The organism is Pedobacter antarcticus, assembly GCF_900103515.1.
Taxonomy (GTDB): domain Bacteria; phylum Bacteroidota; class Bacteroidia; order Sphingobacteriales; family Sphingobacteriaceae; genus Pedobacter; species Pedobacter antarcticus.
Window position 1 is genome coordinate 57,672 of sequence record NZ_FNGZ01000008.1, and the last position, 57,671, is coordinate 115,342.

The window sequence follows — 57,671 nt, forward strand, 5'->3', positions numbered from 1 at the left end:
ATGCCTGGGTATAACTGTTTTGTGCGGATGTTAGCGCATTTTCGGTGTCCAGCAGATCGGTCAGGGCTGCCAGGCCGTTATTATAGTTGTTTTGCGTGCTTTCGTATATTTCCTGCGCCAGCACAACATTTTCTTTTTGAGTGCGGATAGTATTCAGATTATCTTTCAACTGAATCTTTGCATTCTCATAGGCTAGGTTGAGTGTGTTTTTCGTTTGGAAGAGGTCTTCGTCTGCCTTTCTAATATCTACTTCTGCCTGGCGAACTCTTGATCTTGTCGCGAAACCATTAAAAATCGGCATCCTTAATGTTACTCCTATAGCGGAAGCATCATAGTAGAAGGCAGATCCGCCTTTTTTAAATAAATCGAACTTATCGCTCTGTCCGGTTTTGGAAATGTTTCCTGTAAGAGACAGTGTAGGGTAATATTCGGCGATATATGCCTTTTTTTGCAGGGCATATAATTCACGCTGTACATTTAATAACCTAATCTCGGTACGCCCGGAAAGGCTGATACTGTCCGCTAGAACTGGCAGGACCGTTACGTCCGTTAGTTGTTCCTGTGGCAGATTGACCTGCTCGGTTACCGGCATACCAATCGAAAACTTTAATTGGTTTTCTAACTGAACAACAGCATTCACTATCTGTTCCCGCTGAGTCTGCAGGTTAGTAAGGTTTACTTTGATCCGGTCTACGTCGATTTTTTTTGCTAATCCGTTCTGGTATTGATTTGAAATGATTTTTTCAATCACCTTAACATTCTTGATGTTGGTATCAATTACATTGAGTTGTTGTCTGCTCACTAATACCTGGTAGTAATTGTTAGCAACCTGCTCAATTACTTGCTCTTCAGTTAACTGTGAGTTGAGCTGGTAATAACTCTCGCTGGTTTTGGCCGCTTTTAAGCCGGTGAAAACTGTTTGGTTAAACAGCTCCTGACTTAACTGAACGCCTGCATTTGAATTCCATTTCCTTCCCAGCTGAAAAGATTGGTCTCCAACAACTAGCTGACCGATAATTGCATTATAAGTCAATGAGGCATTACCCGTAATCTGTGGAAGCGCCTGTGATCTGACTTCTTGTGTTTTATATCTTCCACCATCGATATCCAGTCTGGATTTCCGGGCAGTGACATTGTGCTCAACGGCGTAATTTAACGCTTCTTTTAGACTGAGCGACTCCTGTGCCTGTAAGTAGAGACCCTGAAAGAGTATCCAGAACAGCAGAGGAATAGTTTTTAAAATGAACTTCATAAATTAGGATTGTTGGAATATAGGTGGTTGCTATTGTAAGCCTTTAATGAAAATCCTGGATAACATGATCTGTTTTTCTTTCATGGTTCTCAACTCTTTTTTGTCCGGGATAAGCTCTTTATTGCCATGCATTACGCAAAGTGAGGTTAGTCCGGCTTGGCTGGCCAGATAGAGCTCTGCTATTTTAGCAATGTCTTCCTGTGGCAAAATTTCACCGTTGGCAATTGCCTGCTCGAAGATCTTCTCATGAAGAATTCTGTTCTGTATAAATTTCTCTGACAGGTAATTTTTCAGCTCCACCGAGTTAAGTGAAGAGTCAGTATTGCCGTTTGAAAGATGAAGCATATAATATTTTTGGAAAAACTTATGCTTAACTTCTATACTGTGAAGTAAAGTTGTTGCGATGTTGTCTCCCGATTTCTGATCCTTATTCATCATATTGAAATAGTCTTCGAAAATTCGTTCAACTACACCGAGTATAAGACTGGATTTGTCCGGAAAGTAATAATACAGAGATGGTTTGGAAACGGACAGATCTTCCGCTATCTCATTCATCGTTGTTTTATTAATACCAAAATGTGTAAACCGTTTGATTGCACCCTCTAAAATTAATTCTCTCTTTTTATCAGTTTCTGCCATTTCTACCTTTTTACTATCTGACTTTATATTTTTAAAAGTCAAAAATATAGCTAGAATAGTTATTTAGGAAACTTTACTTGAAAAGAAGTGTTCTAGATTGTTAATATGACAAACTCATGACCTATTAGTCTGTTTAAGACCTGCTAAAAAGATTTCTGTGAAGCGTTTCTCTTTGAGGAATATGAGTTTAAACTGCTCTTTATCTGGGTAAATGATTTTAGAGCGGTTTAAAATATTGAAGTGTATGCCAGAAATAGCCTCGACAAAAATTTCAGTTGTAAAGTTCAGGTCGGCCACTGAGAACTCACCAGATGCATTCCCTTTATTTAGTAGCCCCGTTATGATTTTCAGCTCAAAAGCTCTCGCTCTTGTAAATTTATCCTGAAGTTCATCCGGTAATTCCGGGCCCATCATTTTGGTGTATTCAATGAGCTTATAGTATTTCTGGATAAATGCCTGTCTTTTTTGAACCAGCATCAATATTCCTTCGGCAGCACTGCTTGTTTTTTCGACGGACTTGACAAGATCCCGGCTAATCTGGTGCATCAGATGTTCGATCACACTGACATAAAGACTCAGTTTATCTGGGAAATAATAATAAAGCAAGGCTTTTGAGAATGCAATGTCCTTTGCAATCTCCGTCATCGTAGTTTTCGCAAGCCCGTAATGAGCGAATCTCTTCAGTGCGGCATCTATGATTAAAAGTCTTTTTCTATCTTGATTTTCCATTGTTTGTGAGGCGTACTTTTGCTTTTTTATGTCCTGACGGACTGCAGAATTTAACCGGATGTAAATTAGGAAAAATTATTAAATAATGTATTTGAGGGATAAATATGGCTTTAACAATTACATTTGCTTCAAATTATTTATAGTACTGCTATGTTTTTAATTCAGGAAAATATCTCCTTAAAACCTTATAACACATTCGGTATCGATGTCAATGCCCGCTACTTCGTAGAAATCACAGAAGTTAAGGATTTACTGGAATTACGCCTTTCGGATGTTTTCAGGACGGAACGTATATTGGTAATTGGGGGGGGGAGTAATTTGCTTTTCCGTTCAGATTTTCAGGGACTGATTATTAAAATGAGCATTCCTGGTATTCAGGCTTCAATTGACAGTCAAACCGTTTATGTAACTGCTGGTGCCGGTGTGGTATGGCATGATCTGGTTATGTATTGTGTGAATAACGGATATGCAGGAATGGAAAACCTAAGCCTTATTCCTGGTACCGCTGGTGCTTCTCCGATTCAGAACATTGGTGCATATGGCGTTGAACTGATGGATATTTTCTATTCATGTGAAGCTTTTGAACTGGCGACCGGCGAATTCAAAACTTTTAGCTTTGAGGAATGTGGTTTCGCTTACCGAGACAGTGTCTTTAAACATGAACTTAAAGGGCGTTTTATTATTACCGGGGTTACATTTCGTTTACCTCAGCCTGCGGCTGTAAATACGGGCTATGGTGCTATACAGGCGGTGCTTAATGAACGGAATATAGTAAATCCGGGTATTGCCGATATTTCGGGGGTTGTTGCTGAGATACGCGTTAGCAAACTCCCGGATCCTTCAACCATTGGAAATGCCGGTAGTTTCTTTAAAAATCCAGTGATTCCTGAAAGTCAGTTTGACGGGTTGATTGCAAACTTCCCAAACCTGGTTAGTTTTCCTGCTGGCTCCGGCTGCAGAAAACTGGCGGCTGGCTGGCTCATTGAACAGTGTGGATTTAAAGGAATAAGAGACGGTCAAACGGGAACATGGAAGAATCAGGCGCTTGTTTTAGTGAATCACGGTGGCGCTACTGGTGAAGAAGTGTATAGTTTTTCAGAAAAAATTATTGAGTCGGTATATGCCAAGTTTGGTCTAAAACTAGAAAGGGAAGTAAATATTTTGTGATATAGCGGTTAGCCTGCCGGGGAGCGGCTTTGCTTGTTTAGAAAAAAATCTGTGGCCATTTTGGTACATCTATTGTATAAGTGTTAGTATGCAAGCTTAAACAGATTGGGTAGTGCTTCTTTGTAACAGCTTGTTATTTTGTTCGTTAACTTAAAAACTTAGACATTATGACAAAGAATGAATTTAATCTACAGCTCCATCGCCACTCCGTCTCTTTGCAGTCATTTGCTTTAAATTTTACAAAGGATATTGAGGATGCAAATGACCTGGTTCAGGATACCATGCTAAAAGCTGTGACTTACTATAGTAAATTTAAGGAAGGAACAAATCTTAAAGGATGGTTATTCACCATCATGAAAAACACCTTTATCAACAATTACAGAAGGCTGGTTAAAACGAATGCATTAATTACTCAGTCTGAAGACATATCATCTGCTAATCTGCACTATAGTGCAACTAAAAATACTATTGATAGTAAGTTTATCATTGGAGATATCAATAAGGCGCTGGATACACTCGCACCTGAATATTACGTGCCTTTCGTGAAGTACTTTGAAGGTTATAAGTATCATGAAATTGCCGATATGCTGAACATACCTATTGGTACGGTTAAGACCCGAATTCATGTTGCCCGTCAGATTCTGAAAAAATATTTGAAAACATATTCTAAAGAAATTCTGGGAACAGAAGTGGTTTAGCAGCTAAAAAACTTGTTTTTTATGACCGTCCGTAGTGAAGCTGCAGACGGTTTTTTTATGTGGTTTTGAATCGAAAAAGAATTTTAAAGCAGGATTTGCTTTCAAAAGTATATTTTTGGCGATTAACCCGACCAGAATGAACATGACATACCTTCTATTGGATCTCGGCCTGGTGGCCCTGGCTATACTCCTGATCTTTATGAGTAAGAATGGGTTTGCCGCGAACCGCAAATATATCGGGCTTGCGGTAATGATCAATGTTTTTGCTTTTTCTATTCCTACGGAGTTTTTGACGCAGCTAAAAGTGATTGTTTTTAATCCTCCGTACCTGACCGGTACAATTCTCTGGCAACTTCCGGTAGAAGAATTGCTCGCTTTACTTGCGTTGCCTTTAATGGGCCTGGCTATCTATCTTTATCTGAATTCCCGTTACCCGGATCAAAAATATCAGCCATACAGTCTTGCGCTAAGTAACCTGATGCTTGGCGTATGTATTGCAATGTTGTATTTCGGATATCAAAAATATTATACTCTTTTTACTTTCGCCATATTGCTTCTTCTTCTTTTATATATCGAATATGTGAATAACCTGAGGTTTATGTATCGGTTTTACCGGGCGTTTCTTGTGTCACTAATCCCTTTTTATATTTTTTACGGTATAGCAGCTAATTTACCAGTCGTTCAGTTCCATCAGGAGGCTACACTGGATTTTAACCTGTTGGGTTTGCCCTTTGAAACACCGTTCTACTTTATGTCGATGATGTTGTTCAGTGTGTATTTTTACGAATTGTTTAAAAGTAAGGCCAAATCCTGAGCGGATGGATGTACAGGAATATACAAAGCAACAATTGGCTTTACGCAACGGACAAGATAAACCGCAGATCTGGGTAGCGTTTAAAGGGCTTATTTACGATGTTTCAGCTAGTCGTCTTTGGCGCAATGGAAAACATTATGAGCACTGGGCAGGGCAAGATCTAACTCCGGAGCTGAAGGATGCGCCACACACCGAAAAGGTATTTGAGAAATTTAAAGTTGTGGGCAAGTTGAAAACTTAAAAAAAGCTGACGAGATACCGTCAGCTTTTTTTTGTATTTGCCTGTTTAGGCAATATTAAATGAACTCAAGTTCACAAACTCTTTTACGCGGGCAGCAATTTCTTCTTCTGTCAGATTGATAATTCTTTCCGTACCGAATTTTTCGACGCAGAAGGAAGCCAGTGCAGAACCGAATACTATTGCATTTTTCATATTGTTAAAGTTTATCGTACCTACTTTAGCCAGGTAACCGATAAAACCTCCAGCGAATGTATCTCCTGCTCCGGTCGGGTCAAATACTTCAGCGAGCGGAAGTGCAGGGGTCGAGAAGACCTGGTCTTCATGGAATAATAAAGCGCCATGTTCACCTTTTTTAATAATCAGGTATTTTGGACCCAGAGTCAGGATTTTCTTAGCGGCTTTAACCAGGGAGTATTCTCCTGATAACTGACGGGCTTCTTCGTCATTGATTGTTAATACATCAACCAGTTTTAAAGTTTCCAGCAAATCATTCAGCGCTACATCCATCCAGAAGTTCATTGTATCCAGAACAATCAGTTTAGGGCGGTTTTTAAGCCTTTTAATCACCGTTTGCTGTGTTTGTGGGGCAAGATTACCTAACATCAGATATTCGCAGTCCTGGTAGCTCTCAGGAAGGATAGGGTCAAAGTCGGCCAGCACATTTAATTCTGTAACCAGTGTATCACGGCTGTTCATATCATTGTGATATTTTCCAGACCAGAAGAATGATTTTTCACCTGCTTTAATCTGCAATCCAGTGGTGTCAATTCCATGCTGGTTAAGGGTGTCAATGTCATTCTGATGAAAATCGTCACCGACAACGCCAACAATTTTGACGTTTTTGCAGAAGTAAGAAGCGGCTAAACTGGCATAGGTTGCTGCTCCACCTACGATTTTATCAGTTTTTCCGAAGGGTGTCTCTATCGCATCAAATGCTACACTTCCTATGATAATCAGGCTCATATGTTTTTATTTAAAATTATTTCATTTTTTTTCACTACAAATATTGCATAAATAATTTAAAAGCCCTAATATTGCATTCCCAAAACGAACGAACCATATGGTGCTTCACTAACATGAAAAGGACGTTTTGGTTAACCAGGAATACTCCCGAATAGCTCAGCTGGTTAGAGCATCTGACTGTTAATCAGAGGGTCGCTGGTTCGAGCCCAGCTTCGGGAGCAGAATAAAAGTCTTTCAGCAACGCTGAGAGACTTTTTCTGTTAAAGTAGAGGGCTATGCCTTTTATTGAAGTATTAAAATTGCAATTTATCATTTTAAGATTGCATAAATTTTAAAATGACCAGCACTCCTTCTTAGCTCAGCTGGTTAGAGCATCTGACTGTTAATCAGAGGGTCGCTGGTTCGAGCCCAGCAGAGGGAGCCAAAAGGCAAGCACGGTAAAACGGTCGCTTGCCTTTTTTTGTTTCAAGCCCTAATTTGCTTTCGCCCTTTAAATGGATCAGCTGGAGTAAAAATCGATCTTTCATCATCACCATTTTTGGAAGCATTATATTTGTATTATGATGACAAGCGATATTTTTTACGGTAATTTCGAACTTGAACCTATATTAAGTGATCTCATAAATTCAGCACCAGTTTAAAGATTAAAAAATGTTCATCAGGGAGGTGCCACTTTTTTGGTCTCTCCAAATGCTGGTCACAGTAGGTATGAACATTCTATAGGAGTTATGCTTCTTGTGCGGACACTAGGGGGTAGTCTGAAAGAACAGGTCGCCAGCCTCTTACACGATGTTTCCCATACCGCTTTTTCCCATGTTATCGATTATGTGCTGAAACAGAAGGGAGAAGATTATCATGAACAAATTTTCGAAGAAGTAATTGCAAAATCCACTATACCGTCCATCCTCTCTAATTATGGATTCAGCACTTCTGTGCTCGAATACCCCGGATATACCTTGCTTGATATGCCTCTTCCTGCTCTGTGTGCAGACAGGATAGATTATACGATCAGGGATTTATATCATTTTGGTCTTATCGATATTGTTGAAATACATAACTTTTTAAATGAGCTTGGTGTTCAGGACGGCAAGATCGGTGTGAAGAGCGAAAAAGCAGCTTCATGGATTACCGGTAAATATCTTCAGCTCAATAATGAATATTTCAGAAAGCCAGAACATATATTTGCCAATACCAGGGTTTCTGAATTGATCGCTCTCGGACTGGATAAAGGCGTTATCGTTTTGTCTGATCTCTGGAGAGATGATCCTGCAGTTTTATCGATGATAAAGTCCGATCCGCATCTGAACGTAGAACTTGAAAAAATAAAAGGCCTTGATGGTTTCAAAAGTTTTTCGGACTCTGGGTCCGGCATTGTATTCAAAGAAAGGACACTCGAACCGATGCTCATTAATGCTACCTAAAATCTTCAAGAAGAAAATTTGAATCCTGGAAAAGAGGATAAATAACAGATCGTAGTATTTCAAATGATAATTTACGCTGGTAATAGTCATAATTTTCCTCCGTACTGTTTCGTATTGATAATCAACTCAATTGTAGTTTTATTGTCATAGAATCAGTTAATTCATTTAGAACCTTTCTAAATAAGAATATTTTTACAAGATTTGCTCTCGTTAAAAGGTGATACAAAATTTATGCGTTTACATTATGCAGAAGGGTTTACCCAGCCCTGGCATCCATAGGCCATAAGAAACAAGCCCTGTTTACCCATGCCGAAAGGGCATGGGTAACGCAGGCACTATTAGTCTGGATTTCCCGGGCTAAAAAAATAGAGAACGATGAGTGAACAACAAAGTAAACCAGCGGTTATTCAGGCTGAATTGATCTTAAAATATAAAAAATATATAAATCCGCATTACATCAGAGTGACGCTGACAGGCGATGACGTGCCTAAATTTGCAGAAGTAACTGTTGGCGTAAATAATAAAATATTTATACCTCCTGCAGGAGTTGAACAAGTATATTTTCCAGAGTTTGATTATGAGAAAGGCACATGGAACCATCCACCAGAAGCTTTAAGGCCGACTGTACGTACTTATACGCACCGGGGGATCGATCTTGAGCGTAAAGAAATGATCATCGATTTTGTTGCGCATGGTGATCAGGGGCCAGCATCTGCCTGGGCTATAAATGCCCGGCCTGGAGACAAACTGGGGGTTGCCATGAAAGCAAAAACGAGTCATCTTTTTCCTGAGGCCGACTGGTATTTGCTGGTTGCAGATGCGACGGGCATACCTGTAATAGCTGCCATTCTTGAACAATTGCCGGCTACAGCTTCTGGAGTAGTTTTTATCGAAGTTCATGACAAAGCCGAAGAACAAGACTTGAGTACGAAAGCAGACATGCAGATTAACTGGCTGCATCATCCGAATCCAGGTGAAAATACAGTGCTTTACGATGCTGTACGTGAACTCGTATTACCTGAACTTCCAACAACACGTTTCGGATATGTTGCGGCAGAGTATAACGCCGTTAGAGATGTCCGCCAATATCTGAGAAAGGAAAGGGGCTGGACTTTAAATGAGTTATATGCCTATGCATATTGGACTTATGGTATCACTGAAGACGGATCTGTTCAGTCACGTCAACAGGAGCAAAAGAGTTAACAAGGTAAAAGATAATTAATTATAACTTTTTAATCTGCAGTTGTGAGGAAATTCTACCTCTCGGCTGCAGATTTTTTTTGTACCAAAATACTTACATATATCCTGTTCTTCAGCTCTTTCACAGGTTTGCATATGCTGGTTTAATGTTATATGTTTGAAATGCAACCAGCTGTAGTTATTCTTTGCACCGGTAAGACACCTATTAAATCAACCAAATATTTTGAATTCTGAATACTTTAACGAGTCGGAAGCTGAGCGTTCACTAGATCAGTTTAGTGCAGCAGATAAAGCTGACCTTAAAGTTTTCTTTTTTAAATATTATAAGTTACTCTGTGTACAGGCGTTTTATCTGTTGGATGATGAAATGGAAGCCGAAGATCTGGTACAGGATCTCATTATAAATTTCTGGCAAGAAAATAGATTCAGACAAATACAAACTAATTTTAAGGCTTATTTACAACAGGCGGTGTATCGCAGGTGTCTTCACGTATTAGACAAACGTAAAGTACGGCTGTCCAGAATGGACGATTATGCGCACAATTATTTAAATCGGGAATATTATCAGGACGGTATAGAGCGTAAAGAACTGGCAATGATTCTGGATTCTGCTTTGAATGAGTTACCACAACAGAGATTTGAAGTGTTTAAACTGGTTTGTATGGAAAATAAAAAATATCAGGATGCAGCAAATGAATTGGGAATTTCTATCAACTCCGTAAAAACGCATCTTAAATTAGCCATTAAGGGGTTACGGAAAAGACTGTTTTTTCTCAAAAATTGAAAATAATATGGTTATAAAAAGATATGTCGGAGGATAAAAGAGATCTTGAGCTTTTATTTATAGAGAAATTTCTCGGAACTCTTTCCGTTGAGATGGATCAGTATGCAAATGACCTGATCGCATCTTCTGAAGAGGCTGCGGAGCTTTGGGAACAAGTACAGGGTAAATTAGGATCTTCGTCGTCCAGCCATCGGATAGCACAATTCGATCCGCAATCGCGCTGGGAAAAATTCGAATCAAGTATTGAAGAAAATAGACATAGTAAACCAAAAAAGCGACGACTCCGGGTTTTTATTCCTTATCTGTCAGCGGCAGCGCTTGTACTCCTTATCCCATTTGTCTGGCTGTATTTTATCAAAAAAGAATCGGGTGACCAGGTTCCTGTACTAGCTGATACGGTGTTGCCTGCAAAGCAAGGCGTACTCTTAAGTATGGAAGATGGTCAGGTGCTAAAATTGGATAGGGGAACTATGGATATGAACCTGAATCAGGCCAGAATAAAAGTCGAACACGGTAAACTTAGTTATGTGCCTTCGGATATGGCAATTGCGGAACGGATAACCACACTCTCTGTTCCAGCAGGACAAGATTATAAAATTGAGCTCTCAGATGGAACTGAAATTTGGATGAATGCTTCTTCGTCTTTAAAATTCCCCCTCCGGTTTAACGGTAAGCAACGGGAAGTAACTCTGGTTGGAGAAGCATACTTTAAAGTTCAAAAAGACGCGAACAGGCCTTTTGTAGTTCATACAGAAGGGAATCAGGTGATTGTGATGGGTACCTCTTTTAATATCAATGCATATGATAAGGAGGATTATGTTGCTTCATTGGTGGAAGGGAAGATTAAGGCTGTGAAAGGTAATCAGCAGATTATGCTTGTCCCCGGTAAACAAGTAATTATGGAAAACAACCAGATGAAAGAGCAGCCCTTCGATCAAAGCCATATTCTATCCTGGATGGACGGACTTTATTATTTTAATGACAAGCCGTTGGTTGAACTTAGTGCTGTAATCGAGCGCTGGTTTAATGTAAAAGTGATAGTTAGCCAAGCTATTAAAGGCAAACGCTTTACCGGCGCCTTCGAGAAGAATAAGCCGCTAAATGAAGTGATGACTAACCTGAGATTATCAGGTGATGTGAAATCAAACCTTAAAGCAGGTGTCCTTTATCTGAACTGATTTTTTTTATTTCGTTTCCTCTTCACCCGTTTTTTCCTATTTCCGGTCTTATAATAAACCAATATAGACCAGATTTATGAAGAAACTCAAACTAAACACCGGGCCGCGGTACATGTTGCTGCTGCTGTTTTTACTCATCTTATCTTCTGCAACCCGCAGCCAGGGGAAAGATAAGATTACACTTGTAAATGATCATATCCGGTTGACGGATGTATTTTCGATCATCAAAAAACAGTCTGGGTACACTGTTTTTTATAACAATGAAATTTTGAATGATAAAGAGACGGTCCGTGCAAATTTTAAAGGCGCAGACTTGGATCAGGTTATGAATCAGGTGCTTTCTGGAAAAGAACTCAGCTGGGTAAAACAAAACCAATTTATCATTATTAAAAAAAAAGAGCCGGCAAAACAGGATAAAAATATAGCTATCCTGCCTTCAGGCATCATCAGTCAACAGCTTACTATTAGTGGTACAATCGTCGATGAAACAAATCAGACTTTGCCAGGAGTAAGTGTTAAAGTTAAAAATACAGCGACTGGAGCAATGAGTAATTCAGATGGAAAATATACCATCACCGCCGCACCTAATGCTGTTCTTGTTTTTTCTTTTATCGGATATATCAGTCAGGAGATTACGGTTGGCAGCCAGAAAACAGTTAATGTGAAGCTGGTTCCTGAAACATCAGACCTAAACGAAGTGATTGTCGTTGGGTATGGTACTACACGTAAGGAAAATTTAACCGGTGCCGTTGACCAGGTGAGCGGGGAGGTTTTCGAAAACCGTCCGATCACCAATATCGCTCAAGGACTTCAGGGCGTAATTCCAAATTTAAACCTTACACCCGGTGATGGAAAACCAACTTCGTCGCCTTCATTTAATGTCAGAGGTACAACCTCTATCGGGCAGGGTGGAAGTGCACTGGTTTTAATTGATGGGGTAGAAGGTGATCCCTCTTTACTGAATCCAAATGATATCGCTAGCGTTTCTGTATTAAAAGATGCAGCTTCTTCCGCAATTTACGGTGCGAGGGGTGCTTTCGGTGTCGTGTTAATTACTACTAAGAACCCAGTAAAAGACAAAATAAGTATCACCTATTCGAATACTTTTTCAACTAAAAAACCGACTACTGTTCCGGATATGGTAACCGATGGTTTTCAGTGGGCCACCATGTTTAATGAAGCGTTCTCCGCGTGGGATAACTATTCCACAACGCCGCAAAATGTAAACAAGACTCTTCGTTTTTCACCTGAATACCTGAAGGAACTCGAACGCAGATCTAACGATCCAAGCTTACCTAAAGTAGACATCAACCCGAATACAGGCGAGTATGTGTATTATGGAAGTACGGACTGGTATCATGAGCTCTATAAGGACCGTACCTCCTCCATGGAGCATAATCTTTCGTTATCTGGTAGCAGTGAAAAAGCTAGTTTTTACCTGACCGGAAGGATGCTGAATCAAAATGGGATCTTCCGTTATAATTCGGATGACTATAAAATGTATAATATCCGGGCTAAGGGATCTATTCAACTAACACCGTGGTTGTCCCTGAATAATAATACAGATTTCTCTAACGTACAATATCACAATCCACTGAATGTTGGAGAATCCGGCGGTATCTGGAGAAATATGGCTGATGAGGCCCATCCGCTCTCTCCACTGTTAAATCCTGACGGATCGCTGTCACACTCTTCCGCATATACTGTCGGAGATTTCTACTACGGCAAAAATGGAATTAATACTAATAAGAGACAAATTAGAAGTACAACCGGACTTGCTGCTTCTTTCTTCGATAATAAATTCCGTGTAAAAAGTGATTTCACCCTGCAGTATAAGGATGATAATGAAGAGCGTATCCGTGTCCCTGTTCCATACAGCAGAATTCCTGGTGTAAAGGAATATGTGGGGAACAATTATAACGACCTGCGCAATACACGCCGTGAGACGGAATATGTAGCTACCAATATTTATGGGGAGTACGAGAATACTTTTAAGGGTAAGCATTATTTCAAAGCGATGGCAGGCTACAACTACGAGTTGTCTACTTATAAACGTGTAATGGCACAGCGTAACGGGCTGATTTTTGAAGATGCTAAAGACTTGAATCTGGCACTTGGACAGTCTGTTCTGGCCGAGGGTGGTTATGAACGCTGGAATGTGATGGGTGGTTTCTACCGGTTGAACTATTCATATGATAACCGTTATTTACTGGAGGTAAACGGCAGGTATGATGGTTCGTCCAAATTCCCTTCTAATGAGAGATTTGCATTTTTTCCTTCTGTATCCGCAGGATGGCGGTTGTCTGAAGAACATTTCTGGAAAGTATCACCTGATATTATATCAAATGTTAAACTCAGGGCCTCTTATGGGGCGCTGGGCAATGGTAATATTGCATCTTATATGTTTCAGGAGCAACTGAAAATTAAACAATCTGACAGAATCCTTGAAGGAACCAGGCCTCAGCAGACAAGCAAGCCGGAAGTTATTCCTGCGGGGCTGACCTGGGAAACATCCACAACAAATAATTATGGTTTAGATTTCTCTTTACTTAAAGGGCGTCTGAGTTTTACCGGAGATGCTTACGTGCGGAAAACTACAGATATGTTTACCATTGGAATGACTCTCCCAGGGGTATTTGGAGCTACTCCGCCTAAGGGGAATTATGCCGATCTGCGTACGACCGGTTGGGAAGTCTCCGTAGCCTGGAGAGATCAGTTTAATATTTCTGACAAGCCTTTCAGTTATAATATACAGGTTGCACTATCTGATTATAAAGCGAAGATATTAAAGTATAATAATCCTGAGCGCCGATTGAATGACTATTACACCGGGCAGCGTATAGGTGAGATCTGGGGTTATGAAACGGACGGCTTCTTTAAGTCGGCCGAAGATATTGCTAGTTCTCCAAAACAGAATATCTTCCGTTCTTCTTCCAGTGGAGTATGGTTACCTGGAGATATCAAGTTTAAAGACCTGAACAACGATGGTGTGATTGATGATGGCGACAATACCGTAGATTCTCATGGCGATAAAAAGATTATTGGAAATAGCGAGGCACGCTATCGCTTCGGAATTAATTTCGGTGCAGAATACAGTAATTTCTTTTTTAGTGCATTCTTCCAGGGTGTTGGTAAGCAGGATTGGTATCCGAGTGCGGAGTCAAATACTTTCTGGGGACAGTATAACCGGCCATATGGTGACGTCCCTAAATATCAGTTGGGAAATATTTGGTCTGAGACTAACCCGGATGCTTATTTTCCAAGATACAGATCAAGATTAGCTTCCAATTCACAGGGAACTCTCGTCGCGAAACAGACCAGATACTTGCAAAACCTGGCTTATATCAGATTAAAGAGTATCCAATTTGGTTATAATCTACCTAAAAGCTGGCTTACACGTGTTAAAGCCGGTTCAGCAAGGATCTTCGTTTCCGGAGAGAATTTATGGACGTATTCGCCTTTCTATAAGCTAACTAAAGATATTGATATTGAAAGTACGGGGAAATCTGACCGTGATCTGACTGGTGATGATAATTTCGGTGATGGTAATAATTATCCGATCCTGAAAAGCATGACTATTGGTCTATCAATTACTTTTTAATTCTTCAGGTAATTCAAATAAAAAAAACATGAAAAAAACATTCATACTATTATATATAGCACTGGTGGCCGTATCCTGTAAAAAGCTGGATCAGAAGCCGATGGATACGGCTACACCAGAGGCCGTATTTAACAATGAGAAAGGCTTGCAGTTATATTCTAACTCATTTTATAATATCTTGCCGGATGCCGGTGGAGTACAGCGTGGAGACGCAATGTCAGATTTTGCGGCCAGGCGGGAGCTTCCTGAGTTTATAAGGCCTGGTGCATACAGCGCCAGACAAAGTACCGGATGGGATTGGGGAGACCTGCGTAATATTAATTATTTCATTGAAAAATGTAACGACCCTGCAGTTCCGGAAGTAACGCGTAAAAACTATATCGCGATTGCCCGTTTTTTCAGGGCCTGGTTTTATTTTGATAAGGTAAAACGTTTCGGAGATGTGCCCTGGATCAACAAAACTTTCCAGGTGAATGATCCCGACCTGTTTAAAGCACGTGATCCAAGAACACTGGTTATGGATTCCATTCGTCAGGATCTGGACTATGCAATCGTAAATCTGCTGAAATCAGATGATCCTACCCGTACAAGGATTACTAAATATGTTGCCTATGCTTTCAAGTCCCGGGTATGTTTGTTTGAAGGTACTTTTCGTAAATATCATACAAACTATAACCTGAGCACGACTGCCGATACCTGGTTACAATATGCAGCCGACGCTGCAAAGGAAGTAATGAATGGTGCAAATCTAAACATCAGTGAGGCTGGTGGCAAAGATGTAGCTTATCGTTCTTTATTTACAAGTAAAGCACCTGTAGCAACAGAGGTAATGCTTACTAATGTGTACGATGATGCGCAATCTCGCTATAATGACGCAAACTGGTACTGGACAAGTGCTACCTACGGTGATCGGGTAAGTTTGATCCGCACTTTCGTAAATACGTACCTGAATGTCGATGGTACGCCATTTACCAGTAAACAAGGTTATCAGACGATGTCGTTTCTGGAAGAGATAAAGAACAGAGACCTGCGATTGAAACAGACAATCCGTACACCAGGTTATAGCAGGATCAATGGAGGAGTTCGTGATGAACAACCGCCTTTGTTTTCTTATACTTTTACGGGCTATCATCCGATCAAATGGACATTAGATGATATGTATTATGATAGTGGCGAAAGAAATGATAATGTAATGCCAATTCTCAGATTTGCCGAAGTGTTGCTAAATTATGCGGAGGCGAAAGCTGAACTTGGCACACTCACTGATGCAGACTGGTCTAGTACTATTGGAAGACTGAGACAGCGGGCCGGTATTACAGGTGGGTTGAATAATATTCCGGTAATAGCAGATCCATATCTGAAAAGCACTTACTTCCCAAAGATTACCAGCCCGGCAGTTTTGGAGATTCGCAGAGAAAGAGGTATTGAACTTGTTTTTGAAGGTTTCCGTTTTTACGACCTGGTGAGATGGAAAACCGGGGAACTGATGGACCAGCAATGGAATGGGATTTATGTAACAGCTTTAGATCAATTGATGGATCTGAATGGAGATGGGAAACCAGATGTGTACTTTTACACCAGCAGGCCGGCTACTCAGGTACCGGGAGTAAGTTATGTTAATGTTGGAGCGACATCCGGTACGGCAGCTAATCCATACAGGTTAAGTGAAGGTAACAAAGGAGAAGTAAACTGGCTTTACAATGTAACCAGAAAGTGGGATGACAAATTCTATCTGTATCCGATACCTGAAGCTGACAGGTTAATGAACCCTGCTTTAGGACAGAACCCAGGCTGGAATTAAATTGGTCTGGCGTTAATTATTAATTTATAAAAATGAAAAGAATGACAAATCTGAAAAAACTACTGGCAATTGCAATGCTGCTTATTCTGCATTCAGTTGTGGTTTCGGCACAAACTTTTAATGTGGCTACTTATAACCTTCGAAATGATAATAAGGGCGACGTAGCACAGGGAGATGGTTGGGTTGACCGCAGGCTGCCGGTTGTTGCTGCTTTAATTCGTTTCCATGGTTTTGATGTTTTTGGAACACAGGAAGGTTTCTATCATCAGCTGACCGGATTGAAAAGCGCTTTGCCTGGATACGATTTTACTGGTGTTGGCCGTGATGATGGAAAACAGGGTGGTGAGCATTCTGCGATCTTTTATAATTCGAAGAAGTTTGATTTACTGGAGCATGGCGATTTCTGGTTGTCTCAGGATCCGACCAAACCTAATAAAGGTTGGGATGCTGTACTGCCAAGGATTTGTAGTTGGGCAAAATTGCAGGTAAAGGGAACTAAAAAATCCTTTTATTTCTTCAATATCCACTTTGATCACGTAGGTGTGGAGGCGAGAAAGGAAAGTGCAAAGCTGATTTTAAGCAAAGTTAAAGAAATGGCTAAGAATCATAGCGCAATTTTAACCGGAGACTTCAATGTAGACCAGCATAATGAAAGTTACCTGCTGTTAGATAATTCTGGTGTATTGAAAGACGCTTTTGAGAAAGCAGAATTCAAATATGCGGTGAATGGAACCTTTAATAATTTTAATCCAAACACCAAAACAGAGAGCAGAATTGACCATATCTTTTTGACTGATGATTTCGCTGTAAGTAAATACGGAATACTAACTGATACTTATCGTTCGCCAATCAAAGATAAAGAAGAAGAATACCGCTCAGGTAATTTCCCTAAAGAGGTATCGCTTAAGGATTACAGAGCAAGAATGCCGTCGGATCACTTCCCGGTTATGGTTACTGTATCGTTTAAGTAATTGCTATGAAACAAAGAAAGGGTGCCGGTAACGGCACCCTTTCTTTGTTTCATAAGAACCGGGTTTTGTTCATCAAAACTTAAATGTCTTTATTCTTTTCTTATTACGGGAAACTGAGATATTCTGAGTTGTGTACATCCATAGGGTACGAGCGTTATCTCTTCTGCGGTCGGTTCAGTTTCGAGCTGGTAGATTGTACTGAAAGGAAGCGGTCCTGCCATTTCGTTATAAACTTGCCATAACGGGATGCGTTTTGCCTGCGTTTTAATTTTAATAGGGGAACCTTCCTGGTTCCATGGATAAGCTGCCAATGGTCCATCTTGCTTTTCAACGATATAATTTTCCGCTAGTTTATCTTCCTGCACATCCAGCAGACCGTAGTTCCATGGTGTGGTTGGTTTGATCTCGTAATAACCTTCTCCGTATTCTTCCGGATCAGTCTGGTTCTTCACAAACTGTCGGTCTTCGCCTATTTTCAATCCGTAAACTAATGGACCACGTTCTATTGATACCGAGTTCTCATACCATTTGTTTTTAGAGATGTGCATAGGCAGAACAAGCTCGAGTACATCACCTGATTTCCATCTCCGGCTTATCTTTGTGATGATGTTGCCGGCTTCTTCTTTCAAAATCGTACCGTTTACTTTGATCGTTGCCTTTTTGCACCATTCAGGAATTCTTAGATGAAAGGGGAATTCTGCTGATCTGTTCTTATCTATTTTTATGGTGAATTTGATATTCTCCTTAAATGGATAATCAGTTTCTTCGATAATACTAACAGGAATATCGTTAGCCACTTTCAGGCGTACCTCACTTGGAGAGTAGACCAATGCGGCAACACCTTTATCCGGAGTTGCGTAAAATAGGTTTTGCGTAAACTTGGGCCATCCCTGATGCATATTGGAAGTACAGCATGGGAATCCTGTAAGTACGCCGTAACACAGGTCAGTGCCATGATGATTAACCTCAAAATTTCTGGTCTTTCTTGTAGCCATGATCTGGTTAGCCTGCTGGAAGTATTGATGCGTGACAAAGTCATCTGATACCTGCGCAGGAAGTGTGTTAAACGTTATCTTTTCCAGATGATCGGCATATTTAATATTTCCGGTAATCTCAAGCATGCTTTCCAGTGAGAACATCATCTCTACAGCAGAGCACAATTCTGAGCCCTGGGTAGGATTGTTTCCATGCAAAGCCTCATCACCGCCATACAGGCCATGTGCCATTCCATTAAAGCGACGCAAATCTTCGAAACCTTTATTCGTTGCATCCAGGTATTTTTGTTCGGGGTTATGCTGATAATATATGATTGGAGCTTTAATACCCTGGGCGAGATTGACACAGTGGATACTGCCTTTTGTGGCTAACAGGTTTGTATTGGTGAATGCATTGGTATAATCAAATGTCTGTTTATGTATCAGTTCTCCGAGTTCAAGTAAAAAAGGATCTTTTGTAATGTCATGCAGCCAATAAACCAGCATCAGGTTATCCCCGCCGCGGTATTTAGCCCAAAAGGTCCATTTATCAAGAGGCTGCTCAGGCAGTTCCTTTAGCTGATATCTGAAATAGTTAGTCATTAATTTAATAACTCTTTGATCATTAGTGGCGGAGTAATACTGTTTAAGTACTTTGAGCATAACCATTTTCGGCCACCAATCCTGGCTGTTATCCCGCTGCAGTCCATTTTCAGGGCCATAATCCTTTGAAGGTCCAAAATAACCATCTGGCCGCTGGCTTTTAAGAGCCCACTCTATCCACGGTTTGGTTTTGGCAATCAGTTCCTTATCATTTAAAATATAGGCAAGTGGCAAAAGTCCGTCAAGCCAGTACGGTCCGCGCTCCCACTGGTCACCATCTCCACCCAACCAACCATTGCGGTGGTTCATCACTGCGGGATAAAGTTTGTCCAGATTTCCGGTAGAGCCAGATTTTTGCCGTAAAAGCATTTCTTTCAACCAGCCGTTGGGCTTTATAGCACCGAGAGGCAGTTCTTTATAAGGATTGGTATTTGGCGTTCGGGTCTGTGCTGCAGCTGTTAGCTGCATGTTTAATAATACGAATAGGAAGAAGTAAAATCTCATAATTATTTTTGATCGTTAGTTACTGAGTTTAGGATTGGAATTGACGGCAGACTGGGGAATCATAAAAACTGCCCTGTCATCGCCATTAGGTTTGTGAGAGAGCCAGCTTTTTCTGGTAAATATGCCGAACCGGATATTGTCCCGGCGGCGATGACCTTCCCATGCGAACTCCCATCCCAATTCATCATGCAGTCGTCCGAACTGGATGGGCTGTGTGTCACCAGGACTTACAGGAAGGTAATTCTCAATATAACCATAAATATATTTGGTATTCTGTGTCAACTCTGACCCTGAAACGGTTGCCTTAGCGGGAGCCGTAAAACTCCTTGATCTCACCTGGGAAACTGATTGAGCGGCTTCATCTGGATTTCCGTTTCTCAGCAAACACTCCGCTTTCATAAGTAATACCTGCGCATAGCGAAAGAATGGAAAGTCATTGCTTAGATTATACTGACTCCCTGTTCTCACATCAAATTTGTTCATGCGGTAACCTTGTGACTCGCCTGTAAATAAACCGTCTGGCAGTGCTTTGGTAAATACCAGTGGCTTTCCTGACTGGTCATATGATCCTTTCAGCGCGGTCACACCATCTGCTGCAAATTGTGGTCCCATCAGCCAGGTGTTAGTTAATCTTTGATCGTCTGTATCATAGGTATCAATAAATTGCGGTACACCCAGCGCTGAACCAGATCCCCATGGAGTTGCCTGTAACAACACTTTATCTTTTAATGCCCCGTGCCAGGAGAACATTTCCGGGAAAAACCCGCTGGCTAAATTTTCATCAAAGGGCACCGAAAAAATAATTTCCGGAGAGTTTTCATTCTGTGTGGTAAAGATCTTCCGATAATTAGTTTCGAGCCCATATTTTCCGGAATTGATAATATCAGTACACTCCTGCAAACATTCTGTCCATTTTGGCTGTCCGGTATAAACGATGCTATTCAGATAAACATTTGCCAGCAATGCTTTAGCACCCCATTTGTTGAACCGGCCATACATCAGCTTATTATTTTCCTCGCTGAGCGACGGGATCGAAGTATTCAGCTCCGTTACTATAAATGTATAAATATCGGCTCTTGAAGTTTTTGACGGCAGGTCCGTGCTGGTAGTAGTGACTAGTGGTGCCGCGCCGAAATTATCGCAGATGAGCCAGTAGTAGAATGCCCTTGCCGTTTTCATTTCCGCAATAAGCTGTTCTTTTGAAACGTCTGAGGGAGCAGGTACGACCCCTTTTTCAAGCTGTTCAATGACCCTGTTGGCATTAATCACTCCTTTGTACAGCACATTCCACATATTCGCAAGCTGTGGATTCTCGGAGTTCCAGGTGTGAAGATGCATTCGTTTATAAATACCTCCGTCATCCCATCCTGATGCATTTGCGGGCATCACGAGTTCATCGGAAGTTGTTTCCTGCATCATGTAATAATTGGTGTGGCCAAACAGTCCCCGCATATTCGCATATACGATTCCAATTGCCTGGTAAGCATTTTTATATTCATAAGTATCTTGTGTAACATCGGAGTAAACGATCTCGTCGAGATTGTTTTTGCATGAAACGGATATTCCAATTATTGCAATTACTGATATTCTTTTTAGGAGGTTTTTCATCTTTGTTTTGTAATTAAAAATTGAACATTGCACCAATTGTATAAGTTGAAGTAGCCGGATATCGGTTTTTGTCGTCCATGCCGGGGGTAAGGCCGGCAATACTTACCTCGGGGTCAATTCCCTTATATTTAGTGAAAGTGAACAGATTGGACCCCGATGCGTATATGCGCATGTTTTTTATCGATGTATTTTTTAATTTGAGATTATAACCAAGAGTGATATTATCGATTTTCCAATAATTTCCATTTTCAATATAATAACTCACATAGTTGAGCGACTGATCATCTGCCAGAGGACGTTTTCCATAAACTTTATCATAAGCTGAAGAGAGCAGGTTGCCTCGGGTGAGCATCACCGGAGCTTCATAAAACATTCTTGGGGTATTCAATATTTGAAAGCCAAAAGCCCCGCGCATCACAATATTCAAGTCAAATGCCTTGTATGTAAACGAGTTATTCCAGCTTAGGTAGTGTTTTGGAAGACCGTTGCCGATAATCTGCTTGTCATCAGCTTGCTGCTCTGCTATCGGTTTAGGTTTGCCGTCTTTTCCTTCGATTATCCAATGCCCTGCCTCGTCGATATCAATGGATTTAAAACCCCAGAAGTTACCAATAGGCTGACCGATCTGGACTCTGCTTATGCTCTGCTGAATTGGCTCGCCTGTACTTCCTGTATCAAAGTATCCGCTTGCTAACTGAAAATTGTTGTCCGACAGCGATACGAGTTTATTCTTGTTTGTGGAGTAATTTACAGTAGTATTCCATTTGAAGTCTGTATGGTCGATGACATTGGCATTTAACTGGACCTCAATTCCTTTATTTTCCATCGATGCAGCATTAGCACGGATCGTGTTATAAAGATATGGAGGAGTTGGTACAGTATAATCCAGAAGGAGGTCTTTTGTGGTTCTTTGATACATATCGACTACCCCTGTAATGCGGTTATCGAAAAGGCCAAAATCAATACCGATATTTGTTTCTTGTTTTCTTTCCCATCTCAAATTCGGATTCGCATTTGTGGCGGGGTTAATGGCTTGTACCCATTCTCCGTTAATGAGTACAAGGGTGCTGAAATTCAATCTGTCAAGAGACATATACGGATCGATTGGCTCTGTCCCGGTTACACCGTATCCGCCCCGGATCTTAAGTGACGTCAAAAACTTTGTATCCTTGAGGAATGATTCGTTTTTGATATTCCATCCTGCAGATACTGCTGGAAAACTACCGTATTTATAGTTCGTACCGAACTTGGAAGACCCTTCCCGTCTCACGCTGGCCATCAATAGATATTTATTGTCGTAACTATAGTTTAACCTGAAGAAATAGCCGACAAGCTTGTTCTGGCTCTGGTAAGAACTCTGCAGTGCTTCACCTCTGGTTAATGCGAGACCTGCGCCCATATTGTTGTAAGAAAAATCATCTGCAGGGAAGTCCCAGTTTTGCATCCAATAATCCTGATAATTTGTTTGCCTCCAGCTGTATCCTCCAAGAGCGGTAAAATCGTGTTTCTGAATTGCTTTACTGTAGGTCGCAGTCAGTTCGGCCAGATCCTCTACCGATCTTGTTGTACCTCTTGAAGCATATCCGTTTTTACGATCGCGGCGGGTAGATAAATGCTGTTTGGTTTCATAATATCCCCTGGTGCTGTTAAACAAATCTCTTGAACCTAAAAACATGATTTTAAGATCATCAATGGGACTATAGGTTACCGTACCCATACTTCTGAAGTTGTTGTTCTGTACCAGACCTTTAGTTTCTTCCAGTAATGAAATGGGGTTTGCATAATCAGTTTTATCGGGATGTTCTGTCCAGTTCCCCTGGACATCCCGTATAGGGTCGGTAGGGTTGTAGGTCACCGCATTTCTGTAAACATCATTTCTGAAGCTGGTGCCATCTCCGCCGGAAAAATACTCTTGCTGATATCCGTTAAGGTTGACGTTCACCTTAAGTTTTCCGTCAAACATATTGTGGTTGATTTCAAGTCTTGGGTACAAGATTTTATTGTCCGACTTTTTGACCAATCCGTTCTGATTTCTGTAATTAAGATTTGCGATATAATTGGTATTTCTTGTTCCGCCCTTTAAACTGGCATTATATACTTGCGAAAAAGGATTCTGCGTAATTTCTTTCAGCCAGTCTGTGCTTGCACCATAATCTGTGGCTCCTGTTCTATGCTGCGCAACAAGTGACCTGTATTGCTCAGGAGACATAAAATCCAGCTTCTTGGTAATTCGCTGCGTTGTGACGTAACTGTTGATTTCAACAGTTGGAGGTAGTTCTCCGTTTATTTTTTTTGTAGTAATTAAGATTACACCATTTGTTCCTCTGGTTCCATAGATCGCTGCCGCAGAGCCGTCTTTCAAAACGTCCACAGATTCTATATCTTCTGGTGCGACAGTGGTTAAAGTCCCTGGTACTCCGTCTATCAGGATTAAAGGTTCTCTGCCTGATAAAATTGATGTAATACCTCTCAGATTAATTTGGGATGTTCCGGTAGGATTTCCGTCTGGCGTAACCACACTTAAGCCGGCAACCTTTCCACGAATCAATTGACCTGCATCAGATACCGCACCTTTCACGAAGTTGCCTGCTTTAACTGTTGAAACGGCACTCGTTACCCGTTCACGTTTCTGCGTTCCGTAACCTATTACTGCCACTTCGTTTAATGAATTCGAAGTCCCGACGAGCCGAACGTTTATAATACTTCGATTGTTTACCGGAATTTCCTGAGTATCGTATCCAATAGAGGTAAAAACCAGTACAGAAGTTTTTTCGTCAAGGACAATTGAATACCGTCCTTTCTCATCAGTTGTTGTTGCTGAGCTTTTGTTTTTGACTTTTATACTGACGCCCGGGACCGTAGCACCGGTTTCGTCTGTTACAACACCGGTTACACTTATTTGCTGCGCCACCTGACCTGTAGCAGTGATTTTTTTTACTGATGCTGAAGTGATGCCGGTTGAAAGAATCATCGTAAGCCAGAACATACAGATTTTGTGTGTGTAGTGTTGCCACCTGTACACGAATAGTAAGTTTTGTTTCATTTTACATTTGGTTTATATTTGTTGATTTAGTAACAAAGCAACTATATCGGCGCGTCAATAGCTTAACTCACCGTCTCAAATGCTATTCAATTTGATTCATATTTCTTTACACCTATGAATAAAGTCGGATACAGGCAACTGATTTTGTATTTTTGATATTAAACTGAAAGTTTTGAAAAATCTACTGACCATATTTATCTCGCTGCTTTCAATCTTTACCGGTAGTGTCTTTGCGCAGCCTTATTATTTCAGGCATTACCGTGTTGAAGACGGTCTAAGTAATAACACGGTATTTACTGTGATGCAGGATCAACGCGGATTTGTATGGTTTGGAAGCAAGGAGGGACTGAACAGATTTGACGGAAATTCATTCAAAACATATAATGACCGACGCTTTCCCGAGAATATCAGAGGTTTCATTCTCCATATGGCAAAGGCAGAAAAGGGGGATATCTGGATTGGTACCCGTAGAGGGGTTTACAGGTTTGATGAGCAAAAAGAGACCTTTTCGGCAATCCGGCTTCTGCCAGATCTTGAAATTGATGAGATCAAAATGGATGAAAATGGGCGCTTATGGGTGCTTGCCGACTGGAAACTTTATTGTTATGACGACAAAAAAGGAACGGTTCAAAAATTTCATCTTCCAGCCGACCCAGACATCGCATCTTTTACCAGTACCGGCGGTGCGATCTGGGCATGCACTACTTCCGGATATATTTATAAATGTCTCCTGCCAAGCAATAGTTTCCACTGCCAGAATCCGGGAAATCCACTTCCACATACTAATCTCAATCGGGTTATTAAGATCTATTTTGTAGACAATACACTATTTATTGGCTCGACAACAGGTTTAGTGAGTTTTGATATTAACGCTAAGATTTACCGTCAAATTATTAACTCAAACACTTTAGGATACCCCGTGTTTGTCCGGGATATTCTCCGCTATTCAAAGGACGAATTCTGGGTCGCTACTGAAACTGGGATCTTTATCTATAATCAGACAAATGCACATCTTACCCATCTGAAACAAAATTACAGTGATCCGTATTCACTATCCGATAATGCAGTGTATTCACTGATGAAGGATCAGGAGGGAGGAATTTGGGCTACCACTTACTTCGGCGGTGTTAATTATTTTCATCCGCAGCAGTCGAAATTCAAGAAATATTTCGCCAATTCCTCCGTAAATCCAATAAGTGGAAATGGTGTAAGAGAGATATGCAGTGATGATGTCGGGAATTTATGGATAGGTACTGAAGATGCTGGCTTAAATAAGCTTAATAAAAGAACAGGAGAGATTTCGTCCTTCCGTTCCGTACCCAGAACAAAAGGGATCTCGTCGGATAATATCCATGGGTTAATGGCTGTAGGAAGAGAATTATGGATAGGGACTTTCGAACGTGGACTGGATATTTTAGATATCCCCACAGGAAAGGTGATCAGACACTACAGTGCTGAAGATTCTGCAAGTGGACTAAGCACGAATTTTATCATCTCCATTTGTAAGACAAAGAATAATGAAATTTATCTGGGTACTAATCAGGGTTTATACCTTTACAAACCTGTAACAAATAGCTTTTTACTTGTACCTCAACTGCCACCTGATGTCTATATTTCTTCTCTATTTGAGGACGATATGGGTACGCTATGGATCGGAACTATAGGTAAGGGAGTTTTCTATTATAATAGTAACAGCAATAACCGGGGAAATCTCAGGCATGATCCAAATGATAAAAACAGCCTGAGTAATAACATGATTTCTGACGTATTTCAGGACAGTAACCGTGACTATTGGTTTGCAACAGAAAATGGAGGGCTTAATTATCTGAGCCACGATCGAAAAAGGTTTCAGGTATTCACGACGCAGGACGGCCTTCCAAGCAATCTGATCCTGAAGGTGCTGGAAGATGAAGCAAAAAATCTTTGGATTACGACTTCTAAAGGATTGGTGCGTTATAACAGACAAAACAATAGCTGGGTAATCTTTACTAAACCTCATGGTCTTTTGACAGACCAGTTTAACTATAATTCTGCATTTAATGATCATGGTACATTTTATATGGGTACTGTCGGCGGCCTGATTAGTTTCAAGCCAGATGATCTGAATCCAAGCGTTGTGGTACCACCCGTATATATCACCAGTTTTCAGGTGGATAATCAAGAGCTTCGTATTGATGGCTCGACACTAAAAAAATCCATCACCTTTACTGATACCGTTGAACTTAGCCATAACCAGTCTTCATTCAGTATTGGTTTTGCTGCCCTGGCATATACAACACCTCAAGTAACTCAATATGCCTATATAATGGAGGGGCTGGATAATCAATGGACATATTTGAAAAATAACAGGCATGTATATTTTACTAAGCTGTCTCCGGGAACTTATACTTTCCGGGTTAAATCTACCGGCTATAAGGACAGGAAAGGACTCGAGCAAAAACTGGTTATTGTCATAAAGAATCCCTATTGGTTCAGTATATACGCATTCATCCTTTACACTATAATGATTGTCTGTATAGTTTATTGGGTCATTTCCACTTACCACCGTAAAATCAAATTAAAAAACCGAAGGAGGCTCGAGCAACTGGAACTGGCAAAAGAAAAAGAGATCTATCAGGCAAAAATTGAATTCTTCACCAACGTAGCCCATGAAATCCGCACACCACTCACATTAATAAAAGGACCTCTGGAAACTGTTATGGATGAGGTATCGGAAATAAAATCTGTTCAGAAGAATCTAAAAAGTATTGAACGAAATACAGAACGTTTACTTTCACTTACCAATCAGTTATTGGATTTTCGTAAAACTGAGCATAACGGGTTAAGTCTAAGTTATGTTAAAACGGATGTCTCAAAGCTGATAGTTAAAATAACAAATTCCTATTTGAGTATTGCAAAGGAAAAAGATATCAGCTTTCAGATGTTGTTGCAGGAGAAGCGTTTATTTGCATTCATTGATATTGAGGCTTTTACAAAGATTGTCGACAATCTGGTCTCCAATGCAATTAAGTATGCCGATAGCAAAGTTTTGATCGAAATGGTTACTGTAAATTCAACTACATTTTCTATCAAGATTAGTAATGACGGCTTTATCATCCCGGTTTCTCTGAAGGAGAAGATTTTTGAAAGTTTCTACAGGGTCCCTGCGACAGAACATCTGTCGGGTTCTGGAATCGGCCTGTCCTTGGCAAGGTCCTTAACAGAATTACACGGCGGTTCTCTTTTACTCGCTGAAAGTGAATTACCATACAACGTATTTGTATTAACACTTCCTGTACATCAGAATGTAGAGTTTAATTTACCTCATTTGAAGAAGATTTTATGAAAGCAAACATACTTTTAATAGATGATAATGCAGAAATACTGGAGTTTATAGAAGATTCTCTGATCGCAGAATACAATATTTTGAAGACTCAGGATCCTTTGCAAGTAGAAGATCTTCTCCATACAAATGTCATCAGTCTTGTTATAAGTGATGTAATGATGCCAGTTATGGATGGTTTTGAACTTTGCCACCGCCTGAAATCCAGTCTTGAATGGTGCCATATACCACTTATCCTGCTTACAGCGAAAAATACATTGAGTTCTAAAATTGAAGGGCTGGAAACCGGAGCAGACGCTTATATCGAAAAACCATTCTCTCCACGACACTTGAAAGCGCAGATTAGTAATCTGTTGGCGAATAGGGACATGATCAGAAATTATTTTGCCAGCTCCCCGTTAGCACATCTCAAATCAATGGCTAGCAATCGCGCTGATGAAATGTTCCTCGAGAAAATAAATCATATAATTGTGGCCAACCTTAATAAGCCTGAACTTGATGTTAAACATCTTGCTGAAATGCTATGTGTCAGCCGGCCAACTTTATATCGGAAAATACGTTCGATCTCTAATTTGACATTGGCGGAACTCATCACACTTGCAAGATTAAAAAAAGCCGCGGAATTGCTTGCGAACGGTAATTATAGAGTCTCAGAAGTATCTAATATTACCGGCTTCAGCTCCCCAAACCATTTCAGCCGAACTTTCCTGAAGGAATTTAAAATGTCGCCTAGTACGTTCATTAAAAATCTCTGATCATCTGCAGATCTGTTATACGGTTTCCAAACTGAAAAATTGATTGGAACAACGTCAGAAAGTTATCTCATTGTTTTTATTCTCCAGTTTGACTGATTGGAAAAGAGACAAAAAAGGAACTTCCTTTTCCTTTGCCCTCGCTTGTTGCCCATACATTGCCTTTATGACTTTCTGCAAGCATCTTTACAATAGACAAACCCAGGCCATAAGATTTTTCTCTCGCTGTGGGTGTGCTACTTAAGCGTGCAAATTTTATAAATAGCTTTTCCTGATCTGTTTCTGTGAGTCCCTGCCCCTGGTCACGGAATTCCAGAATGATTTGATTTTCTGATGAAACCTCTGCAGATATGTAAATTTTTGTTCCGGGATCCGAGTATTTTACAGCGTTGCCCAGCAGGTTGCTTAATATATCCATAATACGGATTTCATCTGCGGCTATAGCAACCTCAGGTATCGCAGGGATAATGATTAATGTCTGGTTCTTTGAAGCAAGAGTTAATTCAAATGACTGGCGTAATTGATCCAGCAGGCCACCAATCCAGATCTGTTCGTGAACCAGGCTGGTACCGGAGTTTTCACTTCTTGCATTTGTGAGTAACTGATCCAGGTTTTTCTCTATTCCTTTTGCGGCTTTTTCAATTCTGGAAGACATATCCTTAATCTTCTCCGGATCCATAACCCTGGTGCCCAGCAGCTGCGCATATAATGAAATCGACGTCACCGGATTCTTCATGTCGTGGGCCAGCCGGTGTAATCTATCGTCGTATGCTCTGACTATTTTGCGGTTAACCAGCCTGGTATCCAGTTTTTCCATGACTACTTTGGAAAGAAGCTTCAGCATTTCAATTTGCGTATCACTTACGGTTTGCCGGGGCTGCTCACTAGCCACACAGACTGCACCCAGAATAAATCCGTCTGCTGTTTTAATCGGGGCAGCAGCATAGAAGCGAATGCCATCTTTTATATTGACATAAGGGGCTTTTAATAATTCAGGGAATTGGTGAGTATCGTGGAAAATTGCAACATCATTCGTAGAAATACAGAGCGCACAGAGGTCATTCTCCCTGGCGATGCGTTCCCCTTCCAGACTCCCGACCTTAGCTTTATAAAATACCTGGTCCTTGTCTACAAAAGTGACAAAGGCATCAGTCGTGTTAAAGATCTGGGCTGCCAGCTGGGCGATAGTATCAAAATCCGTTTCAGGAGGTGTATCCAGAATCTCGTACTGATATAATATCTTTAGGCGTTGCGTATCATTGTCCGGGATCAGTTGCTCTGGTATTTGCTGTGTCTTCATAGATCTTGCTGTTATTTGCCTGCCTGTCCCGTATAAATATTTACAGATTCAGGAGGGGTAAAATTTCTTCGACATACTTTCTGTCATTGGCCAGTCGGGGCACTTTATGCTGTCCACCTAGTTTGCCTTTTGACTTCAGCCAATTATAGAACGTTTCTTTCGGTGCATTATGTACTTTTGGACGGCATAAAGCCATATTGTTAAATCTCTTGGCGTCGTAATCAGAATTTATTTCCCTCAAGGTCTGGTCTAATACATTGATGAATTTCTCAAAATCATCAGGTTGCTGGTCAAATTCTATAATCCATTCATGTCCGCCTGCATCTTTTCCGCAAAAATAGATAGGGCAGGCAGTGTAATCTTTAAAGACAGCACCTGTTTCCCTGCAGGCTTTACTAATTGCCTGTTCGGCGTTATCAATGATTATTTCTTCTCCAAAGGCATTGATAAAATGTTTGGTTCTGCCCGTTATCTTAATTCGGAAAGGGGAGAGCGAAGTAAATTGAACAGTGTCGCCAATCATGTATCGCCATAATCCGGCATTTGTGGAGATAACAATAGCATAGTTTTTAAAGAGCTCTACTTCATCAAGACCTAAAGTCGTTGGGTTTTCCTGCTCAAGTTTTTCCAGTGGAAGAAACTCATAAAAAATCCCATAATCCAGCATCAGCAACATCTCTTCCGACTGCACCTGATCCTGGATACCAAAGAAGCCTTCAGAAGCATTATACGTTTCCAGGTAATACATTTCATCACTTGGAATTAATTCCCTGAACTGATCTCTGTACGGGCCGAAATTTACAGCGCCATGAAAGTAAAGTTCCAGGTTGGGCCAAACTTCCAGCAGGTTGTTTTTACCGGTAATTTCCAAAATCTTTTTTGCGAGGACTATTGTCCAGGTGGGGACACCCGATATATTGGTTACATTTTCTTTAATTGTCGCCTCAGCCATTTTTTCCATTTTTTGCTCATAGTCATCCATGAGTGCGATGGAAATATTTGGTGTTCGATAATATTCTGCCCACATAGGCAGATTCTTAATTAACACAGCAGAGAGGTCACCATAAAATGAGTCTTCGCTCAGCTGGTTAATCTGGTGGCTCCCACCCAAAACAAGCGCTTTGCCGGTGAGAATCTGATTAGTAGGTTTATTATTGCAAAATATAGAAATGAGATCTTTTCCGCCTTTGAAGTGGCATTCTTCCAGTGCTTCTGTGGAAACGGGAATGAATTTGCTGCGGTCACTTGTTGTTCCGGAGGATTTAGCAAACCAGCGGATGTCCGAAGGCCACAGTAGATTCTGTTCTCCTTTTAACATTCTTTCGATATACGGCTTAAGCGTATCATAACTCTGCAGTGGAACTCTTTCCTTAAACTGAGCCGGATTTTCTATCGAACGGTAATCATATTTTTTACCCCATTCGGTATTCTCTGCACTGGAGATGAGCTGGTGAAACCATTCGTCCTGCACGTCTACCGGATATTTCATGAAAAGTTCGATCTGATGGACCCGCTTTTTCATATACCAGGTAAAAATTGAATTTACAATCGCCATTTTGCTTGGTTAAGAATTAAAGATTTTTAGTGCGGAGTACGAAGTTCGAACCCAGATATACTTTTCTGACCATTTCATTCGCGGCAAGTACCTCAGGCGTTCCGGATTCCAATATTTTACCTTCAAACAACAGGTAGGCACGGTCTGTAATCGACAATGTTTCCTGTACATTATGGTCTGTAATGAGGATACCGATGTTTTTGTTTTTTAATTTTGCAACTATGGTCTGGATTTCTTCCACAGCAATCGGGTCGACCCCGGCAAACGGTTCATCCAGTAAAATGAAATTAGGACTTGCAGCCAGCGCTCTGGCAATTTCAGTTCGCCGGCGTTCTCCACCTGATAAAAGGTCTCCACGATTCCGGCGTACTTTGTGAAGACTGAACTCATCGATCAGCTCTTCTAGTTTTTCCTGGCGCTGTACACGGTCCATATCTGTCATTTCCAGGATAGCCATAATGTTGTCTTCAACTGAAAGCTTTCTGAAAACAGACGCCTCCTGAGCCAGATAACCAATGCCTTTTTGTGCCCTGCGGTACATGGCATCGTTTGTTATATCTTCATCGTCAAGAAAAATTGTTCCCTCATTTGGTTTGATGAGTCCTACTATCATATAAAATGAAGTAGTTTTCCCCGCACCATTCGGGCCTAATAAACCCACAATCTCTCCCTGACTTACATTGAACGAAACGTCGTTCACAACAGTTCGTTGCTTGTATTTTTTTATCAGATTCTCCGCTCTAAGATTCATCTATATTATGCTTGTAAAAGTCTTATTCCTTTAATATTCAGTTGCAAACGTTTCTGATCTTTCCAGACGTTTTCTTCTATCGTATAACAAATTGAAAATGGTCTGCCCTGTTGTAAAAGGGATTCCCATTCTGCCAGGCCAAACCCAATGCTCTCAAAAATAGCTGAATTTTGTTGTTTAATACTCAATTTCAGATGTTTTGTTCCTACAACGTATGGTTTTCCGACCAGAAATACTTCTTCGCTATGAAAAACCGGTGCAGGATTGAGTGGCCCGAAAGGGGCCATTTGTGCAAGTACACGCTGAAATTTACCATCGATTCTAGACAATTCAATAGCTGCATCTATTTGAATTTCCGGCGAAAGCATATCCTGCGTAATGGTTGCAGTGACGTAATTTTCAAATCGTTCTGCGAATTCATGAATGTTTTCCGGTTTTATTGTCAATCCGGCGGCAAACTTATGTCCGCCGAACTGTTCCAGTAAGTCTGCACAACTTAGCAGTGCTTCGTACAGATCATAACCAGGAACCGATCTTGCCGAACCGGTAAGGAAACCATTTGAAAGCGTAAGAACAATGGTGGGTCTGTAATATTTTTCTGTAAGTCTTGATGCAACAATACCGATGACACCTTTATTCCAGCGCTCGTTATAAACTACTGTTGTCTTTTTGCTGATCAGGAATGCAGATTCGTCAATCATAGCTAATGCTTCTGCTGTCATTTGCTGATCAGAAATTTTACGGTCAGCATTCTGCTGATTAATAAAATCACTTTGTGTTCTTGCGATTTCCTCTTCATCACATAAAAGCATTTTCACTGCCTGGTTTGCATGGTCCATCCTGCCTGCTGCATTAATACGCGGGGCTAGTGTAAAGACGACATCAGTTAAGGTGAAATCTTTATTTTTACCACAACTGTCCATCAATGCTTTCAAGCCTATGCAAGGGTTGGTGTTGAGCCGGATAAGTCCGTGAAAGGCCAGTATCCGGTTTTCCCCTGTCACTGGTACGATATCGGCGGCAATGGAAACCATAACAAGATCCAGATACCTGAGGTATAGGGCGGCATCCAGGTTATTTTTAATACACCACGCCTGTGCCAACTTAAAGCCTATGCCGCAGCCTGCAAGTTCTTTGAAAGGATAGGAGCAGTCTTTTCTTTTTGGGTCCAATACGGCCGCTGCATCCGGTATTTCTTCTCCCGGCAAGTGATGGTCACAGATAATAAAATCTATATCCAGACTGCTTGCATATTGAACTTTATCGTTTGCTTTAATTCCACAATCCAATGCAATAATAAGGGTGATTCCATTTTTTTTTGCATAATTTATTCCGGCCGTGGAAATCCCATATCCTTCCTTGTGGCGGTCGGGAATATAATACTCCATTTGGGAATAAAATTGCCTGAAAAAACTAAATGCTAAAGCGACTGAAGTCGTTCCGTCTACATCGTAGTCACCGTATATCATTAGCTTCTCTCCGCTAAGAAATGCTTTTTCAATCCTGCTTATAGCAAGGTCCATATCTTTCATTAAAAATGGATCGTGCAGGGAATTAAGGTCTGGCCGGAAGAAGTCTTTTGCCTGCTGAAAAGTATGTATATCCCGCGCTACCAGAATTTCGGCAAGGGCGGGATCTATATTAAGTTCACGGGCAAGCGTTAAACTGATTGATAGCTCATCAGGTTTAGCCTGCACCCATTTTTTATCCATGTTCAATTATATTTATTCTGGCTCTGTCACGGCTATGCAAGATCTGCTGCCTGAAACAGGGTTTTGTCTAATTATCCGGCCGATCAGGTATTCTGTCCTTTTCATTTAAACAGGTTCCCTATCTTTGTGATCAATTTGTAAATATATCATAAAATATTCTTTTGACTAATACATAAGCCCGTGCAAGTTTTTACATTATTTGAAGGTTCTTATTCTGTTGCAGCAGATAAGAAGTTTATTCCTTTTGACCCGCAAACAGACCAGGCTAAAGACCGGCCCGGTTCTCTTTTTATCCATGTTCAGCCGTTTTTGATTAAGCTGGGTTCCCATCTGTTACTGCTTGATACCGGCCTTGGTTATAGCAATGATGAGGGAAGAATGATCCTCCACGAAAATATAAAGAAAGCAGGTTTTGAACCCCAGGACGTTGATTATGTATTGATGTCCCATTTACATTTTGATCATTCAGGAGGAATGGTACACCGTACGCCTACTGGTATGGACCTTAGTTTTCCTAATGCTACTTATGTAATTAACCGGGGTGAATGGGAGTCTGCATTTTCCAAAACCTCCTCCTCCTATAGAACTGATATTTTTGATTTCGTACAGCGGAACGCTCAAATTCAATTTGTTGAAGACAGTGGCGATCTGACCTCTGAAATCAGTTATATACTTACCGGGGGGCATACACCCTTTCACCAGGCCTGGTTTTTCGATGATGGCCAGGATAAAGTGTTTTTCGGTGGTGATGTTTTACCTGAACCTGAAGAACTCGTTAAGAAGTTTATCGCTAAATATGACTATGACGGCCGCAGATCTATGGAGCTTCGGGAAGAATTTGGAAAGTCAGCGGCAGAAAATAACTGGCTCTGCCTGTTTTATCATGGCAAGAGCAAAACCACTGCCTTTGTAGAGCAGAATGAAGAGGGGCACTTTAAGGTCGTTTAAAAACGATTCTTACACTTTTCCTTCAAATAGTTCTATAAGACGTTCAATAGAAAGGGGTTTAGAAATAAACCCTTTTACTGTTTTATAGGTTTTTGCTTTTTCAATATCATTTTCATAAACCGAAGAAGAAAGCATATACATATCGGAATCTTGTAAAATGCCGAGCTTCTCATAGACTTCCAGGAACTCCCAACCATTTAAAACTGGCATGTTGATATCAATGAGGATTAGATCTGGAAATGATATGTCATTTTGCTGCAGATCTTTTAGATAATCTATCGCCAGCTGACCATTTGTTTTTGCCACCATTTTCGCGTCATAGCCCGTCTTTTCTACAATTTTTTTAATAATGAAGATGTTGATATCGTCATCGTCAATGACCAGTAAATTAATTGGTGTACTCATCAATTTGTAGATTTTAATAATTATGGTTTATAATAAAGATATATAATAGAATGTCAATTCAATATTCATTTACGATTTTAACAGGCAAAAAAAAGACCACTTATTTAAGTGGTCTTTTTTTTGTTCGAAATATAGTATTATATAGCTGCGTCTTCTTCCATGTAACTTTCAATCGGAGGACATGCACAAACTAGTGATCTGTCTCCGAAGGAGTCATTTACACGGCCTACAGACGGCCAGAATTTATGTGCTGCTACATAAGGAAGCGGGAACGCTGCAACCTGTCTGCTGTATCCATGTGACCATTCGTCACCTGTTACTACTGCAGCCGTATGCGGTGCGTTTTTCAGTGGGTTATCTACACGGTCCAGCTGTCCTTGCTCAATAGCACTGATTTCACTTCTGATTGCAATCAGTGCATCACAGAAACGGTCAAGCTCATGTTTCGGCTCACTTTCAGTTGGTTCAACCATTAAAGTTCCAGCTACCGGGAATGAAACCGTTGGTGCGTGGAAACCATAATCCATAAGTCTTTTTGCGATATCAACCACTTCAATACCGTAATTTTTAAACTCGCGGCAATCCAGAATCATTTCGTGACCACAGCGGCCATTACTTCCAGAATACAGGACAGGATAGTGCTGTTCTAAACGTGCTTTAATATAATTTGCATTCAAAATAGCATAACGGGTAGCTTCTTTCAGGCCTTCTCCTCCCATCATTGCGATATAAGCATGTGAGATGATCAAAATAGATGCTGAACCCCATGGAGCAGATGACACAGCAGGAATTGATTTTCCTTTGTTAATATCAACTACAGCATGTCCCGGAAGATATTTAACCAGGTGTGCTGCCACGCCAATCGGACCCATACCAGGACCACCACCACCGTGCGGAATACAGAAAGTTTTGTGCAGGTTCAAGTGGCATACATCGGCGCCGATATTCGCAGGGCTGGTTAATCCAACCTGTGCATTCATATTCGCACCGTCCATATAAACCTGACCTCCATTTGCATGAATAACTTCGCAGATCTCTACAATACTTTCCTCAAATACACCATGTGTAGAAGGATAAGTAACCATGAAGCAGGAAAGATTATCTTTATGTTGTTCTGCTTTAGCCTTTAGGTCTTCTACATCGATATTACCCTGAGCGTCACATTTAACAATTACGATCTTCATACCGGCCATAGCTGCAGATGCAGGATTTGTACCATGGGCAGAAGAAGGTATCAGAGCAATATTACGCTGGAAATCACCACGGTCCTGATGATAAGCACGAATGACCATTAAACCTGCATATTCTCCCTGAGCGCCTGAATTAGGTTGCAAGCTCATTGCAGCAAATCCTGTTATTTCACTTAACCATCTGTCAAGTTCATTGAAAACACTATAATAACCAGCTACCTGATCTGCGGGAGCGAATGGGTGAATCTTAGAGAATTCTGCCCAGGTAACCGGAATCATCTCCGTAGTGGCATTCAGTTTCATTGTACAGGAACCCAATGCAATCATGGAGTGGCATAATGAAAGATCTTTTGCTTCCAGAGACTTGATGTAACGCAACATTTCATGTTCTGAATGATGCGAGTTAAATACCGGGTGAGTCAGGTATGCTGACTGACGCTGAAGTGCAGCAGGAATAACTGTTTCAATATGTTCTTCGGAAGCTAATTCTACACTGTCTGCAGCGATGCCTTTTACTTTCGAAAATATTTTGTTCAGTAATTTAATGTCTTCCAGTGATGTTGTTTCATCCAGGGAGATATAAGCTACTGTGCCTTTATAATATAAATTGATCTCGTTGTCGATACATTCTTTATGAATAGAGTCTTTAAGGTCACCCAGTTCAACCTGGATAGTATCAAAGTATACTTTATTCAATTGTGAATAACCGATTTGCGTTAAAGAATCTGATAATGCTACTGCCAGACCATGAGTTCTTTCTGCAATTAGCTTTAATCCTTTCGGGCCATGATATACCGCATAGAAACCAGCCATTATTGCCAGTAAAGCCTGAGCTGTACATATATTTGATGTCGCTTTATCTCTGCGGATATGCTGTTCGCGGGTTTGTAAAGCCATACGCAATGCATAATTATTTGCACTGTCAATAGTTACACCGATAATCCTTCCCGGAATAGAGCGTTTATATTCTTCCTTTGTTGCGAAAAATGCGGCATGAGGCCCACCGAAACCGATAGATACACCAAATCTTTGTGTTGTACCAACTACGATATCCGCTCCCCATTCTCCCGGAGGAGTCAGTAAGGTTAAACTCAGTAAGTCTGCTATTACAGTTAATTTTACCTGAGCATCATGAGCCTGAGTGGCAAAAGCAGTATAATCAAATACTTCACCATTTCCTGCAGGATACTGTACTATTGCACCAAAGTAGTCTGCTGTTGGGGTAAACGTTCTATGGTCACCGGTAACCAGTTCGATTCCAAACGGGTTCGCACGGGTTTTAAGAATGTCCATTGTTTGCGGGAAGATGAGTTCAGACACAAAGAATTTTCTTGCATCCTGATTTTTACGCAGACTAAACTGCATAAACATAGCTTCCGCAGCTGCTGTTCCTTCATCCAAAAGCGACGCATTCGCAATTTCCATTCCTGTTAGGTCAATGACCATAGTCTGGAAATTCAATAATGCTTGCAGACGTCCTTGAGCTACCTCCGCCTGGTAGGGTGTGTACTGCGTATACCATCCTGGGTTTTCCATTACATTTCTCAGAATTACTCCCGGGGTAATGGTATCATAATAACCTTGTCCGATATAAGATTTGAAAACCTTATTCAATGAAGCGGCTTGTTTGAGACTGGACAGATAATCTTTTTCAGATTTGGCTGCTGGCAGATTTAAAGGTTTTTTTAATCTGATTTTTGCCGGAACTGTTTGATCAATCAGTTCATCTACAGAACCCAGACCAAGGGTACTTAACATGGCGTCAGTATCTGCCAGGTCAGGGGCAATATGACGGTCTTTGAAGTCTTCTTTGTAATGAATGTTTAAGCTCATGGGGTGTAGCAATAAATTTGCGCAAAGGTACTAATTTTCATAGCTTTTTACTAATGGATAAGCCGCTTTGGTTTATACAGATAATTGTCTGGTGTACAATTGAATTGTGTTTTCCAGTCCAAGGTATATGGCATCACTAATCAGGGCATGACCGATGGAAACTTCCAGCAGGTTTGGTATGCTGGATGCGAAATACTTTAAATTTTCCAGATCCAGGTCGTGGCCGGCATTAATACCCAAGCCTAATTTATTGGCTGTATGCGCTGCCTGAATATAAGGAGCGATTGCTTTAACTTTGTCGCCTTTATAACCAGCTGCATAAGCTTCAGTATATAATTCAATACGGTCTGTCCCGGTTTGCTGTGCTGCTTCGATCATGTCCCTTACCGGGTCTACGAAAATAGAGACGCGTATGCCAGCTCCCTGAAAAAGGCTAACCATCTCTTTAAGATAAGTCTGATGCGTTGCAGTGTCCCAACCATGATTAGAGGTTATTTGTCCCTCCGAATCTGGTACCAGTGTAACTTGTGCAGGAGCATTAGCCAGAACCAGATCTATAAATTTTTGCTCTCTGCAATTACCCTCTATATTTAGTTCTGTTGATATAACTGATTTTAAGTCAAATACATCCTGGTAACGGATATGTCTTTCATCTGGTCTTGGATGTACGGTGATTCCTTCTGCTCCAAATCTCTCACAATCCAGGGCAACCTTAATCAGGTCTGGATTATTTCCTCCTCTGCTATTACGTAAGGTGGCTATTTTATTGATGTTAACGGATAGTTTTGCCATAGACAAAGATAATTCATAATTCAGGAATGGGTATAATATTATTGTAAACAGGTGAAATTTGTAATTATCTCTATACGATAGGCTATGTTTCGTCATTGTCTCGAATCTTGTTCCATTTACCTCCAGTGTTCCTTCGTACTTCCTACAATTCCGATTGAAGGAAGTACGAAGGAAGTCCGAAGAAACAACGAACGAAGTGTGAAGGAAATGTTGACGAAACCAGCACAAGACTCTATTAACCTTTGGTTAATTTAACGGGGGGCAATATAGGCGGGTCGTGTAAAGGCAAAACTGTTATATAAAAAAAAGGACGCAGCGAGAGCTGCGTCCTTTTATAGACTAAATCTTTTTCTGAGCAGATTAGTATCTGTATGCTTCAGCTTTAAACGGGCCGTCAACAGTGACACCGATATAATCGGCCTGGTGCTGATCAAGAACATCCAGCTCCACACCGATTTTAGCCAGGTGCAGACGGGCAACTTTTTCATCCAGGCTTTTTGGAAGAACATAAACTTTGTTCTCATATTTACCAGGGTTCATCCATAACTCCAGTTGTGCCAGAGTTTGGTTAGTGAATGATGCTGACATTACAAAGCTTGGATGACCTGTTGCACAACCTAAGTTAACCAGGCGGCCTTCAGCCAGTAAAATTACATCTTTACCATCTATGGTATATTTATCTACCTGCGGTTTGATTTCTACTTTTGTATCACCATAGTTCGTGTTTAACCAGGCTACGTCAATTTCATTATCAAAGTGACCGATGTTACAAACGATAGTTTTGTCTTTCATGGTTTTGAAGTGTTCGGCACGAACGATATCACAGTTACCTGTTGTGGTTACAACGATATCTGCTTCTTTTACCGCGTTAGCGAATTTCTTAACTTCATAACCTTCCATTGCCGCTTGTAAGGCACAGATAGGGTCAATTTCAGAAACGATAACCCTTACACCTTGTGAGCTTAAAGATTCTGCAGAACCTTTACCTACGTCACCATAACCCGCAACAACAGCAACTTTACCAGCTAACATTACATCTGTGGCACGACGGATCGCATCAACCAGTGACTCGCGGCAACCATATTTGTTGTCGAATTTAGATTTGGTTACCGAATCATTTACATTGATTGCAGGTAAATGAAGTGTACCATTTTTCATACGTTCATAAAGACGGTGAACACCAGTGGTAGTCTCTTCAGATAAACCTTTAATTGCAGCGATCAGTTCAGGGAAGCGATCGAATACCATATTAGTTAAGTCACCACCGTCATCAAGAATCATATTCAATGGCTGACGCTCCGGACCGAAATGTAAAGTTTGTTCAATACACCAGTCAAATTCTTCTTCGTTCAGACCTTTCCAGGCATATACCTGGATACCTGCTGCTGCTATTGCTGCTGCGGCATGATCTTGTGTAGAAAAGATATTGCAGGATGACCAGGTTACTTCTGCACCTAGTTCTACCAATGTTTCAATTAGCACTGCAGTCTGGATAGTCATGTGCAAACATCCGGCGATGCGTGCGCCTTTTAAAGGTTTGGATGGGCCAAATTCCTGACGTAAGGACATTAAGCCGGGCATTTCTGCTTCTGCTAGTCCAATTTCTTTACGGCCCCATTCTGCCAGTGAAATATCCTTTACTTTATATGGGATATAAGTGGTCTCTACTGATGACATATTGTTTTGTTTTAAATTGTTGATTATTAGATGTTTTAAATTAAATAAGAGTTGTGGTGCTTACTATTTCCCATCTTTAACAAAAACGATCTCTTTTATTTTTCAAAATTACACAATAGTTCAGCCAATTTCAAAAGGACGGAAAGAGGTTACATTAGGTTGAGAAACATTATGAAGTTAACCAAACCATCTATTGCAGCTATGGCTGTTATTTTATACTTTATCATAAGTTGCAACGACACAGGTAATTTGCAGGATACCAAACAGGAGAAATTAAAAAACAGCTATGCGAAAGACATAGTGAATACTTTTATTAAACAATATATTAAATCAGATACAATCCGCATGTCTATGTCCTCAAACTTACCAATGTGGGGTCAATGTGCTAAGGAAACAAAAGACAAGTATAATCTTGACATTGATTTCGTAGACACATCTACATATCCGGACACTGTACTGTGGGATTCAAAAATAGTTCCACATGCGAAGCTTCTTACTATGAAAGAAGAAAAAGTTATATCGGGAGAGGATTCATACACTCACATTCAGGCAATTGATGATGAGAAAGATGCTTTTTATCGTTTTGGGCGGCCTGTTTTCTCTAAAGACATGAAATATGCTGCCATAGCAATATCGTTTTATTGTGGCATGCAATGCGGTAATGGTGCTATTTTTATTTACGAGCATACGAATAACGGCTGGGTTTTAAAAGAAGAAAGGTGCAACTATATCTCGTAGTAAAATAGTTCAGGAGGCGCAATAGAGCCATTCTTCTGCAAAGGAGATTAGCCTTTTTTTTACCTGGAGATAAAACCAAAGTAATTTAAAGGTAAAAAACCCCGGGGGCAGGAATGAATGTTTTGATGCTATCAGGCAGGGGCTTACATTTGTATAAAAGAATACTCAAATTAAAGCTTAATATATATGTATCCAGAATATTTAGTAGAACCAATGCGTGCGGAATTAACCACTGCTGGTTTTGAAGAAATGAAAACTGCCGAAGATGTGGACAACGCCATTTCTGGAGCAGGAACAGTGTTTGTAGTGGTAAACTCTGTATGTGGTTGTGCGGCTGCAAATGCACGTCCTGCAGCCAGACTTGCAGCAGCAAATGAAAAACACCCGGATAAAATGATCACTGTTTTCGCTGGTATGGAAAAAGATGCAGTTGATCGTGCAAGAAGTTATATGATGCCTTTCCCGCCTTCTTCGCCAGCAATGGCTTTGTTTAAAGATGGTAAATTGGTTCATATGATCGAGCGTCATCAGATCGAAGGCCGTAATGCACAATTGATCGCCGATAACTTAATCGGTGCTTTTGATGAGCATTGCTAATCAAAAGCAGGCATACTGATTAGTATAACTAGTATAAAAAAGGCGGCTCATCAAAATGAGCCGCCTTTTCTTTTATAATATGAATGCTTTTATACTGTGAATGTTTTTATACTGTGAATCAGAAATCTTTATTCAACAGCTTTTCCAACTCACCAAAAGATACGTTCATTCGTACGCGTCCCTGTTTAGCATAGGCGATTTCACCGGTCTCTTCAGAAACAATAACCGCTACAGCATCTGTACTTTCAGAGATCCCGATCCCGGCACGGTGCCTCAGACCGAATTGCGGTGGGAGCTTGTCGTTATCTGTTAGTGGGAGGATGCAGCTTGCATTCTTTATTTTGTTCTCAGAAATTACAACGGCACCATCATGAAGCGGGCTGTTCTTTTGAAAAATACTTTCCAGCAGCCGTTTAGATATTTTGGAGTCAATCACCTCACAGCTATTTGCGAACAGCTGATCATCGTAGTATTTAACAAAAACAATAAGGGCACCTGTTCTTGTCTTTTTCATACTCTTGCAAGCATCAATAATGGGTTTAATCCGTACCAGATTGTCGCTTTCGGTATCTTTGCTTCCAAACAGATATCCCCACCAGGCTTTATTCTTCTGAAGAAATGTGTTTTTTCCGATCATCAGCAGGAATCTTCTGATCTCCGGCTGAAAGATTACGATGAGCGCAATAATACCTACGCTCATAAATTTATTGATAATCGTAGATAACAGCCTCATGTTCAATGCATCGACAACAAACCACAGAATAAGTATTATAAACATACCCAGCAGCAAGTTTACCGCAAGGGTGTTCTTAATCAGATTATAGGTGTAATATATCAGGAAAGCAACGAAAAGTACGTCGACAATATCCGTTACTGTGATCGTTAAAAAATCAAAGTCAAAGCCTTTCATAGCAGACAAGTTAGGTATTTTGGATTAAATTATGAGGCCTGCATTTTGCCGACCAGCTGGATACATTCCATTGCAGCACGTACATCATGTACCCTTAAAATTGAGGTCCCTTTTAATAATGCGATAGTATTTATTACCGTTGTGCCGTTAAGCGCTTCTTCTGCCTGTGTCCCCAGTAATTTATAAATCATAGATTTACGGGAAATGCCGGTTAATACCGGAAGTCCAAAAATATCCAGGTTGTGCATATAATTCAATAACTGATAATTATGATCCAGGGTTTTTGCGAATCCGAAACCAGGGTCAAGAATGATGTCCTGTACACCCAGTGCCTGCAATTCACTTATTTTCTGTGCAAAGTATCCGATTACGTCAAGTCCTACGTGCGCATATTCAGGTGCATTTTGCATATCCTGAGGGGTGCCCTTCATATGCATTAAAATATAGGGTACACCAAGTCCGGCAACTGTACTGAACATTTCTTTATCTAATGTCCCACCCGAAATGTCGTTAATCAGATGAGCACCTGCATAGATACTTTCAGCCGCAACCTTACTCCGGAATGTATCAATTGATAATCTTGCATGGGGAAACTCCCTGACGATCGCCTCAATGACAGGAATAATCCGGTTTAATTCTTCATCTGTACTGACATCAGCTGCTCCTGGTCTGGAAGAATATGCGCCCAGATCAATGAACCGGGCTCCTTCCAGCAGGCAGATTTCTACTCTTTTTAGCGCCGCATCCACGCTGCCGATTCTGCTTTCACCGAAAAATGAATCCGGCGTGAGGTTAAGGATTCCCATAACGCATGGAGTGCTCAGATCAAAGAGCTCACCTTTGATGTTTAGTGTTATTTTTCGGTTTAAAAACGTATCTTTAGCCATCATTTTGAACAAAAATACAGTATTTAAATAGCTTTAAACTAAATATTTTAATTGTTTTGGCCATCAACACCTCACAAGAATTCGACGCCGTAATCGCGGTATGCAGATCGCTTTTTTTACAGAAAACAAAAGACTACGGAACCGCCTGGCGGATACTGCGTGTGTCCTCACTTACTGATCAGTTATTTATCAAAGCTCAGCGCATTCGTACGCTCGAAGAGAAAAAGGTATCCAAAGTAGGCGAAGGAATTATTCCTGAATATATCGGCATTGTCAATTACTGTGTAATTGCTATGATACAATCAGATATGACCGCGGCCGATTCTTATGAACTGGACCCCGCAGATGTTGCTGCAAGATATGATCAGAAAATACAGCAGACGAAAGACCTGATGTTCGCGAAAAACCATGATTATGGAGAAGCCTGGCGCGATATGCGTATCAGCTCACTGACAGATTTAATCCTGATGAAGATACTTCGTGTAAAGCAGATTGAAGATAATCTGGGCGAAACATTGGTGTCCGAAGGTGTAAATGCAAATTACCAGGACATGCTGAACTATGCTGTTTTTGCGTTAATTAAAATGGATGTAAAATAGAACCGGCTCTTCCGGTAAATAACTTATTATGCAGAAAGCCGCACTTAACTTTTCCAGAATATTCGTAGGGGTATTATTTATTTTTTCGGGACTCATCAAAGCTAATGACCCTCTTGGTTTTGGCTATAAGTTGCAGGAGTATTTTGATGTATTTCATATGCCCTGGTTATCTCCCTTTGCAACCGGTATTGCCATTTTTCTATGCATTCTGGAAATCGTTTTAGGTGCTTTATTATTATTTGGATTCTGGAGCAGGAAAGTCACGGCAGGATTGCTTGGAATTATTATATTTTTTACCTTCTTAACGTTCGTCTCTGCAGCATTTAAAGTCGTAACGTCCTGTGGTTGTTTCGGTGATGCCATACCATTGACACCATGGCAATCCTTTTCTAAGGATCTTGTCTTACTGGTATTGATTATTTATCTATTTATAAACAGGGACAAGATCCATGCAGTAACGGATAATCAAGGGAAACAAAGGCTCGGAGTAATAGGCGTAACGGCCTTGTCACTAATCTTTAGTATTTATACTTACACGTATTTGCCCGTTCTGGATTTTCTGCCTTATAAAGTAGGTCAAAGCCTCCCTGAAGCTATGAGGATTCCTGACGGTGCTCAACCCGATGAGTATGTAATTACCTATAAACTACATCATAAAGTTACCGGAGAAGATAAGGAGATGAGTGATAAAGACTATCTCAAAACCGAAATCTGGAAAGATAACAACTGGGAGATTGTTGGCGAACCAACACAGAAACTTATAAAAAAGGGTTATGAAGCCAAAATCAAAGATTTAATGATCAGTGATGCTTCTTCCACGGATTACACTAAAGAACTGCTGGAAAACCCATATTATAATCTGGTTATAGTAGCTTATTATTTGAAAGATTCTAACGAGCAAGCGATCCAGGAGATGAATGCCATAGCCGCACAGGCCGTAAAAGAATTTAACATCAGGACAGTTTTACTGACATCAAGCTCTGCTCAGGATGCAGACCAGTTCAGTAAGGAAAACAAGCTGACGGCAGAGGTGTTTTATGCCGACGCAGTGCCATTAAAAAGTATGGTCAGATCGAATCCGGGCTTAATGTTAATGAAGAATGGTGTGGTGATTAATAAATGGAGCCACGCCGGGCTGCCATCCTACGAGGCGCTTAAAACTAAATATTTCGAACAATAGTCTTTTCCGCTATGAGAATTTTTCTGATTGGTTTTATGGGCTGCGGTAAAAGCACCCTCGGCAGAAAACTGGCAACCAAACTAGGTTATGAATTAATAGACCTGGATCATCATCTGGAGAAAATTGCCGGCAGCAGCATCACTGCTTATTTTGCTGAACACGGAGAGGATTCTTTCCGCAGGCTAGAAAGTGAGACACTTAAAACCATGCATTATCCGGACAATTGTGTGATATCTACGGGTGGAGGTACACCCTGCTTCTACGATAATATTTCCTGGATGAATGAAAATGGAACAACTGTCTATATTCAGATGAATGCATTTTCATTAGCTAAGAGACTGGAAAACGGAATAACGAAAAGACCACTGCTCAGCGGCCTTTCTGAAGAAGAACTAATTCGCTTTATTGCGGGCAAACTGGAAGAGAGAAATCCTTACTACCAGCAGGCAGCACATGTACTGAACGGAATTAGCCTCACAGCAGATTTAGTAATTGCAGCGCTCGAACCTGAGTGCTAATTATCTTCAGCTGCAAATTGTGCTTCGATAAACCTGATCTGTGTTTTTCCGTGTGCAACGGGAGTTCCATACTCATCGACGTTTACAAAGACCATTTTATCAATCGTAAGAATACTTTTTCTGGTGATCTTATTACGTACTTCACAGCGCATCGTTAAAGATGTGTTTCCGAAGGCCGTGGCGGTAATCCCCATTTCGATAATGTCACCCTGTTTAGCCGAGCTTACAAAGTTAATCTCAGAAATGTATTTGGTTACCACCCTCGGGTTACCTAATTGTACAATGGCATAGATTGCCGCTTCTTCATCTATCCAGCGTAATAAGCTCCCGCCGAACAAGCTGCCGTTTGGATTCAGGTCTTCTGGTTTGATCCATTTTCTGGTGTGGAAATTCATAATATTAATTTAAGACAAAAATAAGTCTTTAAATAATTTGAAATCTCAGATGTACGTCAATATATCAGATCGCTTTCCAGGTAATGTCCTGCTGTTTTTGCAATACCGCAGAAAAATCTACACGAGGTGCCAGATCCAGATAAGGATAGGTTACTTTAGACAGGTAAAGTCCCTGTGGATGCGCAGGTAGGATCAGTTCTGGGGTTTGTCTGTTTATCAGGTGGCTTTCAAACTCTTCCACCGACAACTGACCTTTTCCTATTTTCAGCAATTGTCCCATTATAATTCTGATCATTTTCCCTAAAAATCTGTTGGAAGAAATTCTGAATCTCATTTTTTCAGCCTTTTCATCAATAAGCAGGCTTGCAGAACGGACATAACACAAGGTATGCTCATACTTGTCGGGACTGGTGCAAAATGCCCTGTAATCTTTATATCTGGGTAACAGATCCACTGCGGCTTTCATCTGATCCAGCCGAAGGTCCTGCAGCAGGTAATAGGAGCTGAGTCCATTTAAGAAAGGGTCCTTGTATGTGTGCAGAAAATAATCATAGGAGCGCTGTACAGCATCAAACCTAGCGTGCGGAGTACCCTCCATCGGTATGATGTCATATACTGCGATATTCATAGGAAGGATCTTATTCAGCCTGAATATGAGGTCGAAATCCCATTGATCTTCCAAGTCGAAATGGAAGAAAAATTGACTGGCATGAACTTGCGCGTCAGTTCTGCCACACCCATTGATAAATACCGGTTTTTTAAAGATTTGCGTCAGTGCATTTTCAATCACACCCTGAACGTTCTGAACCTTTGCTTGTTTTTGCCAGCCATTATAGGTGAGCCCATTATAGCTGATATGTGCGAAATATCTCAATTCTTTATTTTTTACCTGCTCTTTTATTGAGTTCATCTGTAGAGATTGTTATCATCCGGCCTACAGGCTGTTTTCCTTTATAAGAGATGACGCGAAGTTGTACAGCATCTTTCGGAACCACAAGTTTTTCTGTATAACGCGGATAAAAATGATCCGGGTATGAATTATCAAAAGAGTAAAAAAGATCTAATCCGTCAATTTCAGTTTGTAGTTCAACCATTAATTGTCCGTCAGGAGTTCTGTTAGATTTGAATACCGGCTCAAAAACACTTGTTGCATATTTAGTTTCACCGATATCCATTCTTTTAAAATGCTGTTCCGTTTTGGCTATAAAATTAGACCAGTTCTTTTTAGCTTTTGGAGACCAAACTGATTCCGCAACTGCCAGTCCGCGCGGCCAGGTCATATATTCAGCATGACGCATGTTATACACCTGTTCTGTCCATAAATTGCCTTGACCGCCAAGAATATATTTCGGATCTGCACCTGCTGGTACCGGGTCAAACTGGTAGGTTTTACTAAGCAGAACTGAGGAATACACCTTAGGCTCCACAATAGGATCTCCCTGCATCAGATCGAGGTATACAAAATCCTGAGGCGACATAACCACTTCATGCTTATTTCTCGATGCCCCAATTCCGTAACTGGCATTTCTCCAGCTCATAATTGCAGCGCTAGGTGGAATATTTCCATTCAGGACTTCATCCCAGCCCATAAATTTTTTACCCTTCGACTCCACGATCTGCTGTACTCTCTTTTCAAAGTATCCCTGTACCTGATGCATATCTTTAAGTCCTTCCTTCTGCATTAAAGCTTTAACTGCATCACTTTTTTGCCAAAAGTTTATCGGCGCTTCATCGCCACCCATATGGATATAAGGAAACGGGAAAAGTGCGGCTACCTGGGTTATTACAGTGTCCAGAAAACTATAGACCTTTTCATTCGCAGGGCAAAGGGTATTATCGACCAAAGCGATGGGAGGAGCACCCCGGGACCAATCCATAATCCTTTCACCAGATCTTACACGGTAATTTTCCGCGCCAGGAGTACAGGAGAGTTCTGGGTATGAAGCAATAATAGCGAGACTATGCCCCGGAACGTCAATCTCGGGCATAATTTCTACGAAACGTTCTTTAGCATAACTGATAAGTTCCCTGATATCGTCTTGTGTATAAAAACCGCCGTTTGTTCGGGGCTCGTCAGGTCCAGCAGGTGAGAAGGACCCGAAATTACCAGTTTTCTTTACATTCCATGCACCAACTTCTGTGAGTTTAGGCAGGCCTTTAATTTCAATCCTCCAACCCTCGTCATCGGTAAGGTGCAGGTGCAGGATGTTAAATTTATAGCGTACCATTCCATCGATATACTGCTTAACTTCAGCTTTTGTGAAAAAATGGCGGGCCACATCAAACATGAGCCCTCTCCACGCCACACGTGGATAATCGGTAATTTCAACAGCAGGAACTGTCCATTTTTTATCAGCTACCTCTTCTTTGCTTTCTATCTCTTTCGGAAAAAGCTGCAGCAGCGTCTGAACTCCGTAAAACAGGCCGGCATTTTTATTTGCCTTAATGACAATGTGTTGGGGTGTAACAGAAAGCTGATAGCCTTCATCTCCCAATTGACGGTTCTCGTGTGTATTTAATATAAGTTTGATAGACCCCGGCGTATTTCCAGATGATTCTGAAATATATTTCCCCGTTGGAACGGTGAGCCTGGTCTTTAAATAATCTACGATATTTTTGCTGTCGGCCGGAGCCTGAATTATGATTTGTTCGGGCAAAGTGAAATGACCGTCAGCTTGTACCAGTGATACAGGTTCAGGAATTATAGCAAATTCTGGTGCTTTGGCTATAAACTTGCTGCTGCTGTCAACGGAATTGAAATTAGCATTTCCAAGTCCCATTTGCTGGCTATATGTAGTAGAATAAGTAAGTATACAGCAAATAAAAATTACGAATTTATGCATATCTAAGAAGGAAATTTGATCTTGTATTGAAGGTAAACGGCAGCAATTTATTAATTATTTGAGCGAGTTTAGTACGTTGAACAGTTTATTGTTAATACTACTGCCGCTGTAGTTGTTAATATTAATGACTATTACATAGCGTTTTCCTTTTCCGGCATCATAATATCCGGCAAACGCCGAGACATCTTTAATAGTCCCGCTTTTCAGCTTCATACCATTATTTACAGGAAGCGATTCATAAAAATCCGGAAACCAGCTTTCCTTTTGAGTTTGGTAGAGGACCTGGGCCATAGCTGATGTTGTAACCCTGTTAGCCGGCGACAGGCCACTTCCATCCAGTATATTTAATGCATTACGATCAATACCTTTTGTACTCCAGTAACGGATCACTTCTGCCGCACCATTTTCTGTTGTAGCCTCTTTACCTGCCTTCCATGCCAGTGTTTTCAGTAGGTTTTCGGCATAGAGATTAATGCTCTTTTTGTTTAACCAGTAAACTATCTCAGGCAGGGCAGGAGAGTTAATAACCGCGAGTGTTTTGCCACCTACCGGAATCGTAAGGGTATTTAATGCCATTAGCCGGTCAGTTGTAACTGAATTGGAAGATATGCCAATAAGCTTTAGCGTATCAGCAAGTCTGAAAGCTGCCTCGTACGCAGGGTCGGGTATAGCGGCCGAAACTCCGCTTTTTTTAATATCTGTGGCCCAGGTGCCCCGGAGATAGGCCGTTTGCGAATAGGGAGGTAGAAAAACATAAGCATTGTCGCCGCTGCCAGCTTTCCCCGCTCTGAGTTCATTTACAATCTTAAGATAAGGCATTTCGGGACTTGTCCGGCTTAACAATACATTGCTTCCCGGTTTAAGCTTAATATCAAATTGATTTTCGTGCCAGCTCAGCGCAGAACTTCCTGCACCATAATAATTTCCCATGTCCTGCCATGTCCATCCGTCAGGCGTGCCCTGGGTGCCCCAAATACTGGCGTCACCTATAATCTGACCATCAATTTTAGTTATTCCGGCTTTTTTAATCGCTTGTACCCAAGTTTCCAGTACAACAGTATTCTTCGACGACTGATAGCGGTCAGATCCCAGGGATGGATCACCGCCGCCACTGATTATTAAATTGCCATGTAGAATCCCCTTTTCGTCAATTGATCCGGTATATTTGAGGATAGTCTGATAGCGGAAATCTTTACCCAACAACGCAAATGCAGTAGCTGAGGTTATGGTCTTGAGTGTTGATGCCGTTGCTACCCCAATATTTTCGTTTCTACCATAGAGTTGCTTTCCTGTATTCCCATCTAATACGCAGATGGAACTTATCGCATACTTCGCCTGTGGATCAGAGCTTAATCGCTCGAATGCCTGCGCTAACCCAGTAGGTTCTGTCTGTGCAGATGCAGCTTCCGGGAAAGTAATCAGGTATTGTAAAAACAAGAAAAAAAGAAGTGATGTATTTTTAAACATGGTATGTATTTATTAGATAAACCTGGGGGATCGGTATCTGGTTATACAAAAAAATGTGGTGCCTTCGGGAACGAGTTCCTGATGACACCACATTTTTTGATTCTCTTTATTTAAATTAATCCTTTAGACAGGAGATATTCTGCAATTTGTACAGCATTGGTAGCCGCACCTTTACGTAGGTTATCGGCAACAATCCATAGATTTAATGTATTGTCCTGTGACTCATCTCTTCTGATACGTCCAACAAATACTTCATCTTTTTCATGTGCGTCTTTTGGCATTGGATATTTAAGATTCGCTATATCATCAACCACAATAATCCCTGCGGTGTTTTCCAGTGCAGTTCTTACTTCGGCAATATCAAAATCTTTTTCGAATTCAATATTTACTGATTCCGCATGTCCGCCCATAACCGGAATACGAACTGTGGTTGCAGTAACACGAATCTGATCATCACCCATGATTTTATTGGTTTCCTTAATCATTTTCATCTCCTCTTTAGTGTATCCGTTTTCTTCGAAAACATCAATCTGAGGAATAACATTCAAGTCAATCTGGTAAGGATATGCCATCGGTCCGTCTGTAATACCTTTACGCTCGTTCATCATCTGCTCAACGGCTTTAACGCCCGTTCCAGTTACTGATTGGTATGTTGAAACAACTACACGTTTAATTTTATAAAGATCATGCAGTGGCTTTAATGCAACAACCATTTGAATAGTCGAACAATTCGGGTTCGCAATAATCTTGTCATCTGCAGTTAATTCATTAGCATTAACTTCTGGAACAACTAATTTTTTTGAAGGGTCCATTCTCCATGCCGAAGAGTTATCAATAACAGTAGTTCCAACTTCAGCAAATAAAGGAGCATAGGTCAAAGAAGTACTTCCACCTGCTGAGAATAACGCCACGTCAGGTTTCATTGCAATTGCGGTTTCCAGGTTAACGACCTTGAATACCTTACCCTTAAAAGTGATTTCTTTACCAACACTCTTCTCTGATGCAACCGGAATTAATTCGGTTAGCGGGAAATTACGCTCTTCAAGCACTTTTAACATAACGGTGCCTACTAAACCAGTAGCACCTACAACTGCAATTTTCATGATCTGTATATTTGTTTTTTAATGGTTATGAAGCTGTTGGCGCTGCCGACGGTTTCATGATCTATATATTTGTTTTTTAATGGTTATGAAGTTGTTGGCGGGGCCAACAGTCTTTTATTTGATTTTTTTAAAATGCGATACTCCCAAATATGGTGAAAAAATGCACATATTCAGCAGTTTGTAAATAATATTTCAGGAACTTTAACAGAAGTTGCTGTATTTAATTTTGGGAACAGCAGCGGGAAAGGAGGGGTTGGGGAGAAAATAACCTGCAGGCTAAAATAATAGCCTGCAGGTTAGAGAAAAAGAACTATAAAATTTCTTTTTTGATATAATCAGCACTTTGCTTAATACTTGCATACGGATCCATAGAAAAGTTTTCCTGTTCTACGATCAGATGTTTTAATCCAGCTAAGTTAGCGTGGCTGTATAACTTTTTAAAGTCAATAGTACCACTTCCAACTTCTGTGTTGATCGTATGGTCGGCCTTATCCATATCCTTAACATGCCACATTGGGAAACGACCTTTGTGATCAGTGAATAATTTAACAGGATCATTACCGGATCTTACTACCCAGTAGATATCCATTTCGAATTTAACAGCTTCAGGATCTGTTTCTTTTAGTAAGATCTCATATCCTGTTGTGTTACCTACAGGTGCAAATTCAAAATCGTGGTTGTGGTAAGCAATTTTAATTCCATTGGATTTAGCAATTGCTGCAGCTTCGTTTAATTTCTGAGCTGTTTTCTTCCATTGATCTTCTCCACCTCTAAGCGCATCACCTAAATAAGGAACAACAATATATTCACTGCCGATTGCACTGGCAGCTTCAATATCAGCTTTCAGATCTTCCTGATTTCCAGTCGCTATAAAGTTATCAAGGCCATAATGCCCGCTCGGAGCAGAAAGCCCATTTTCATCCAGTAAAGCCTTGAATTCCTTTGGTGTTAATCCCCAAAATTTGTCCTTCACTGAATAACCATATGTTTCAACCTCTTTATAGCCAGCCTGTGCAACTTTACCAATAACTCCACGTACATCTGCAGGCAGTTGTTCGCGTAGAGAATATAATTGTAAGCCAACCACTTTGGCCGGTGCAGCGCATGCATACGAAGGTAGGATCAATGCTCCCGCTGCAACAAGTCCTGCTTGTTTGAGAAAAGTTCTTCTTGAATTCATAATTATCTATTATTGGTCACAAATAGCGACTGCGTTCTTTAATGAGCGTAATCTGTCTTTTTGTTTCGGTATAAATTCCTGTGCAAGGTACCCCTTGAAACCGGTATCTAGTATAGCTTTGATAATTGCCGGGTAATACAATTCCTGCGTATCGTCAATTTCATTTCTGCCTGGAACACCGGCAGTATGATAATGTGCTATATACTGATGGTATTTTTTTATGTTGCTGATTACATTTCCCTCATCAATCTGCATGTGATATATGTCATAAAGCAGTTTAAAGTTTTCAGAACCTAGTCTTTTAGCGAGTTCAGCACCCCAGGCAGTCGTATCACATTGGTAGTCCTTATGGTCGACTTTACTGTTTAACAGCTCCATTACCAGTACTACATTGTGTTTTTCAGCCAGTGGCATAATTTGCTTAAGACCATCTACACAGTTTTTTAACCCGGTTTCATCATCTTTTCCCCTGCGGTTCCCGCTAAAACAGATCAGATTTGTGTAACCTGCTTCAGCGACTAAAGGGATCATTTTAGTATAATTTGCGATCAATTGCTGGTGAAAAGCAGGATCGTTCCATCCGTCTACCAGGTTAATTTCAGCACCATTACACATGGGTGAATATAGGCCATGTTTTTTCAAAGTAGGCCATCCCTCAGGCCCTATCAGATCGACACCTTTTAATCCCATAGCTTTTACTGAAGCACAGAATTCGTCTAAAGGAATGTCACTAAAACACCAGTGACAAACTGAATGGTTGATGTTTCCTTTCAATGAAGAAAAATTAGATTTATAATCTGATGCAAATGAAGGTAAAGCAGAGGAAACACCTAAAGCGGCAGTTCCTGCAATTACAGATTTGATCATATTTCTACGGCTTTGCGTATTTTCCATGTTAAGCAGCGTCTAATACAGATTCAGGTTTAGATTTATCGTTAAAGAAAACGGAAAATAACAAGAATACCACTAAAGCGATACCTGCAGGAATTATCCATACCATTTTCCAGTCGATAGAACCGTCAGCCAGTTTGTAACTGTCCGTAATCATACCAGCTACTTCGAATCCAATCAGCATACCTACACCATAGGTCGCCAGTGTAATCAAACCCTGTGCAGCACTTTTGTATTTATCTCCGGCTCTTGAATTCGTGTAGATCTGTCCTGAGACAAAGAAAAAGTCATAACAAACACCGTGAAGAGCAATACCAATAAGCAGCATAAAGCTTAACTCTCCCGCATTACCGTAAGCAAATAATGCATACCGTACTGCCCAGGCTATCATACCAACCAGGATAGTAACTTTAAAGCCGAAACGTTTGAAGAATACCGGAATTAATAGCAAGAATAATGCTTCAGAAACCTGGCCAATTGCCATTTTTCCGGTGGGCTCGTTCACTCCAATACTAGAAAGGAAAGGGTGTGCATTCTGATAATAAAAAGCAAGAGGAATACAGATTAGGATCGCAGAGATAAAGAATACGGCGAAGTTTCTGTCTTTAAGTAAGCTTAAAGCATCCAGACCTAAAATATCAGAAAGCTTAATTTTCTCACCTTTAGCTACTTTTGGTGGTGTAGCAGGTAGCGCAAAGCTCATCAGACCCAACACCAGAGATGCTATACCAGCCATTAGGAATGTGTTTTTCAATAAGCCAGATTCCAGGCCTGTTTTCGAATCCCATAAGAACAGATAACTGATACATAATCCAGCAACGATCCAGCCGATAGTTCCCCAGAAACGGATAGTGGAGAATTCTTTCTCCGCATCTTTCATCTGGTTAAAGGAAACTGAGTTGACCAATGCGAGAGTTGGCATGAAGAGGATCATATAGCCTAATACATACGGGTAAAATACACTTACTTCCGTCGCATTATACATCTGGTACATTAAAACAGCACCAACTATATGCAGCACTCCAAGAATTTTCTCCGCATTAAAGAATCTGTCGGCAATTAACCCAATGATGAAAGGGGCAATAATAGCACCCCAGGATTGAGTAGAGAAAACTGCTGCAGTTTCAGAACCGCTTGCAGATAAGTTTTTATCCAAGAAAGTACCCAAAGTAACAAACCATGAGCCCCAGATAAAAAACTCCAGGAACATCATTGCGGATAACTTGACACGGGTAGTGGTGTTCATCATAAAGTGTTGTATGAATTTAAATAATTTATAATTCTTTGATCATAATATTACGGAACCAGACTTCATCGCCGTGATCCTGTAAAGAAATTTTACCTTTTTTAAATGTACCAAAACCTTCCCACTTCGCAAACTTACTTCCTTGAATTAAAGTTTTCCACGATTCGTCGAACTGAGTAGTTGAAACTGTTTTTACGCCGTTCAGTCTAAATTCAAGCGTTCCTTTATCGATGATAATTTCTGCAGTATTCCATTCACCCACTGGTTTTGCATTCTCAGAGCTGCTTACAATCAGGTCATAAAGGTCGCCAGCACGGTGTTTGACATTTTTGGCATCAGGATGTCCGTCATTGTCGATTACCTGCATTTCGGGACCTGTGCTATATGTTTGATTATATTTTCCAGGTTGTTCATGAATTTGGAACAGAATACCACTATTTGATTTTGGTGCTACTTTCCAGTCGATTTTCAGGTGGAAGTTTTCATATTCCTTATCAGTAACCAGATCACCATCGTCTTTTTGTTTAGCAGAAGGCACAAGGTGAATTGTACCATTATCAACCTGCCATCCTTTACCTACGAAAGTCTTTCCGTAAGTATGCCAGCCGGTCGTTGTTTTACCATCAAACAGGGGAGTAAATCCCTGTTTGATGTCGTTTGATTGATTTTTTGTTGTGCCACAGCCCATAACCGCTAAGATCATCAGCCCGGATAAGTATGAATATTTCATTATATTTTAAGATTAAACTCCTAATGACCAGCCTTTACGGTAGTCACGTTTTACAAATTGGTTAACAGCGTCAAAGTTGGTAACCTTCATTTGCTCATTATCCCATAATAATTTAATGTCACGACCTGGATAACTAGTTTTGCCCTGTGCATTTTTTACCTGCAGATCATTTGCACGAATTGCAAGATTTGCCATCAGTAAAGCTTCAGTAAGCGGACCTGCAATTTCGAAAGGAGAACTTAGTTCTTTCTTTCCATAACCAGCAATACAAGCTTCAACCCACTGCGCATAATGTCCATTTGCACCATCTTTTACTCTTGCGAATTTCTCCGGAACGCGGATATCTTTGTTGCGGCTTAATGGTAATAAACGTGGATCTGCACTATAAGTACTAGCCATCATCTTACCTTTCGTGCCGATAAATAAAGTACCGTTTCCACCGTCGCCAAATACTTCATTTGCTTCCAGTTCTTCCGGTCTTGTAGGCTGAATACCACCGTCCATCCAGTGAACAGTAACATCACCTTTGGTTTTTTCAGTTTTAGGGAAAGTAAGTGTTACATGGCTTGACGGCGGGCAGCTGTCAGGGAAATAACCGCGTTTAAATTCATCAACATATACAGAGCCAACACTAGCCTGTACATCTTTTGCATATTTAAGACCTAGTGTACTGAATGGAGCTTCCAACAAATGACATCCCATATCGCCTAATGCACCTGTTCCGTAATCCCACCAACCTCTCCAGTTGAAAGGAACCAGTTTATCAACAAAATCTTTGTACGGTGCTGTATTTAGCCAAAGATCCCAATCCAGGGTAGATGGAATTTCTGCTTTATTTGCTGACCATGGAATACCCTGAGGCCAAACCGGTCTGTCAGTCCATGCATAAACTGTATGTACATCGCCGATAAGGCCAGCATCATACCATTCTTTCATTTGGCGTGGCCCATCGTTAGATGCACCTTGATTACCCATTTGAGTGACTACCTTAAACCTTTTAGCAAGCTCGGTGAGCTTCCTTGCTTCGTAGATATCGTGAGTAAGAGGTTTTTGTACATAAACATGTTTGTTTAACTGCATAGCTGCAGATGCAATTACCGCGTGACTGTGATCTGGTGTTGAAACACTAACAGCATCGAAGTTTTTATGTTCTTTGTCAAACATCTCACGATAGTCCTTGTAGAACTTAGCTTTCGGGAAGTTCTTTACAGAAGCAGCAGCACGTTTGGTATCTACATCGCATAAAAATCCAATATCAGCTTTTCCACTTTTGGCAAAAGCAGCAATATCAGATTGTCCTTTACCACCAGCACCTACACCTGCGACTATTAGTCTGTCACTTGGTGCTAAAAAGCCTTTTCCGCCCAGTACATGACGTGGAACAATCATAAATCCTGCACTGGCTACCGCCGCAGTTTTAAGAAAGGAACGTCTTCCTGAATCAGGTTTATTCTCAGTGTTTGTTTTCATATCTTTTTATATTTGGTTAGGGTAGGGATTGTTTAACTTATTTCTTCAATGACAAGATCCAGGTTACCATTTGTTTAGCATCATCTTTACTAACATTCGGGTGAGGAGTCATAGGAAGATCGCCCCATTTTCCCTTACTTCCATTGATTACAGATTCAGAAAGAATATCAATATTTTCATCATTTGACGCATACTTATCGGCAATATCTACATAAGCAGGGCCGATTACTTTTTGCGTTTTGTTATGGCAGCCGATGCAATCATTTTTTGCAATCAGTTTTTCTCCTGGCAAAACCGGGCCTGTTGTTTGCGCACTGACTGTAGCAGAAGGTTCTGCAGAAGTGCTTTGAGTAGTTTCTTTTGCGGAATCAGAGTTGCCGCCGCATGACGCTAAAGCCAGGCCGATAAAGCCAACAACTAATAATGTCTTTTTCATAATAGATTTTTTTATATTAAAGGTGTTAAGCTGTATACCAACATACAGTTTCA

The 57,671-nt window shown here is 40.7% G+C and carries 47 protein-coding genes and 2 tRNA genes (1 of these 49 only partly in view); 21 read left to right on the plus strand and 28 right to left on the minus strand.

Annotated elements, in window-relative coordinates:
* From BLR53_RS15315 to BLR53_RS15325, 3 genes are all read right to left on the minus strand, one after another.
* Window positions 1-1,252: the 5' portion of a TolC family protein gene (locus BLR53_RS15315; protein WP_074590941.1), read on the minus strand. 71 nt of this gene lie to the left of the window's left edge; only the first 1,252 of its 1,323 coding nucleotides appear in the window; the start codon lies at window positions 1,250-1,252; the stop codon falls past the left edge of the window.
* A gap of 30 nt (window positions 1,253-1,282) precedes the next feature.
* Complete coding sequence (locus BLR53_RS15320) at window positions 1,283-1,891, minus strand: TetR/AcrR family transcriptional regulator (protein WP_074590943.1); 609 nt, start codon at window positions 1,889-1,891, stop codon at window positions 1,283-1,285.
* 114 nt (window positions 1,892-2,005) lie between these two features.
* Complete coding sequence (locus BLR53_RS15325) at window positions 2,006-2,620, minus strand: TetR/AcrR family transcriptional regulator (protein WP_037438907.1); 615 nt, start codon at window positions 2,618-2,620, stop codon at window positions 2,006-2,008.
* A gap of 150 nt (window positions 2,621-2,770) precedes the next feature.
* On the opposite strand from BLR53_RS15325, the gene murB reads away from it, so the two are divergent.
* The 4 genes from murB to BLR53_RS15345 all read left to right on the plus strand — a co-directional run bounded on the left by murB (window position 2,771) and on the right by BLR53_RS15345 (window position 5,540).
* The gene (gene murB, locus BLR53_RS15330; RefSeq protein WP_074590946.1) at window positions 2,771-3,787 is read left to right on the plus strand and encodes a UDP-N-acetylmuramate dehydrogenase; all 1,017 of its coding nucleotides are present in this window, start codon (window positions 2,771-2,773) and stop codon (window positions 3,785-3,787) included.
* Window positions 3,788-3,954: 167 nt separating this feature from the next.
* Window positions 3,955-4,485, plus strand: coding sequence for an RNA polymerase sigma factor (locus BLR53_RS15335; protein ID WP_037438911.1), 531 nt, complete (start codon window positions 3,955-3,957; stop codon window positions 4,483-4,485).
* A 136-nt stretch (window positions 4,486-4,621) separates the two neighbouring features.
* Window positions 4,622-5,299, plus strand: a complete 678-nt coding sequence (locus BLR53_RS15340; RefSeq protein ID WP_037438923.1) for a lycopene cyclase domain-containing protein — start codon at window positions 4,622-4,624, stop codon at window positions 5,297-5,299.
* Between the two features lie 4 nt (window positions 5,300-5,303).
* Window positions 5,304-5,540, plus strand: coding sequence for a cytochrome b5 domain-containing protein (locus tag BLR53_RS15345; RefSeq protein ID WP_037438913.1), 237 nt, complete (start codon window positions 5,304-5,306; stop codon window positions 5,538-5,540).
* A 45-nt stretch (window positions 5,541-5,585) separates the two neighbouring features.
* On the opposite strand, the gene BLR53_RS15350 is transcribed toward BLR53_RS15345, so the two are convergent.
* Window positions 5,586-6,503, minus strand: a complete 918-nt coding sequence (locus BLR53_RS15350) for a PfkB family carbohydrate kinase (RefSeq protein WP_074590948.1) — start codon at window positions 6,501-6,503, stop codon at window positions 5,586-5,588.
* Between the two features lie 145 nt (window positions 6,504-6,648).
* Between BLR53_RS15350 and BLR53_RS15355 the strand changes: the two genes are divergently transcribed.
* The 9 genes from BLR53_RS15355 to BLR53_RS15395 all read left to right on the plus strand — a co-directional run bounded on the left by BLR53_RS15355 (window position 6,649) and on the right by BLR53_RS15395 (window position 17,459).
* A tRNA-Asn gene (locus tag BLR53_RS15355) sits at window positions 6,649-6,722 on the plus strand.
* Between the two features lie 128 nt (window positions 6,723-6,850).
* Window positions 6,851-6,927, plus strand: a tRNA-Asn gene (locus BLR53_RS15360).
* 253 nt (window positions 6,928-7,180) lie between these two features.
* Window positions 7,181-7,924, plus strand: a complete 744-nt coding sequence (locus BLR53_RS15365) for an HD domain-containing protein (RefSeq protein ID WP_280513390.1) — start codon at window positions 7,181-7,183, stop codon at window positions 7,922-7,924.
* A 375-nt stretch (window positions 7,925-8,299) separates the two neighbouring features.
* Entirely contained in the window at window positions 8,300-9,127 is an 828-nt protein-coding gene (locus tag BLR53_RS15370; RefSeq protein ID WP_074590953.1) for a siderophore-interacting protein, read from the plus strand.
* Window positions 9,128-9,347: 220 nt separating this feature from the next.
* Window positions 9,348-9,908 carry a sigma-70 family RNA polymerase sigma factor gene (locus BLR53_RS15375; protein ID WP_074590955.1) on the plus strand — a complete coding sequence of 187 codons (561 nt, stop codon included), beginning with the start codon at window positions 9,348-9,350 and terminating at the stop codon, window positions 9,906-9,908.
* Between the two features lie 23 nt (window positions 9,909-9,931).
* Entirely contained in the window at window positions 9,932-11,086 is a 1,155-nt protein-coding gene (locus BLR53_RS15380) for a FecR family protein (protein WP_074590957.1), read from the plus strand.
* A 76-nt stretch (window positions 11,087-11,162) separates the two neighbouring features.
* Window positions 11,163-14,687: a TonB-dependent receptor gene (locus tag BLR53_RS15385; protein ID WP_234797592.1), complete on the plus strand. Its 3,525-nt coding sequence runs from the start codon at window positions 11,163-11,165 to the stop codon at window positions 14,685-14,687.
* Between the two features lie 28 nt (window positions 14,688-14,715).
* Window positions 14,716-16,488 carry a RagB/SusD family nutrient uptake outer membrane protein gene (locus tag BLR53_RS15390; protein ID WP_037443055.1) on the plus strand — a complete coding sequence of 591 codons (1,773 nt, stop codon included), beginning with the start codon at window positions 14,716-14,718 and terminating at the stop codon, window positions 16,486-16,488.
* A gap of 32 nt (window positions 16,489-16,520) precedes the next feature.
* Window positions 16,521-17,459, plus strand: coding sequence for an endonuclease/exonuclease/phosphatase family protein (locus tag BLR53_RS15395; protein ID WP_316931013.1), 939 nt, complete (start codon window positions 16,521-16,523; stop codon window positions 17,457-17,459).
* Window positions 17,460-17,548: 89 nt separating this feature from the next.
* On the opposite strand, the gene BLR53_RS15400 is transcribed toward BLR53_RS15395, so the two are convergent.
* From BLR53_RS15400 to BLR53_RS15410, 3 genes are read right to left on the minus strand one after another with little or no spacing between them, the layout of a single operon-like run.
* Complete coding sequence (locus BLR53_RS15400) at window positions 17,549-19,504, minus strand: beta-L-arabinofuranosidase domain-containing protein (RefSeq protein WP_244889542.1); 1,956 nt, start codon at window positions 19,502-19,504, stop codon at window positions 17,549-17,551.
* A 51-nt stretch (window positions 19,505-19,555) separates the two neighbouring features.
* Window positions 19,556-21,148 carry a RagB/SusD family nutrient uptake outer membrane protein gene (locus BLR53_RS15405; protein WP_074590964.1) on the minus strand — a complete coding sequence of 531 codons (1,593 nt, stop codon included), beginning with the start codon at window positions 21,146-21,148 and terminating at the stop codon, window positions 19,556-19,558.
* 13 nt (window positions 21,149-21,161) lie between these two features.
* On the minus strand, window positions 21,162-24,191 hold the full coding sequence (locus BLR53_RS15410; RefSeq protein ID WP_083332100.1) for a SusC/RagA family TonB-linked outer membrane protein: 3,030 nt from the start codon (window positions 24,189-24,191) through the stop codon (window positions 21,162-21,164).
* 172 nt (window positions 24,192-24,363) lie between these two features.
* Here BLR53_RS15410 and BLR53_RS15415 point away from each other — a divergent pair, with 172 nt between their 5' ends.
* Window positions 24,364-27,516 carry a ligand-binding sensor domain-containing protein gene (locus BLR53_RS15415; RefSeq protein ID WP_083332101.1) on the plus strand — a complete coding sequence of 1,051 codons (3,153 nt, stop codon included), beginning with the start codon at window positions 24,364-24,366 and terminating at the stop codon, window positions 27,514-27,516.
* Window positions 27,513-28,268 (plus strand): response regulator transcription factor, encoded by a 756-nt coding sequence (locus BLR53_RS19715; RefSeq protein WP_083332102.1) that lies wholly within the window; start codon window positions 27,513-27,515, stop codon window positions 28,266-28,268. The genes BLR53_RS15415 and BLR53_RS19715 overlap by 4 nt, the downstream gene beginning before the upstream one ends.
* Window positions 28,269-28,344: 76 nt before the next feature.
* Here the strand turns inward: BLR53_RS19715 and BLR53_RS15420 are convergent, their stop codons facing one another.
* The 4 genes from BLR53_RS15420 to recJ are packed head-to-tail and all read right to left on the minus strand — an operon-like array spanning window position 28,345 to window position 33,583.
* Entirely contained in the window at window positions 28,345-29,565 is a 1,221-nt protein-coding gene (locus BLR53_RS15420) for a GAF domain-containing sensor histidine kinase (RefSeq protein ID WP_074590969.1), read from the minus strand.
* A 40-nt stretch (window positions 29,566-29,605) separates the two neighbouring features.
* The gene (locus tag BLR53_RS15425; protein ID WP_037443026.1) at window positions 29,606-31,120 is read right to left on the minus strand and encodes a GH3 auxin-responsive promoter family protein; all 1,515 of its coding nucleotides are present in this window, start codon (window positions 31,118-31,120) and stop codon (window positions 29,606-29,608) included.
* A gap of 16 nt (window positions 31,121-31,136) precedes the next feature.
* A complete protein-coding gene (lptB, locus tag BLR53_RS15430; protein ID WP_074590971.1) occupies window positions 31,137-31,871 on the minus strand; it encodes an LPS export ABC transporter ATP-binding protein in 735 nt (244 codons plus the stop codon).
* A gap of 5 nt (window positions 31,872-31,876) precedes the next feature.
* On the minus strand, window positions 31,877-33,583 hold the full coding sequence (gene recJ / locus BLR53_RS15435; protein WP_074590973.1) for a single-stranded-DNA-specific exonuclease RecJ: 1,707 nt from the start codon (window positions 33,581-33,583) through the stop codon (window positions 31,877-31,879).
* 180 nt (window positions 33,584-33,763) lie between these two features.
* On the opposite strand from recJ, the gene BLR53_RS15440 reads away from it, so the two are divergent.
* Window positions 33,764-34,531, plus strand: a complete 768-nt coding sequence (locus BLR53_RS15440; RefSeq protein WP_074590975.1) for an MBL fold metallo-hydrolase — start codon at window positions 33,764-33,766, stop codon at window positions 34,529-34,531.
* Between the two features lie 9 nt (window positions 34,532-34,540).
* Here the strand turns inward: BLR53_RS15440 and BLR53_RS15445 are convergent, their stop codons facing one another.
* The 4 genes from BLR53_RS15445 to ahcY all read right to left on the minus strand — a co-directional run bounded on the left by BLR53_RS15445 (window position 34,541) and on the right by ahcY (window position 40,428).
* Complete coding sequence (locus BLR53_RS15445; protein ID WP_234797593.1) at window positions 34,541-34,936, minus strand: response regulator; 396 nt, start codon at window positions 34,934-34,936, stop codon at window positions 34,541-34,543.
* 137 nt (window positions 34,937-35,073) lie between these two features.
* A complete protein-coding gene (gene gcvP / locus BLR53_RS15450; RefSeq protein ID WP_074590978.1) occupies window positions 35,074-37,959 on the minus strand; it encodes an aminomethyl-transferring glycine dehydrogenase in 2,886 nt (961 codons plus the stop codon).
* Window positions 37,960-38,031: 72 nt separating this feature from the next.
* Window positions 38,032-38,751 (minus strand): pyridoxine 5'-phosphate synthase, encoded by a 720-nt coding sequence (locus BLR53_RS15455; RefSeq protein WP_074590980.1) that lies wholly within the window; start codon window positions 38,749-38,751, stop codon window positions 38,032-38,034.
* 360 nt (window positions 38,752-39,111) lie between these two features.
* The gene (gene ahcY, locus BLR53_RS15460; RefSeq protein ID WP_037443014.1) at window positions 39,112-40,428 is read right to left on the minus strand and encodes an adenosylhomocysteinase; all 1,317 of its coding nucleotides are present in this window, start codon (window positions 40,426-40,428) and stop codon (window positions 39,112-39,114) included.
* Window positions 40,429-40,599: 171 nt separating this feature from the next.
* Here ahcY and BLR53_RS15465 point away from each other — a divergent pair, with 171 nt between their 5' ends.
* The gene (locus tag BLR53_RS15465) at window positions 40,600-41,166 is read left to right on the plus strand and encodes a hypothetical protein (protein WP_143007892.1); all 567 of its coding nucleotides are present in this window, start codon (window positions 40,600-40,602) and stop codon (window positions 41,164-41,166) included.
* Window positions 41,167-41,352: 186 nt separating this feature from the next.
* Entirely contained in the window at window positions 41,353-41,763 is a 411-nt protein-coding gene (locus tag BLR53_RS15470; RefSeq protein WP_037443010.1) for a BrxA/BrxB family bacilliredoxin, read from the plus strand.
* Window positions 41,764-41,881: 118 nt separating this feature from the next.
* On the opposite strand, the gene cdaA is transcribed toward BLR53_RS15470, so the two are convergent.
* Both cdaA and folP read right to left on the minus strand, forming a co-directional pair.
* Window positions 41,882-42,673 carry a diadenylate cyclase CdaA gene (gene cdaA / locus BLR53_RS15475; RefSeq protein ID WP_037443008.1) on the minus strand — a complete coding sequence of 264 codons (792 nt, stop codon included), beginning with the start codon at window positions 42,671-42,673 and terminating at the stop codon, window positions 41,882-41,884.
* 29 nt (window positions 42,674-42,702) lie between these two features.
* Complete coding sequence (gene folP, locus BLR53_RS15480; RefSeq protein ID WP_083332105.1) at window positions 42,703-43,560, minus strand: dihydropteroate synthase; 858 nt, start codon at window positions 43,558-43,560, stop codon at window positions 42,703-42,705.
* A gap of 56 nt (window positions 43,561-43,616) precedes the next feature.
* On the opposite strand from folP, the gene BLR53_RS15485 reads away from it, so the two are divergent.
* The 3 genes from BLR53_RS15485 to BLR53_RS15495 are packed head-to-tail and all read left to right on the plus strand — an operon-like array spanning window position 43,617 to window position 45,857.
* On the plus strand, window positions 43,617-44,159 hold the full coding sequence (locus BLR53_RS15485; RefSeq protein WP_157282907.1) for a DUF1599 domain-containing protein: 543 nt from the start codon (window positions 43,617-43,619) through the stop codon (window positions 44,157-44,159).
* A 28-nt stretch (window positions 44,160-44,187) separates the two neighbouring features.
* The gene (locus tag BLR53_RS15490) at window positions 44,188-45,339 is read left to right on the plus strand and encodes a BT_3928 family protein (protein ID WP_074590987.1); all 1,152 of its coding nucleotides are present in this window, start codon (window positions 44,188-44,190) and stop codon (window positions 45,337-45,339) included.
* Window positions 45,340-45,350: 11 nt separating this feature from the next.
* Complete coding sequence (locus tag BLR53_RS15495; protein ID WP_074590989.1) at window positions 45,351-45,857, plus strand: shikimate kinase; 507 nt, start codon at window positions 45,351-45,353, stop codon at window positions 45,855-45,857.
* Here the strand turns inward: BLR53_RS15495 and BLR53_RS15500 are convergent.
* The 11 genes from BLR53_RS15500 to BLR53_RS15550 all read right to left on the minus strand — a co-directional run bounded on the left by BLR53_RS15500 (window position 45,854) and on the right by BLR53_RS15550 (window position 57,618).
* Window positions 45,854-46,252 carry an acyl-CoA thioesterase gene (locus BLR53_RS15500; RefSeq protein ID WP_037442999.1) on the minus strand — a complete coding sequence of 133 codons (399 nt, stop codon included), beginning with the start codon at window positions 46,250-46,252 and terminating at the stop codon, window positions 45,854-45,856. The genes BLR53_RS15495 and BLR53_RS15500 overlap by 4 nt on opposite strands.
* 64 nt (window positions 46,253-46,316) lie before the next feature.
* Window positions 46,317-47,162 carry a tRNA pseudouridine synthase A gene (locus tag BLR53_RS15505; protein ID WP_244889544.1) on the minus strand — a complete coding sequence of 282 codons (846 nt, stop codon included), beginning with the start codon at window positions 47,160-47,162 and terminating at the stop codon, window positions 46,317-46,319.
* On the minus strand, window positions 47,131-49,095 hold the full coding sequence (locus BLR53_RS15510; protein ID WP_244889546.1) for a beta-N-acetylhexosaminidase: 1,965 nt from the start codon (window positions 49,093-49,095) through the stop codon (window positions 47,131-47,133). The genes BLR53_RS15505 and BLR53_RS15510 overlap by 32 nt, the downstream gene beginning before the upstream one ends.
* Window positions 49,096-49,149: 54 nt before the next feature.
* A complete protein-coding gene (dacB, locus tag BLR53_RS15515; RefSeq protein WP_074590992.1) occupies window positions 49,150-50,562 on the minus strand; it encodes a D-alanyl-D-alanine carboxypeptidase/D-alanyl-D-alanine endopeptidase in 1,413 nt (470 codons plus the stop codon).
* Window positions 50,563-50,672: 110 nt separating this feature from the next.
* Window positions 50,673-51,665 carry an aspartate-semialdehyde dehydrogenase gene (locus BLR53_RS15520; protein WP_074590995.1) on the minus strand — a complete coding sequence of 331 codons (993 nt, stop codon included), beginning with the start codon at window positions 51,663-51,665 and terminating at the stop codon, window positions 50,673-50,675.
* Between the two features lie 310 nt (window positions 51,666-51,975).
* Window positions 51,976-52,845 carry a sugar phosphate isomerase/epimerase family protein gene (locus BLR53_RS15525; RefSeq protein ID WP_037442992.1) on the minus strand — a complete coding sequence of 290 codons (870 nt, stop codon included), beginning with the start codon at window positions 52,843-52,845 and terminating at the stop codon, window positions 51,976-51,978.
* 9 nt (window positions 52,846-52,854) lie between these two features.
* Entirely contained in the window at window positions 52,855-53,739 is an 885-nt protein-coding gene (locus tag BLR53_RS15530; RefSeq protein ID WP_074590997.1) for a hydroxypyruvate isomerase family protein, read from the minus strand.
* Between the two features lies 1 nt (window position 53,740).
* Window positions 53,741-54,982: a nucleoside permease gene (locus BLR53_RS15535; protein WP_037443042.1), complete on the minus strand. Its 1,242-nt coding sequence runs from the start codon at window positions 54,980-54,982 to the stop codon at window positions 53,741-53,743.
* Window positions 54,983-55,010: 28 nt separating this feature from the next.
* Window positions 55,011-55,712, minus strand: coding sequence for a 3-keto-disaccharide hydrolase (locus BLR53_RS15540; RefSeq protein WP_037442989.1), 702 nt, complete (start codon window positions 55,710-55,712; stop codon window positions 55,011-55,013).
* A gap of 12 nt (window positions 55,713-55,724) precedes the next feature.
* On the minus strand, window positions 55,725-57,182 hold the full coding sequence (locus tag BLR53_RS15545; RefSeq protein WP_037442987.1) for a Gfo/Idh/MocA family protein: 1,458 nt from the start codon (window positions 57,180-57,182) through the stop codon (window positions 55,725-55,727).
* 37 nt (window positions 57,183-57,219) lie between these two features.
* The gene (locus tag BLR53_RS15550) at window positions 57,220-57,618 is read right to left on the minus strand and encodes a c-type cytochrome (protein ID WP_037443040.1); all 399 of its coding nucleotides are present in this window, start codon (window positions 57,616-57,618) and stop codon (window positions 57,220-57,222) included.
* Window positions 57,619-57,671: the final 53 nt, after the last annotated feature.

Coding starts and splice junctions, on each gene's coding strand:
- BLR53_RS15320 (WP_074590943.1), bottom strand. CDS start 1,891: ATGGCAGAAACTGATAAAAAGAGAGAATTAATTTTAGAGGGTGCAATC.
- BLR53_RS15325 (WP_037438907.1), bottom strand. CDS start 2,620: ATGGAAAATCAAGATAGAAAAAGACTTTTAATCATAGATGCCGCACTG.
- murB (WP_074590946.1), top strand. CDS start 2,771: ATGTTTTTAATTCAGGAAAATATCTCCTTAAAACCTTATAACACATTC.
- BLR53_RS15335 (WP_037438911.1), top strand. CDS start 3,955: ATGACAAAGAATGAATTTAATCTACAGCTCCATCGCCACTCCGTCTCT.
- BLR53_RS15340 (WP_037438923.1), top strand. CDS start 4,622: ATGAACATGACATACCTTCTATTGGATCTCGGCCTGGTGGCCCTGGCT.
- BLR53_RS15345 (WP_037438913.1), top strand. CDS start 5,304: ATGGATGTACAGGAATATACAAAGCAACAATTGGCTTTACGCAACGGA.
- BLR53_RS15350 (WP_074590948.1), bottom strand. CDS start 6,503: ATGAGCCTGATTATCATAGGAAGTGTAGCATTTGATGCGATAGAGACA.
- BLR53_RS15370 (WP_074590953.1), top strand. CDS start 8,300: ATGAGTGAACAACAAAGTAAACCAGCGGTTATTCAGGCTGAATTGATC.
- BLR53_RS15380 (WP_074590957.1), top strand. CDS start 9,932: ATGTCGGAGGATAAAAGAGATCTTGAGCTTTTATTTATAGAGAAATTT.
- BLR53_RS15385 (WP_234797592.1), top strand. CDS start 11,163: ATGAAGAAACTCAAACTAAACACCGGGCCGCGGTACATGTTGCTGCTG.
- BLR53_RS15390 (WP_037443055.1), top strand. CDS start 14,716: ATGAAAAAAACATTCATACTATTATATATAGCACTGGTGGCCGTATCC.
- BLR53_RS15395 (WP_316931013.1), top strand. CDS start 16,521: ATGAAAAGAATGACAAATCTGAAAAAACTACTGGCAATTGCAATGCTG.
- BLR53_RS15400 (WP_244889542.1), bottom strand. CDS start 19,504: ATGCAGCTAACAGCTGCAGCACAGACCCGAACGCCAAATACCAATCCT.
- BLR53_RS15405 (WP_074590964.1), bottom strand. CDS start 21,148: ATGAAAAACCTCCTAAAAAGAATATCAGTAATTGCAATAATTGGAATA.
- BLR53_RS15410 (WP_083332100.1), bottom strand. CDS start 24,191: ATGAAACAAAACTTACTATTCGTGTACAGGTGGCAACACTACACACAC.
- BLR53_RS19715 (WP_083332102.1), top strand. CDS start 27,513: ATGAAAGCAAACATACTTTTAATAGATGATAATGCAGAAATACTGGAG.
- BLR53_RS15420 (WP_074590969.1), bottom strand. CDS start 29,565: ATGAAGACACAGCAAATACCAGAGCAACTGATCCCGGACAATGATACG.
- BLR53_RS15425 (WP_037443026.1), bottom strand. CDS start 31,120: ATGGCGATTGTAAATTCAATTTTTACCTGGTATATGAAAAAGCGGGTC.
- lptB (WP_074590971.1), bottom strand. CDS start 31,871: ATGAATCTTAGAGCGGAGAATCTGATAAAAAAATACAAGCAACGAACT.
- recJ (WP_074590973.1), bottom strand. CDS start 33,583: ATGGATAAAAAATGGGTGCAGGCTAAACCTGATGAGCTATCAATCAGT.
- BLR53_RS15445 (WP_234797593.1), bottom strand. CDS start 34,936: ATGAGTACACCAATTAATTTACTGGTCATTGACGATGACGATATCAAC.
- gcvP (WP_074590978.1), bottom strand. CDS start 37,959: ATGAGCTTAAACATTCATTACAAAGAAGACTTCAAAGACCGTCATATT.
- BLR53_RS15455 (WP_074590980.1), bottom strand. CDS start 38,751: ATGGCAAAACTATCCGTTAACATCAATAAAATAGCCACCTTACGTAAT.
- ahcY (WP_037443014.1), bottom strand. CDS start 40,428: ATGTCATCAGTAGAGACCACTTATATCCCATATAAAGTAAAGGATATT.
- BLR53_RS15465 (WP_143007892.1), top strand. CDS start 40,600: ATGAAGTTAACCAAACCATCTATTGCAGCTATGGCTGTTATTTTATAC.
- BLR53_RS15470 (WP_037443010.1), top strand. CDS start 41,353: ATGTATCCAGAATATTTAGTAGAACCAATGCGTGCGGAATTAACCACT.
- cdaA (WP_037443008.1), bottom strand. CDS start 42,673: ATGAAAGGCTTTGACTTTGATTTTTTAACGATCACAGTAACGGATATT.
- folP (WP_083332105.1), bottom strand. CDS start 43,560: ATGGCTAAAGATACGTTTTTAAACCGAAAAATAACACTAAACATCAAA.
- BLR53_RS15490 (WP_074590987.1), top strand. CDS start 44,188: ATGCAGAAAGCCGCACTTAACTTTTCCAGAATATTCGTAGGGGTATTA.
- BLR53_RS15495 (WP_074590989.1), top strand. CDS start 45,351: ATGAGAATTTTTCTGATTGGTTTTATGGGCTGCGGTAAAAGCACCCTC.
- BLR53_RS15500 (WP_037442999.1), bottom strand. CDS start 46,252: ATGAATTTCCACACCAGAAAATGGATCAAACCAGAAGACCTGAATCCA.
- BLR53_RS15505 (WP_244889544.1), bottom strand. CDS start 47,162: ATGAACTCAATAAAAGAGCAGGTAAAAAATAAAGAATTGAGATATTTC.
- BLR53_RS15510 (WP_244889546.1), bottom strand. CDS start 49,095: ATGCATAAATTCGTAATTTTTATTTGCTGTATACTTACTTATTCTACT.
- dacB (WP_074590992.1), bottom strand. CDS start 50,562: ATGTTTAAAAATACATCACTTCTTTTTTTCTTGTTTTTACAATACCTG.
- BLR53_RS15520 (WP_074590995.1), bottom strand. CDS start 51,665: ATGAAAATTGCAGTTGTAGGTGCTACTGGTTTAGTAGGCACCGTTATG.
- BLR53_RS15525 (WP_037442992.1), bottom strand. CDS start 52,845: ATGAATTCAAGAAGAACTTTTCTCAAACAAGCAGGACTTGTTGCAGCG.
- BLR53_RS15530 (WP_074590997.1), bottom strand. CDS start 53,739: ATGGAAAATACGCAAAGCCGTAGAAATATGATCAAATCTGTAATTGCA.
- BLR53_RS15535 (WP_037443042.1), bottom strand. CDS start 54,982: ATGAACACCACTACCCGTGTCAAGTTATCCGCAATGATGTTCCTGGAG.
- BLR53_RS15540 (WP_037442989.1), bottom strand. CDS start 55,712: ATGAAATATTCATACTTATCCGGGCTGATGATCTTAGCGGTTATGGGC.
- BLR53_RS15545 (WP_037442987.1), bottom strand. CDS start 57,182: ATGAAAACAAACACTGAGAATAAACCTGATTCAGGAAGACGTTCCTTT.
- BLR53_RS15550 (WP_037443040.1), bottom strand. CDS start 57,618: ATGAAAAAGACATTATTAGTTGTTGGCTTTATCGGCCTGGCTTTAGCG.